A 57,671-nucleotide genomic window follows, 5' to 3' on the forward strand; every position below is an offset into this window, starting at 1 on the left:
ACGACGTCTTTGAGTGGGGTTCCGAGCTGGGCCAAGGTGCCCCGGCGACACATGCCGGTGTTGGCGACCCTGGCGCTGTTGCTGGTGATGTACGGCATCGGTGTGTCCCAGTATCGGGCGTTCTCCAACATCCAGGTCATTTTCAATGTCTTCATCGATAACGGTTTCTTGCTGGTCATCGCCGTCGGGATGACCTTCGTGATCCTCACCGGTGGTATCGACCTGTCGGTCGGCTCCGTGGCGGCGATGACCGCGATGGTCTCGGCATGGTTGTTGCAGTCTGGACTGCCCGCGTTGCTGGTGCTGGTGATCGCGCTGCTCATCGGACCGACGCTCGGGTTCCTGATGGGCTGTGCGATCCATTTCTTCGACATCCAGCCGTTCATCGTCACCCTGGCCGGGATGTTCTTCGCCCGGGGTATGTGCACGTTCATCAGCAACGCGTCGATTCCGATCACCGACGGGTTCTGGACCACGATGTCGCAGCACCGGATCGGCGATCCCCGGGGCAACTTCGTCTCGATCAGTGTGCTGATCGCGTTCGCGGTGGTGCTGATCGCCGCGTACGTGCTGGCGTACACGCGCCTGGGGCGCAACGTCTACGCGATCGGTGGCAACCCGCAGTCGGCGCTGCTGATGGGGCTGCCCTTGGGCCGGACCCGGATCGCCGTCTACACCATCAGTGGTCTGTGCGCGGCGATCGGCGGGATCCTGCTGTCGTTCTACACGCTCTCCGGTGCCCCGCTGATCGCCATCGGGATGGAACTCGACGTCATCGCGGCGGTCGTCATCGGTGGCACCGTGCTCACCGGTGGTTCGGGATACATCTTCGGCACGGTGCTCGGTGTGCTGGTACTCGGCGTGATCCAGACCTTGATCACCTTCGACGGCAGCCTCAACTCCTGGTGGACCAAGATCGTGATCGGAGGCCTGCTCTTCGCGTTCATCCTGCTCCAGCGCCTCATCGGCATCCGCCACAAGTGACCGCCCCTCTCGCGGAAGGCAACTCCCATGGCAACACACCCTGAACCCGAGGTCTGGTTCCTCACCGGAAGCCAGGCAATGTACGGCGAGGACACGCTCCGGCAGGTGGCCGACCAGTCCCGTCAGATCGCCGCTCTGCTCGACGAGTCGCCGCACATTCCCGCCCGGGTGGTCTGGAAGCCGGTCCTGACCACCAGCGCCGACATCCTGCGGATCTGCCGGGATGCCGCGGCGCAGGGGGCGGTCGGGGTGATCGCCTGGATGCACACCTTCTCGCCGGCCAAGATGTGGATCTCGGGCCTGGACGCGTTGCAGACCCCGCTGCTGCACCTGCACACCCAGGCGAACGTCCTGCTGCCGTGGGACGAGATCGACATGGACTTCATGAACCTGAACCAGGCCGCGCACGGCGACCGGGAGTTCGGGTACATCCAGACCCGGCTCGGGGTGGCCCGCAAGACGGTCGCCGGGCACGTCTCCGATCCTCGCGTGGTCTCCCGCGTCGGCGCCTGGACCCGGGCGGCGATCGGCTGGTCGGCCATGCGCTCGCTGCGGCTGGCGCGATTCGGCGACAACATGCGCGACGTGGCCGTGACCGAGGGGGACAAGGTCGAGGCGGAGCTGCGCTTCGGGGTCTCGGTGAACACCTACGGGGTCAACGACCTGGTGCGGGTGGTGGACGACGTAGCCGAGGCGCAGATCAACGACCTGGTCAAGGAGTACGACGACACCTTCCGGGTCGCCGCCGAACTGCGGCCCGGCGGTGAGCGGCACGATTCCCTGCGGTACGCCGCCCGGCTGGAACTGGGTCTGCGTACGTTCCTCGACGCCGGTGGTTTCCGCGCCTTCACCACCAACTTCGAGGACCTGGGCGGGTTGCGTCAACTGCCCGGCATCGCGGTGCAGCGACTCATGGCCGACGGCTACGGCTTCGGTGGTGAGGGGGACTGGAAGACCTCGGTGCTGGTGCACACGCTCAAGGCGATGGCGGTCGGCACCGAGGGCGGCACCTCGTTCATGGAGGACTACACCTACGACCTCACCCCGGGTGAGGAGGTGGTGCTCGGTGCCCACATGCTTGAGGTCTGCCCCTCGATCGCCGGTGAGGTGCCGAATGTGGAGATCCATCCGCTGAGCATCGGCGGTCGCGAGGACCCGGTCCGGCTGGTCTTCGACGCCGCGCCGGGCCCGGCGGTGGTGCTCGGCCTGGCGGACATGGGCGAGCGGTTCCGACTGGTGGCCAACGAGGTCGACGTGGTCTCTCCGCCGCAACCGCTGCGCCGGTTGCCGGTGGCTCGGGCGGTCTGGCGGCCCCGGCCGCACCTGCCCGGTTCCGCCGAGGCCTGGATCACGGCGGGCGCTCCGCATCACACGGTGCTGTCCCAGGCGGTGGGTGTGGAGGAGTTGCACGACCTCGCCGAGATGAGCCGGACCGAACTCGTCGTCATCGACGCCGACACCGATCCCCGGCGGTTCGCCAACGAACTGCGCTGGAACCAGGCGTACTACCGGCTCGCCCGGGGGTTCTGACCCCCTCCGACGCTGGATGGCGTACCGGCCGCAGCGGGCCCGTACGCCACGCCGGCGGCTGCCCCCGCCTGCGGGCGGCAAGCGTCCTCGGCCGGTGCGTCATCGCGCCGGCCGGGGACCGCGGCAGGTTCCTTCCAGCAGTACGAGAGTCGCCGATGTTACGTCTTGACGAAGACCTTGTTATCGCTCACAGTCGTAGTGAAGACGGACGATGTCTGTGGCCGTCCGGGACGGCTCACGTCGAATAAAGCTGGTGGTCACCTGATCTCTCCCTTGGGCAGAGCGGTCATGTTAGCGATCACACGCCCTGTTGAACGGTGACGGCGTAGGCCGCAGAGAGACCGTCTCGCTGTTCGTTCTGCTCGCATCCTGAAGGAGGATCATGATTGCCAATGGTGAGGTCCCACGGGCCGTGCCAGGCCGGCGCGGCTGGCTGTCACGTGCGGTCGCCATCCTGTCGGCGATGGTGGTGGGCGGTTCCCTCGCGGCAGTGGCGCCATCGCCCGCCGCCGCGGCGACGGTGGACACCAACGCCTGGTACGTGCTGGTCAACCGCAACAGTGGCAAAGCGCTCGACGTCTACAACCTGGCCACCAACGACGGGGCGCGGATCACCCAGTGGACCCGGAACAACGGTAACCAGCAGCAGTGGCAGTTCGTCGACTCCGGCGGCGGCTACTACCGGCTGAAGTCGCGGCACTCCGGAAAGGTGCTCGACGTCTACAACTTCTCCACCGCCAACGGCGCGTCGATCGTGCAGTGGAGCGACCACAACGGCGCCAACCAGCAGTTCCGGCTGGCCGACTCGGCCGGCGGCTACGTCCGGCTGATCAACCGCAACTCCAACAAGGTCATGGAGGTGCAGAACGCCTCGACCGCCGACGGCGGCAACATCGTGCAGTACGACGACTGGGGCGGCGCCAACCAGCAGTGGCAGCTGGTCCAGGTTGGCGGTGGTCAACCCGAGCCACCACCCCCCGGTGGCACCTTCACCAACCCCGTCGTCTGGCAGGACTTCGCCGACGTCGAGGTCATCCGGGTCGGCGAGGTGTACTACCTGACGGCCTCCACCATGCACTACTCGCCCGGCGCCCCGATCCTGCGCTCGTACGACCTGGTGAACTGGGAGTTCGCCGGGCACTCCGTACCCCGCCTGGACTTCGGCACCAAGTACGACCTGCCCAGCGGGCAACAGGCGTACGTGGAGGGCATCTGGGCCTCCACGCTGAACTACCGGCCGAGCAACCAGACCTACTACTGGGCCGGGTGCATCAACTTCGCCCAGACCCACATCTACACCGCGACGGCCGTCGACGGCACCTGGAGCCGGCACGCCACCCTGCCGCAGTGCTACTACGACGCGGGGATGCTGATCGACGACAACGACACCATGTACGTCGCGTACGGCAACGGCACCATCAGCGTGGCTCAGCTCTCCGCTGACGGACGCAGTCAGGTCCGGGCCCAGCAGGTCTACCAGACCCCGTCGAGCATCGGCACCCTGGAGGGCGCGCGCTTCTACAAGCGCAACGGCGCCTACTACATCTGGCTGACCCGTCCGGCCAACGGCCAGTACGTGCTCAAGTCCACCAACGGCCCCTTCGGCCCGTACGAGCAGCGCCAGGTGCTGCTCAACATGCAGGGCCCCATCTCCGGCGGCGGCGTTCCCCACCAGGGCGGGCTGGTGCAGCTGCCGAACGGTTCCTGGTACTACATGGCCTTCACCGACGCGTACCCGGGCGGTCGGGTGCCGACCCTCGCACCGATCAACTGGACCGCGGACGGTTGGCCGCAGGTGCAGACGGTCAACGGCGCCTGGGGGGTCAACTACCCGAATCCGCTGCCGCTGCGTCCGGTCAAGCCACTCACCGGAGCCGACACGTTCGCCGGCACCACTCTCGGCCCGCAGTGGGAATGGAACCACAACCCGGACAACAGCCGGTGGTCGGTGAACAACGGGCTGCGGCTGCAGACCGCCAGCGTGACCAACGACCTCTACCAGGCCCGCAACACGATCACCCACCGCATCCAGGGACCGACCTCGACCGGCACGGTCGAGATCGACTACTCGACGATGCGCGACGGCGACCGGACCGGTCTGGCCATGTTGCGGGACGTCTCGGCGTGGATCGGCGTCCGGCGGGACAACGGGAACACCAGGGTGGTCATGACCAACGGCCTGAACATGAACAGCAACTGGGACACCACCAGCACCGGCAGCGAGGTCGCCAGCGCCGCGGTCTCCGGCGGGCGGATCTGGCTGCGGGCCAATGCCGACATCCGGCCCGGCTCCGGCCGGCAGGCGCGTTTCTCGTACAGCACCGACGGGGTCACCTTCGTCCCACTGGGCAACGCCCTGACGTTGAACAACAACTGGACGTTCTTCATGGGCTACCGGTTCGCCATCTTCAACCACGCCACCCAGGCGTTGGGCGGTGCGGTGACGGTCCGACGCTTCGAGTTGACCACGCCGTGACGTGAACGGTGACGGCCCGGCGTCGTACGAAGCACCGCCGGTTCGTCACCCACAGACTGGGGCCTGTCGTCTGCCCGCCGAGCGGACGACAGGCCCCTTCTCCGTCCGGCGGGCTTGGACAACCCCGTCCGACACACACGCCCCGGCTGATGCTGAAGCTGTCGAACTGAGAGTACGAACGACTCACGCCACTGCGTGAGAGCACGGACGGTTCAGCTCGGATCCCGGGTCAGGGCACCCTGGCCACCGCAGTCGACCGGGAAACGAGGTGCCGGGTGGGAAATCCCACCCGGCACCCGGTCCGCGCGCTGTCGTCAGGCGGCGCGGGACCACTGCATGCTGGACGCGGAGCTGCAGGTCCGCTGCTCCAGGGCGGCGCCCTGAGCGGTGGAGCCGCCAACCACGTTCAGGCACTTGTTGCTGTTGACGTTGACCAGCTGCTGGTAGCCGTCGCCGGTCGATCGCCAGCTGAACACCTGGTTCAGGCCGTCGTGGCAGGTGTACTGGATGATCTGCGCGCCGTCAGCCGTGGAGACATCGCGTACGTCGACGCACTTGCCGCTGTGCACGCTCTGCAGCCGTACGTTGCCGTTGCCGGCATCGAGGAAGCGCCACTGCTGCCAAGCGTTGCCGTTGCTGCTCCACTGGCCGATCACCGCAAGGTTGTCGAGGTTGGGCTGCTGCACGTCGACGACCTGTCCACTGTTCCGGTTGATGATCCGGTACGCCGTGGGGGCGCTACCGCCGCCAGCGAACTGCCACCAGTTGACGTTGAACAGACTGCCGCTGCCGCCGGTGAAGCGCAGGAACAAATCCCGGGTACCGGTGGCTCCGCTCACCCCGCAACTGGTGGTCGTCCAGTTCTGCCAACCGCCGGAACCGGCCACCGTGCAGGTGCCGACGATCGGGCCGCTGGCGCTGTCCAGCCGGACCTCGATCCGGCCACCGCTGGCAGCCGAGGCGACCCGCGCGGAGAAGCTGGTCGCGCCGGTGCCGAAGGCGACCCCCTTGACCTTGATGTAGTCGCCGTTGTCGATCCAACCGATGTTCATGCCACCCTCGCTGGACGGCTCGGTCTCGATGCCGGACCCCCAGGCGATCGTCTCGGCCTCCTGGCGCACGTACGGGTTCAACGTGCCGACCTGGGGTGCGCCGGTGGTGGTCATGTTCATGGTGGGGATGGTTCCGTTGGAGTTGTAGGTGAACTTCTCCACCGCGACCGACCGGGTGTAGCCGCCACCGCCGGGTAGCGCCCCATTGTGGTAGAAGAAGTACGACCCGCCGGCGAAGTCGATCACGCCGGGGTGATTGGTGAAGCTGGAACCCTGCCGCGGCATGACCGTTCCCCGGTAGGTCCACGGGCCGGTCGGGCCGGGCGCCGTCGAGTAGCCGATGAACTCCGAGCAGCACTCCGCCGCGAACACGTTGTAGTAGAGCCCGTTGCGCTTGTAGACCCAGGGCCCTTCCTCGTAGAGGGTGGGGCGGCTGGCATTGCCGGTACGGGTACCGAAGCCCGCGGTGGTGAGCGGGATCTGGGTCGGGCCCCCGGAGAACGAGATCATGTCGGAGTTCAGCCGGACGTACCACAGGTTGGGGTTGCCCCAGTACAGGTACGCCTGCCCGTCGTCGTCGATGAACGCGTGCGGATCGATCTCGCCGTTGCCGACGAGTGGGCGGCCGATCGCGTCACGGAACGGCCCGGTCGGGCTGTCCGCGACCCCCACCCCGATGACCATCTGCCCGTTGGAGCGTTGCCGGACCGGCACGTACCAGTAGAACTTGCCGTTACGGGCGATGACGTGCCCGGCCCACGCGTTGGCATCGGCCCAGGCGAACGTGGCCAGGCTCATCGGCGTGCCGTGATCCGTCCAGTTCACCATGTCGGCCGAGGAGAAGACCCGCCAGTCACGCATGGTGAAATAGGTGGAGCCGTCCTCGTCGTGGCCCGTGTAGAGGTAGACCCGGCCGTTGTGCAGCATCGGCGCCGGGTCGGCGGTGTAGATGTGCTGGACGATCGGGTTGTCGGCCCGCGCGGTACCGGGCAACAGGGCGATCGTGCAGGCCAGGCCCGCGAGCACGGCGACGAGGCGACGGAGCGCCGTCCTGCCCCGACGTGCGGGTCGCGGCAACATACGCCACCGGGTGGTGCGGGCACGCGGCGTGGCGCCGCGTGCCCGTGATTGCCGGGCGGTGCTCATGCCCGGGCCCACCGCTGGTTGGCGTTGCCGTGGCAGGACCAGAGGATCACCGCGGTCCCGTTGGCCGTGCCCGCGTTGTTCACGTCCAGACACAGCGACGGGAAGCGGCCGTTGCTCACCGTGCCGTTGCCGTTGAACGTCCACTGCTGGTTGGTGCCGCCGTTGCAGTCCCAGACCTGCACCCGGGTGCCGTTGGTGGCGTTCGTGGGCACGTCCAGGCACTTACCGAGGATCCGCAACGTCTGACCCTGCTGGCTGATCTGCTGGTTGGGGTTGCTGTGGCAGTCCCAGATCAGGGTGCCGGTGCCGTTGGCGGTGTTGGAGTTGTCGAGGTCGAGGCAGCGCCCGGACGACTCGCTGCGCAGCCGGAAGGTGCTCGGGACCGGCGGGTCGGTGGTGCCGCCGCCGCTGACCCGGTACACCACGGTGCCGTGCGCCGGAACGCTCGCGGAGATGGTTCCGGTGGTCGTGGAGGTGCCGTTGGTCCACGCGTTGAGCAGGGTGAACGAACTGCCGGTCTTGCCGATCGCCGCCGCCGTGGTGGAGACCGTCGTGGTGGAGTTGCCCTGGTTGAACAGGGCGACCGCGACGTCACCGTTGGCCAGACGCTTGGCCAGGACCCGCCGGGTGCCGTCATGGGAGACCTGGACGGCCTGCAACCCCAACGTGTCCTGGTTGATCGCGACCAGGTGCTGGTTGCGCAGGATGTCCAGGGTCGCGGCGCTGGCCGAGCGCAGGTCGTTGCCCATCATCAGCGGCGCCGCCATGATCGACCACAGCGCGAAGTGACTGCGCATCTCGGTGTCGTTCATGCCGCCGTTGCCGACCTCCAGCATGTCCGGGTCGTTGAATCCGCCCGGTGCGGCGTAGCCGGCCAGTGGCACGTTCACGTTGACGATGTTCTGGATGCCCATCGGGTAGCCGTTGGTCTGGCCGCTGTCCCAGGTGTTGGTGATGTCCTCGGTGGTCCGCCAGAGGTTCGCCACATCGCTCCAGTTGCGTTGCGGCCCGGTCTTCTCATGGATGCTGTTCGAGTTGATGCTGTAGACGATCGGCCGTCCGGCGGCCGCCAGCGCGTCGCGCATGATGCTGAACCGCGCCACCTGCTCGTTGATGGTGCCGGTGGGGGAGCACCAGTCGTACTTGAGGTAGTCCACGCCCCAGGCGGCGAACTGCCGAGCGTCCTGGTACTCGTGCCCGAGGCTGCCCGTGGCGCCGGGGAAGGAGTTGAAGTACTGGGCACAGGTGCGGTCCAGCGGTGCCTGGTAGATGCCGAACAGCAGGCCACGGGAGTGCAGGTAGTCGCCGAGCGCCTTCATGCCGCTCGGGAACCGCTGCGGGTGGGCCTGGAGGTTGCCCTGCGCGTCCCGGTTCGGGTTGAACCAGCAGTCGTCGACGACGACGTACTTGTAGCCGAGGTCGCGCAGACCGTGGTTGACGATCGAGTCGGCCATCTGGCGGATGAGGGTCTCGTTGATGTTGCAGCCGAACGTGTTCCAGGTGTTCCAGCCCATCGGTGGGGTACGGGCGACGCCGTTGTTCAGCGCCTGCGCCGGTTTGGGGGAGATGACCCCGTCGGCGAAGCTCGCGGTGAGCGTCACCGCCAGGATGCCGAGGGCGGCGGTCAGCCACCTTCTTGCGCTACGCACGTTGAATTCCTCCCTTGTCGGTGCGGTATCGGCTGGGCCACCGGCTGCGGTCTCGCGGCGATCGGTGGGACGCGGCCCGTGGAACTGCGCTGGTGGATCCCGGACACACCGCCACGCTCAGGCGCTGCCGTCCGGACGCCGCTGCGCGCAGCCCGGATGTGCTGGTGTCACCCCTGGTCTGGGCCTGGGCGGCACCAGCCGCGCCGTGCCGGTAGGTGCCATTCCGATGACGGAAATGTTATCGCTATCATCAATGTCTGTAAATTATTTGGCACGCTTCGACGCGGACTTCTTGCGCGCTCGCGCGGATCGGACGGAACACGACAGCTGTCGGGTGTGACCGTTAACAAGGCATCGCCGGAGAACTTTGATGGCGGACGCGGTCGGGGCGGCGGCCATCGACGCGGTTGCTGGCGCTAGACTGTGCGTGATCTAGCGCTTTCCATCCGGTCGGCACGGGCTGGCGTGGGCACCGCGCGAGGGGATCTTTGTACTGAGCCGTGCCAGTCATCGCCGACGGGCTGCGGCGAGCGACTGGATTGCGGGGAGTGTGAGATGGCCGTACGCGATCCTGCGATGACCGACGTGGCCCGCCTCGCTGGTGTGTCCCATCAGACGGTCTCACGAGTGCTGAACGGCCATCCGAACGTACGCGAGCAGACCCGGCTGCGCGTCCAGGCGGCCATCGCGGAGCTGGGCTACCGACCGAACCGGGCGGCCCGTGCCCTGGTCACCGGCCGGTCGCAGGTGATCGGGGTGGTGGCTCAGAACACCACGCTCTACGGTCCGGCCTCCCTGCTGGCCGCGCTGGAGCAGACGGCTGCGGAGTCCGGGTTCGCGGTCAGCGTGGGAAGCGTGCGTGACCTCGACCATCGCTCGATCTCCGCGGTGGTCGAGCGGCACCTGGCACACCGGGTCGCCGGCATCGTGGTGATCGCGCCGGTGGAATCGGCCGGCGAGGCGCTGGAGCGCCTGCCCCAGGATGTGCCGCTGGTGACGGTGGACGGGGATCCGCATCGACCGATGCCGCTGGTGACAGTGGATCAGGCGGCCGGTGCCCGGGCCGCCACCCAGCACCTGCTCGACGCCGGTCATCGTACGGTCTGGCACGTCTCCGGTCCGTCGGACTGGTTCGACAGCGCCGGCCGGATCGAGGGCTGGCGGGAGGCCCTGACCTCGGCCGGCGCGGAGATCCCGCCGCTGGTGCCGGCGGACTGGTCCGCGGCGGCCGGTTATCGGTGCGGGCAGATGTTGGCCCGGATGCCGGACGTCACCGCGGTCTTCACCGCAAACGACCACCTGGCTCTCGGGGTGCTGCGGGCCCTGCACGAGCACGGCCGCCGGGTGCCGGACGACATCAGCGTGGTCGGCTTCGACGACGTGCCGGAGGCGGCCTACTTCATCCCGCCGCTGACCACCGTACGACCGGACTTCGGCGCGGTGGCCCGGGCGAGTCTGGAGATGCTGCTCACCCAGATCGAGTCGGTCAGCGGCGGTGCCCTGCGCCGGACCATCGCCCCGACTCTGGTGGCGCGCCGAAGCGTCGCCCCGCCACCCCGCCGCTGACCGTTTCCCCACGAGGGCGGGCTCAGATGAAGCGCCAGCGGTGGTCGGCCGCGCCGCTGTCGTCCCAGATCACGATCTGGGTGCCCTGGCTGGACGAGGCGCCGGTGACGCCGAGCACCCGGCCGCCGTTGGCGGACTGGATCCGGAAGTAGCCGTTCGCGGCGTACCGCAACCGCCACCGGTTGCTGGTCGCCCCGTTGTCGGCCCACTGGACCACCCGGGCGCCGTTGGCGCTGCTGCCGTTCTCCACCGCGAGCACCTTGCCGCTGTTGGAGTTGCGCAGGCGCAGGTAGCCACCGCTGTCCACGAGGGCGGTCCAGAGGTGGTCGGCGGTGCCCGTGTCGCCCCACTGGATCACCAGGCCGCCGTCGGCGGTGGACATGTTCTGTACGCCGAGGACGAGACCCGTCGCCAGGTTCTGGATCCGGCGGGCACCGTTGGGCAGGAACCGCCACTGGTTGTCCGACGTGCCGTTGTCCGGATCCTGAACGATTCGGGCACCCTGGGCAGTGGAACCGTTGAGGACGGCGAGCAGTTTGCCCGTGTGCCCGTTACGGATCTTGTGTGAGCCGTCGCCGACGTCCACGATCGTCCACCGATGGTCGGCCGTGCCGGTGTCCGACCATTGCAGGACCTGCGCGTTGTCGGCGGTCGACATGTTCTGCACCCCGAGCACCTTGGCGCTGTTGGCGTTGCGGAACTTGACCGCGCTGCCGTCGACGACCAGCTGCCAGTCGTGGTCGGCGGTGCCGTTGTCGGCCCACTGCAACGCCGGCGCCCCGTCGGCGGTCGACATGTTCTCGATGCCGAGCACCAAACCACTGGCGACGTTGGCGAGCCGGAACGTCGCCGTACCGGTGCCCGGCGACTGACCGTTGGCATTCCAGTAGACGGTGTAGTTGTGACCGTGCGCGTCGTAGAACGGGCCCAGGTTGACCGTGGAGCCGTTGGCGGTGGCGGTGAAGGTCAACGCCGAGGTGCTGGTCCGGGTGACCGAGGTGGTGGCCAGGGCGGGCAGCGCGGAGAGCGCGGTGTTGCCGTAGTTGCCGGAGAGCACCGCCGGGCCGTAGGTCAGGGCGACCACGTTCGGATTGTCGTTGGCCGCCTGCACGATCACGCGCATTGGCAGTCGTACGGTCACCGTGTCGCCGGAGGTCCAGGACCGGGTGAGTGTCGCGTACGTGCCCGGGGTGGTGGTGATGTTCTGCGCGGTGCCGTTGACGCTGACCGTCGCGCCCTGCGTCCAGGCCGGGATGCGGATCCGCATCGCCCACGATCCGCTGACGTTGCCGGTGACGGTGAGGGTCGTGGTGTCGCCGACCGGGTAGGTGGTGGTCTGGGTGACCGTGATGCCACGCTGCGACCAGTCGAGCACCGACGGCATGAACAGGTTCACCGTGAGCGTGGTGCCGTTGTGGAAGTAGACCGAGTCCATCAGCGTGGTGTTGGTCTCCAGTTGCGAGCCCTGGCAACACCAGAAGGAGTTGTAGTCGGTGCTCCAGGTGCCGCCGCCCCAGGCCGGTCCCACGCCCCGCCGCCCGCCGGGGTTCAACGGGGTGAAGTAGGTGATGTGGCCGTGGTTGTCGGCCGGGTTCTGCGCCCCGATCAGGTGGTTGAGCAGTGCCCGCTCGTAGAAGTCGAAGTACGCCACCCGGTTCGGGTCCAGCAGCCACAGCTCCCGGGTCAGCTTCAACATGTTGTACGTGTTGCACGCCTCGCAGGTGTCGTTGCGCAGGTATCCGGCGATGGCGTTGGGTGCCCGGAAGTGTTCGGCCTGGCTGTTGCCGCCGATGACGTAGGTGTGGGCGTTGACCGTCATGTTCCACGCGTTGCTGGCGATGTCCCGGTACCGGCTGGTGCCGGTGGCCTTGTACTCGCGGGCCGCGCCGATCCACTTCGGCACCTGGGTGTTGGCGTGCAGCCCGTTGAGCTGGTCGGAGTTGGCCGCCAGGGGATTGAACACCGCGTTGTGGTCGAAGCGTTGGGCGGTGGTCAGCCAGCGGGCGTCGCCGGTCTGCTGGTACAGGTCGGTCAGCACGGCGTTCATGCCGCCGAACTCGGTGCCCAGCATCGACTGCATCTGCGCCGACGACAGTCGGCTGGTGCGCCAGTCGACCCAGCCGGCGAAGGCCAGGAGCACGTCGCGCGCCTGGTTGTTGCCGACGAGCCGCCATACGTCGAGCAGCCCGGCCAGGGTCTTGTGGATGGCGTAGTACGGCACATTGCCGTTGTTGAGCGTGCGGTTCTCCACGGCCGTGAAGTCGGACTCGGGGAAACCGCTGAGGTATCCGGTGTTGAAGCCCGCCGCCGCGTTGTTGGCCTGGCACTTGGCCAACTCGGCCACCATGTGGTTGGCCTTGTCCCGGCAGGTGGTGTCGCCGAGTACGGCCCAGGTGTACGCCCAGGCGCTCAGGAAGTGCCCCTGGGAGTGGGTGCGGAACGGGAAGTTGGGCGCCTCCCAGCCACCGAGTGCCGCGGCGCCGGCGGTGGACAGCCGGTGATTGGCGCGGAAGTTGTAGAGCAGCCGGTTGACGTCGACGAAGCGCAGGTAGTTGACCGTACGGTTCTGGTTGTCCAGCCAGCGGCTGGTGGTCAACCGCACCTGGCCCGGTTCGAAGGCGTAGGCGGAGACGCCGAGATCGGGGCGTACCGGGGGAAGCGCCGCGCTGGCGGTGCCGTTGGCCAGCGTGGGGCCGACGGCAGCGGCCACGGCGGCTGCGCCGGCGGCCCGGAGCACGTGTCGACGGTTCAGGGACGGGTAGGGCATCACGACCTCCGTGGTGGCATGGGGGAGCGCCGCTCGACCCGGCGGGGGTGGTGGCCGACCGGGCGGCGAGGACTGTGCGATGACGTCGACGCGCGGCGCGCAGCGCACGTCGACCGGGCCCGGCGGGTGTTTCGCTGCGGTGGCCGACTCGTGCCAAGCTCATCGATGTTATCGCTAACATACGCGGCCCGATATGGCGTTCGCAAGACGTGAAATGGCCGGACGGTGGCCCGACCCGACCCGACCCTCGATCCGGCCGAGGCCGGACAGCGTCCGCGACTGCCCTCGCGGGATTCTCTGACTAAGAGCGACCGGCAGTAGGGCGGTGGAGGCGAGGCGGGTCTTGGCCGAGGGTGGCAAGGCGGAGGAGGAGGCCATGCCGGTGTTGCATGGCCGACGACGACAACGCCGCCAGCCGAAGTGCCAGGGCGCGCCGCAGCCCCGCCAGCCCTACTGCCGGTCGCTCTAAAGTCAGGGATCGTGGATCGTGCGCTCGTTGACGTGGTGCGGCGCTTCAACCGCACCGTGACCCAGCGCGTCGGCGCGCTGGACGACAGTTATCTCGCCCGTGACCGGCCGCTCGCGCAGTCCCGGCTGCTCTGGGAGATCGGTCACGGCGGTGCCGAGGTGGCGGCGTTGCGCGCCCGGCTGGATCTCGACGCCGGCTACCTCAGCCGGCTGCTGCGCACCCTGGAAAGAGCTGGCCTGGTGGTCGTCGGACCCGGTGAGGGCGACGGGCGGATACGCACCGCGCGCCTCACCGCGGCCGGTCGCGCCGAGTGGGAACTGCTCGACGGCAGGTCCGACGACCTGGCCTGGGCGGTGCTGGAACCGCTGAGCGACGGCCGGCGGGACCGGCTCGTCGCCGCCATGGCCGAGGTCGAGCACCTGTTGATGGCGTCGCTGGTCGCCATCGGTCCCTGCCATCCGGGTGAGCCGCGTGCCCGGTCCTGTCTGCGGGCGTACGCGCGGGAACTCGCCACCCGGTTCGACTCGGGTTTCGACCCGGCCGGCAGCGGAGTCGACGATCACGAACTGGTGCCACCGTCCGGGCTGTTCCTGGTGGCCACCGTGGCGACCGAGGCGGTGGGCTGTGGCGCGGTGCGACTGCCGCCGGGTGAGCCCGCTGAGATCAAACGGTTGTGGGTGTCGGCATCGGTGCGCGGGCTCGGTGTCGGCCGCCGCCTGCTGCGCGAGTTGGAGCGGCATGCCGCCGCAGCCGGCGCGCACAGCGTCCGTCTGGACACCAACCGCACCCTCGCCGAGGCGATCCAGCTCTACCGTAGCGCGGGCTACCGGGAGATCCCGCCCTACAACCGCAACCCGTACGCACACCACTGGTTCGCCAAGCCGCTGGACTGACCCGCCCGGTCGGGCACCCTCGCCGCGCTGAGCGGCCCGACCCGAGGGCCACCTTGCCGCCAAGAAATGAATGGTGATTCAATTCTTGGTGTGGCGTACCGGAGCACCGAGCGGGTGAGGGCACGGCTGACCGCCTCGCGGGAGCGGATCGTCGACGCGGCCCTCGGCATCCTGGCCGAGCACGGCTATGCCGGCTGTTCGGTCGCGGCCGTCGCCGAGCGGGCCGGGGTGGCCACCGGGAGCGTCTACCGGCATTTCCCGGCCAAGGCCGACCTCTTCGCCGAGGTGTTCCGCACCGCCAGCCAGCGGGAGATCGACGCGGTCACCCGGGCAGCCGCCGCCGAGGGCACGGCCACCGCGCGGGTCCGGGCGGTCATCGAGACCTTCGCCGGGCGGGCCCTGCGGTCCCCGCGGCTGGCGTACGCCCTGCTCGTCGAGCCGGTCGATCCGGCGGTGGAGGCGCAGCGGCTGGTCTTCCGGCGCGCCCACGCGGCGTTGCTGGCCGGCTACATCGCCGACGGGGTGGCCGGCGGCGAGCTGCCGCCACAGGATCCCGAGCTGACCTCCACCGCCGTGGTCGGCGCCCTGGCCGAGGCGATGGTGGGTCCGCTGGCCGCCGGGGTCGCCGGTCCGGAGACCATCGCGGGCCTGATCACCTTCATCCACCGCGCGTTGGGAGTTCCGTCGTGAGCACACACGAGGTGTTCAACCAGGTTCCGTCGCTGGTCGGCCACGACACGGCTGACGAACCCGCCCTGCTCGACGCGCTGGGCCGGGAGGGGGCCGCCTGGGCCACGACCGAGCTGCACGAACTCGGCAGGCTGGCCGGCACCGAACAGGCGGCCGAGCATGGTCGCCTGGCGAACGAACATCCGCCGGTGCTGCGTACCCACGACCGCTACGGCCACCGGATCGACGAGGTCGAGTTCCACCCCTCCTGGCACGAGTTGATGCGTACCGCCGTGGCGCACGGCCTGCACGCCGCGCCCTGGAACGACGAGCGGCCCGGCGCCCACGTGGCGCGGGCCGCGAAGTTCCACGTCTGGCGACCCGACGCCGGCCACGGTTGCCCGATCTCGATGACCTACGCGGCGGTGCCGGCGCTGCGGCACGCCCCCGACCTGGCTGCCCGCTACGAGCCGCTGCTCACCGCCCGCAGCTACGACTTCGGGCTGCGGGAGCCCCAACGCAAGCAGGGACTGCTGGCCGGCATGTCGATGACGGAGAAGCAGGGCGGGTCGGACGTACGGGCCAACACCACCACGGCCCGCCCGACGCCCGACGGCAGCTACCGGCTGGTCGGGCACAAGTGGTTCACCTCCGCGCCGATGTGCGACCTCTTCCTCACCCTGGCCCAGGCGCCGGGTGGGCTCACCTGCTTCCTGGTTCCGCGTGTGCTTCCCGACGGCACCCGCAACCCGATGCGGTTGATGCGACTCAAGGACAAGCTCGGCAACCGCTCCAACGCCTCCAGCGAGGTGGAGTACGACGAGGCGGTGGCCTGGCGGGTCGGTGACGAGGGGCGGGGCGTACGCACCATCATCGACATGGTGAACCTGACCCGCCTGGACTGTGTGATCGGCGCGGCGTCCGGCATGCGTCACGGGGTCGTCACCGCCGTCCATCACGCGGCCCACCGGCGGGCGTTCGGCCGGTACCTGGTGGACCAGCCGCTGATGCGCAACGTCCTGGCGGACCTCGCGGTGGAGTCCGAGGCCGCCACCGTGCTGATGATGCGCCTGGCCGGGGCGACCGACCGGGCCGCCCGTGGCGACACGGCCGAGGCGGCGTTCAAGCGGATCGCCCTCGCCGTGGGCAAGTACTGGGTCTGCAAGCGGTGGCCCGGTCACGCCGCGGAGGCGCTGGAGTGCCTGGGTGGCAACGGCTACGTGGAGGAGTCCGGGATGCCGCGACTGTTCCGCGAGTCGCCGCTCAACTCGATCTGGGAAGGTTCCGGGAACGTCGCCGCGCTCGACGTGCTGCGCGCGCTCTCCGGTCAGCCGGAGGTGATGGCGGCGTTCCAGTCGGAGGTGGACGCCGCCGCGGGTGCCGACGCCCGGCTCGACGCCGCCGTCCGCCAGGTGCGGGCCGCCCTGGCCGATCCCGCCGACCTGGAGGTACGCGCCCGGCGGCTGGTCGAACAGTTGGCGTTGGTGTTGCAGGGCGCGCTGTTGGTGCGTCACGGTCATCCGGCGGTCGCCGACGCCTTCTGCGCGTCCCGGCTCGGCGGCGATCGGGGGCACGCCTACGGCACGTTGCCGGCGGGTGTCGACTTCGCCGCGATCATCGACCGGGCCAGCCCGAAGGTGGGCTGACCGGCCGGCCGCGGTCGCGACGGGTGGCGGTCGGCCGCGGTGACCACCGCGCGGCGCGCCGAACCGGTCGTTGAGCCGGACCCGATGCTGTGGGACTCTTGAACGCCGATGCGTTGTCGCGCGTGTGAGTGATCGTCGCCCGATGGGCAACCGGGACCGTCACGGTCCCGGGGGACGACGGTCGAAGACGGATTCGTCTCTGTTCCACCGGTCCTGAGCCTGGCATGTCGGGCTCAGGACCGGTGGACCTCCGCGTGACCAACAAGGGAAGATCATGAATCGATCGGACCGGTACGGTGTTCGACTCCTGGCTCCACCTCCACGATCCGCCCGCCGCGCGCCCGCCCGCCGCGCGCCCGCCATCCTCGCGGTCGGTCTGCTGGTCGGCACGGCCGCACTGGTCGGGATCGACCAGCCGGAAGCTGTTGCGGCGACCACGCCGGCGACGGTGACCGTGAACGCTCGGGCCGGGCTGGCCACCGTGCCCGACACCGCCCTCGGCGTCAACCACGCCATCTGGGACTCGCAGCTGGGAACCACCGACACGTCGGACCTGATGCGGGCGGCCGGGGTGCAGATGATGCGCTATCCCGGTGGTTCCTACGCCGACATCTACCACTGGCGGGACCACACCGCCCCCGGCGGCTACGTCGCGCCCGGAACCGACTTCGACACCTTCATGGCCGGTGTACGGCGGGCCGGCGCCCAACCGATGATCATCGCGAACTACGGCACCGGCACCCCCGAGGAAGCCGCCGAGTGGGTCCGGTACGCCAACGTGACCAAGGGCTACGACGCGCGATACTGGACGGTCGGCAACGAGAACTACGGCAACGGCCACTACGGGGCGGAGTGGGAGGCCGACCACCACCCCGACAAGAGCGCCACCTACTACGCGAACCTGGTGGTCGCGTACGCCGACGCGATGAAGGCGGTCGACCCGAGCATCAAGGTCGGCGCGGTGCTCACCATGCCGGCGAACTGGCCCGACGGGCTGACCGCCGGTGACGACCCGGGACCGTGGAACCAGACCGTGCTGACCATCGCCGGACAGAAGATCGACTTTGTCGACGTGCACTGGTACCCGGGCGGCAGCGCCGCCGAGTCGTTGCCCCGGACCAGTCACATCACCGACGCGGTCCACCTGCTCCGGCAGCAGATCACGCAGTACGCCGGCCCGAACGCCGGTCGGATCGGCATCAGCCTCACCGAGGTGAACGTCACCGCCGAGGGGATGACCAGTCAGCCGGCCGCGCTGTTCCTGGCCGACGCGTACAGTGGGTTGCTGGCCAATGGGGTGTTCACCGTCCACTGGTGGAACGTGCGCAACGGCATCGGCCGGGTGTCGACAGTGGCCGGGCAGACCGACTACGGCGACTTCGGCATGCTCTCCAGCGGCACCTGCACCTCGGACGGATCGATCTGCGAGCCACCGCTGAACACGCCCTTCGCCGCCTATCACGGGCTGTCCATGATGAGCCGCTTCGCCCGTACCGGCGATCAGTTCATCCGGGCGGACAGCGACGAACCGCTGGTCGCCGTGCACGCGGTACGCCGAGCCACCGGCGAGGTGGCGGTGCTGCTGGTCAACAAGGACCCGGACAACGCCCGCGAGGTCGAGATCGACTATGCCGGCTTTGCCCCGTCGAGCGGGGAGCCGACGGTCCACACGCACACCAACGGTGCCACCGCCATCACCACCAGCCGGTCCGGCAGCGCGACCAGCCGGACCCTGCCGCCGTACTCGCTGACCACCCTGGTGGTCCGCCCGGCGGCCGCGACGACCGGCGCACCCGGCGCACCCGGCCAACCCGCCGCCGGCGCGATCACCGACCGGAGCGCGACGATCTCCTGGCCGGCGGCCACCCCGGGCGGCAGCCCGATCGCCAAGTACGAGGTTCACCGCCAGCACGGCGCGGTCAGCGAGCAGCTCGGCGAGACCAGCGGCACCTCACTCACCGTCGGCAACCTGAACCCGGGCAGCCGGTACACCGTCAACGTGCTCACCCGCGACACCGCCGGACGCGTCTCCTGGGCCTCGCCGCCACTGACCTTCACCACCGGCAGCCCGACAAGCAGCGCGTGCGGGGTCCGCTTCACCAACACCACGGACTGGGGCAACGGGTACGTGGCGAACGTGGACATCGTCAACAACACCGTGCGGCCGATCAACGGCTGGACGTTGACCTGGACCTGGCCGACCACCTGGCAGCAGGTGGGCAGCGGCTGGAACGCCAACTGGGAACAGGTCGGCAGCAACGTGCGGGTGACCCACAACGACGACAGCCGCCAGATCGCCGCCGGAGGCACGGTGAGCGTCGGCTTCGTCGGTGAGTACAGCGGGCCGAACGTGGCGCCGACGGCGTTCCGGCTCAACGGCACGCTCTGCACAGCTCTCTGAGTCATCCGTGCCGTCGGTGAGGCTTCATGCTTCACCGACGGCACCGGCAATCTCGGCTGCGGCAGCCCTTCCTCTACCGGAGGCGTTAACAGGGGGCCCTTCCTTTCATCTCCCAGGGACTGGTGATTTTGCCGATGCGGTGCTGGCTCGGTGCCCCAAACACTGATCACAGTCGATACCACTCCAACCCAAGGGAGTATCCGACGTGCGATCAACCACCACCACCCGTTCCCGTTCCGTCTCCCTCCTGGCCCGACTGGCGATGGCCGCCGTCGTGGCCGCCGGTGGCGTCGTCGCCACCTCGTCCCCCGCCCAGGCCGCCAACCCGTACGAGCGGGGACCGGACCCGACCAACGCGATCCTCGAGGCCAGCCGTGGCCCCTTCGCGACCTCGTCGACGAATGTCTCTTCGCTGGTCAGCGGTTTTGGCGGCGGTGTCATCTACTACCCGACCACCACCACGGCGGGCACCTTCGGCGCGGTAGCCATCTCGCCCGGCTACACCGCCTCCTGGTCGAGCCTGGACTGGCTGGGCCCGCGGATCGCCTCGCACGGTTTCGTGGTCATCGGCATCGACACCATCACCCGCCTGGACCAGCCGAGCAGTCGGGGCCGGCAACTGCTGGCCGCGCTGGACTACCTGACCGAGCGCAGTTCGGTGCGTGGTCGGATCGACGCGAGTCGGCTCGCGGTGGCCGGGCACTCCATGGGTGGCGGCGGCAGCCTGGAGGCCGCGGCGAGCCGGCCGTCGTTGCAGGCCGCCGTGCCGCTGGCCCCGTGGAACCTGACCAAGAACTGGTCGAACCTGAGGGTGCCGACGCTGATCATCGGCGGTGAGAGCGACTCCGTCGCCTCGGTCTCGTCGCACTCCGAGCCGTTCTACAACAGCATCCCGGCCGCCACCGAGAAGGCGTACCTGGAACTCAACAACGAGGGGCACTTCTTCCCGAACACGGTGAACACCCCCACCGCCAAGCAGATGGTGGCCTGGCTGAAGCGGTTCGTCGACGACGACACCCGCTACGAGCAGTTCCTCTGCCCCGGCCCGAGCGGCCTGGCGGTGGAGGAGTACCGCAACACCTGCCCGCACTGACGTCAACCGGGGCGGGCGCGACGCGTCCGCCCCGGATCGCCTGGCCGCCGGTCTTCCGTCCCGTGGACCGGCGGCCTTATATTGCATTGACAGTGCAATAATGCTGGAGGTGGGTGAGTGTCCGACCACACGGCCGACGGGCTGCGCGCGCTGGTCGCCGCGTTCCTGCGCAGGCACGACCCGGGCGGTGATCGCCTCGGCTTCCTACGCGCCCGCTTCGACGCCGGGCTGGCCTGGGTGCACCATCCGCCCGGTCGGGGTGGCCTCGGTGCGCCAACGGACCTGCAGGCGGTGGTGGACGACGCCTTCGCCGAGGCCGGGGCCCCGGACAACCAGCCCCGGCGCAACAGCATCGGTCTCGGCATGGCCGCGCCCACCCTGCTGCGCCACGCCAGTGAGGCCCAGTGCCAGCGCTGGCTGCGACCGCTCTGGACCGGCGAGGAGGTGTGGTGCCAACTGTTCAGCGAGCCCGACGCCGGGTCCGACCTGGCCAGCCTGCGCACCCGGGCGGTGCCCGACGGTGACGACTGGGTGGTCGACGGCCAGAAGGTGTGGACGTCCCTGGCCCACGAGGCGCGCTGGGCGATCCTGCTGGCCCGCACCGACCCGGCGGCCCCGAAGCATCACGGCATCACCTACTTCGTCTGCGACATGACCGCGCCAGGAGTACAGGTGCGTCCGCTGCGGCAGGTCACCGGCGAGGCCGAGTTCAACGAGGTCTTCCTGACCGGGGTCCGGATACCCGACACCCACCGGGTCGGCGCGGTCGGGCACGGTTGGCAGATCGCCCGCACCACGCTGATGAACGAACGTGTCGCCATCGGTGGCCGACCGATGCCCCGGGAGGGCGGCATGGTCGGCGTGCTGGCCCGGCTGTGGCGGGAACGTCCCGACCTGCGGACCGGCGGCCTGCACGAGGAGGTCCTGCACGCCTGGGTACGCGCCGAGGCGGCCCGCCTGGCCGCCCTGCGTCTGCGCCAACTGATCGCCGCCGGTCAACCCGGCCCCGAGGGTTCCGCGGTGAAGCTCTCCTTCGCCGAGCTGAGCCAGCGGATCAGCGGTCTGGAGGTGGAACTGCGCGGTGCCGAAGGGCTGCGGCACGACGACTGGACGATGCGCCGCCCGGTCGAACCGGACCTGCTCGGCCGCACCGCCACCTACCGCTACCTGCGGGCCCGGGGCAACTCCATCGAGGGCGGTACGTCGGAGATCCTGCGCAGCATCATCGCCGAGCGGGTGCTCGGGCTGCCCGCCGAACCCCGGGTGGACCGATGACCGAGCTGCTCTACGACGCCGACGAGGAGGCGCTGCGCGGCAGCGTCCGGGCGCTGCTGGTCGCGCACGCACCGTGGCAGCGGGTGCTCGCCGCCGTTGACGGTGGTGAGTCGTACGACGAGACGCTGTGGCGTCTGCTGGTCGACCAGATCGGGGTGACCGGCCTGGCCGTGCCGGTCGAGCACGGTGGCGCGGGGGCCGGTTTCCGGGAGGTCGCGGTGGTGCTGGAGGAGTTGGGCCGGGCGGTCGCGCCGGTGCCCTTCCTCGGCGCTGTCGTGGCGACCCGGGCGTTGCTCGCCTGCGGCGAGTCCACCCTGCTGCGCCAGGTCGCCGCCGCCGCACGCGACGTGGCGCTGGCGGTCGGCCTCGCCACCGCGCCCGACGCGGCCCCCGGACCGGTCACGGTCGGCCCCGGGCCGACGCTGTCCGGTCGGGTGCCTGGTGTGGCCGACACCGCGCCGAACGGTCTGCTGCTGGTCCCGGCCGGCGACGGGTTGTACGCCGTCGACGCCGCCGAGCCGGCGGTACGGCGGCACTCCGTGGTGTCACTGGACGGCACCCGGCCGCTTGTCGACATCGAGTTCGTCGCCGCGCCGGCCCGCCCGGTCGCCGTGGGCCCGGCGGCCGACACGGCGGTGACGGCGGCGCTGACCGCGGGTGCGGCGCTGCTCGCCTCGGAGCAGGTCGGAATAGCCCAGTGGTGTCTGGACACGACGGTGGCCTACGTGCGGCAGCGCCACCAGTTCGGTCGGCCGGTCGGCTCGTTCCAGGCGGTCAAGCACCGGCTGGCCGACCTCTGGGTGGAACTGACCGAGGCTCGGGCGGTGGCCCGGCATGCCGCCGACCGGCTGGACGCCGCCAGCTCCGAGGCGGCGCTGGCTGCCGCGCTCGCCCAGGCGTACTGCGGCCCGGTGGCGGTCCGGGCGGCGGAGGCCTGCGTCCAGTTGCACGGCGGGCTGGGCTTCACCTGGGAACACCCGGCTCATCTCTACCTGAAGCGGGCCAAGAGCGCCGCGATCGCCTTCGGCACCGCCGATCGGCACCGGGCCGCTCTGGCCCGGCTGGTCGACCTGCCCGCGCCCGGCACCGTCGACGACGTCACGGCAGGCCATACCGGTAGGTAACAACCGGGTGTCGAGGGTATTGACGGAACCGGCGAGAAACGTACACTCCGAGTGTAATAAGTTGGCCGCGAGGTTGAGGGGCGGGTTGATGGCGGACGGTCTCGCACTGCACCAGGTCGGCGTCCGCTTCGGGGGCCTCACGGCGCTCGACGACGTCTCCCTCGAGGTCGGACCGGGCGAGGTGGTCGGGGTGATCGGCCCCAACGGGGCCGGCAAGACCACGCTGTTCAACGTCGTGTGCGGCTTCGTCACCGCGCACACCGGCACGCTGACCCTCGACGGCCGGCCGTTGCGGCCACGACCGCACCGGCTGACCCGGCTGGGCATCGCCCGGACGTTGCAGGGGACCGGACTGTTCGCCGGGCTCACCGTCCTGGAGAACGTGATGGCCGGGGCCACCCACACCGCCCGCGTCGGCCTGCTGCCGGCGCTGCTCGGGCTGCCCCGCAGTGACCGCGACGAGCGTCGGCTGCGCGAGCACGCCCGCGCCGTCCTGGACGAGCTCGGCATCGCGGGGTACGCCGACGCCGCGCCGGGCACCCTGCCCTTCGCGGTACGCCAGCGGGTCGGGCTCGCCCGCGCGCTGGCCGCCCGTCCCCGCCTGCTGCTGCTCGACGAACCGGCCGGCGGTCTCGGCGCCGACGACGTGGACACCCTCGCGGAGCTGATCCGGGGGCTGCCGCACCGGGCCGCCGATCCCTGCGCCGTGCTGCTGGTGGAACACCACATGGACCTGGTGATGGCGGTCTGCGACCGGATCGTGGTGCTCGACTTCGGGCGGGTCGTCGCCGCCGGGGCACCCGAGGCGGTCCGCGAGGACCCGGCCGTGGTGGACGCCTACCTCGGTGCGGCCGTCGACGAGGCCGCGTAGTGACCGCCGACCTGCTCACCGTCGAAGCCCTGGCCGCCGGGTACGGGCCGGTGCCGGTGCTGCACGACGTCGACCTGCGGGTGCCCACCGGCACCATCGCCGCCGTCATCGGCGCCAACGGGGCGGGCAAGACCACCCTGCTGCGCACCCTGTCGGGCATGCTGCGTCCCACCGCCGGCCGGATCCTCCTCGACGGCCGCGACCTGCGCGGCACCGCGGTCGAGCAACTCGTCCGGCGCGGGGTGGCACACGTGCCGGAGGGGCGCGGCGTGATCGGCGAACTCACCGTGGAGGAGAACCTGCGCCTCGGCGCGCTGTGGCGGCGGGACCGCGGCGACGCCGCGCGCGCCCTCGACGAGGTCTACCAGCTCTTCGAGCCGCTGGCCGCGCGCCGGCGGCACCTCGGCCACCAGCTCTCCGGTGGCGAACGGCAGATGCTCGCCCTCGGCCGGGCCCTGGTCGGCCGGCCCCGCCTGCTGCTGCTGGACGAACCGTCGCTCGGCCTGGCGCCCCGCGTGGTGGCCCAGACCATGGCGTTGCTGCGCCGGTTGCGCGACGAGAACGGGCTGACCGTGCTGCTGGTGGAGCAGAACGTGCGCAGCGCCCTGGCCGTGGCCGACCAGGGCATCGTGATGTCGCTCGGTCGGATCGCCCTGGCGGCTCCGGCCGCCCGGCTGCGTGACGACGCCGACCTGCGCCACGCGTACCTCGGATTCTGAGAACGCAAGGAGGACCGTGGACCGCTTCCTCTTCCTCACCCTCGACGGCCTGTCGAGGGGCGCGGTCTACGCCGCGTTCGCGCTAGCCCTGGTGCTCATCTGGCGGGCCGGTCGGATCGTCAACTTCGCCCAGGGGGCGATGGCGGTGGCCGCCGCGTACGTCGCGTACAGCGTCACCGCCGCGACCGGCTCGTACTGGCTCGGCTTCGGTGCGGCGCTGCTCGCCGGCCTGCTGCTCGGCGCGGTGGTCGACATCGCGGTGATGCGGCTGGTGGACCACCGCTCACCACTCAACCCGGTGATCGTCGCGCTCGGGCTGGTCCTGCTGATCCAGGCGGTCCTCGGCATGGTGTACGGCAACGAGTACCTGCCCGCTCAGACTCCGTTCAGTCGGAGCGCGTTGACGGTGGGCGGCACCGCCGTGCTGTCCCCGTACGACCTGTTCGTCTTCGCCACCGTCGGGGTGGTGGGCGCGGCCCTCGTCTGGATCTTCACCCGGACCGCGATCGGGCTCCGGATGCGGGCGGCGGCGTTCGCGCCCGAGGTGTCCCGGCTGCTCGGGGTGAACGTCGGTGGCATGCTCACCCTCGGCTGGGCGCTCGCCTCGGGCGTCGGGGCCCTGGCCGGGATGCTGGTCATTCCCACCGAGCTGGGTCTGCACCCACACGCGATGGACCTGGTCTTCGTCTCCGCGTTCACCGCCGCGGTGATCGGTGGGCTGGACAGCCCACCCGGCGCGGTCGTCGGTGGCCTGGGGGTCGGATTGTTGCTCTCCTACGTCAGCGGGTACGCCGGTGGCGACCTCATCCCGCTGGCGGTGCTCGCGCTGCTGATGACGGTGCTGCTGGTGCGTCCCGGCGGGCTGTTCGCTCCGGTCACCGCGAGGCGGGTGTGAGCGCCACCCGGGCGGCGGCGCGTCCCGGCCGAGCCACCGCCGTCGAGTCCACCCGGCCCCGTCGGGCGGTGCCGACCCTGCTCCGCCACCTCGCCGTCGCGGCCGGCGTCGCGCTGCTGGTGCTGATGGCCAGCTACCAACTCGACTCGTTCCGCAACTTCCAGCTGGCCACCGTGGCGGCCTACCTTTGCGCCACCGCCGGGCTGACCGTGCTCACCGGGCTCTGCGGGCAGCTCTCGCTGGGGCACGGCGCGCTGATGGCCACCGGCGCGTACGCCCTGGCGCTGACGCAGAGCGCCTTCGCCGAGCGGGGCCTCATCGCTGGTGGGTGGCTAATCGTGTCGCTGGTGGTGGCGGTCCTGGCCACCGTCGTCGTCGGCGCGGTCGTCGGGGTGGTCGCCGCCCGGTTGCGCGGGCCGTACCTGGCCGGTCTCACCCTGGCCGTGGCGGTGGTGGTGCCGGCGTTGACCGTCACCTTCGACGGCGTCTTCAACGGCGAGCAGGGTCTGCCGGTGCCGGTGGCGCCCGCACCGGCCGGGCTGGGTCTCTACTTTCCGCACGAGCGGTGGCAGCTCTGGGTGGCCGCCGCGGCGACCCTGCTCTGCCTGGTGCTGCTGGCCAACCTGGTCCGCAGCCGGTACGGCCGCTCCTTCCGGGCGGTCCGTGACGACGAGGTCGCCGCCCGCCTCGCCGGGATCCACGTCGCCCGTACCCAGGTCATCGCGTTCGTGGTCAGCGCGGCCAGCGCCGGCCTCGGCGGTGCCCTGCTGGCGGTGCTCGCGCAGCGCGTGTCACCCGGCGCGTTCGGTCTGACGTTGTCGCTGTTCCTGCTGATGGCGGTGGTCATCGGGGGTCTCGGCCGGCTCGCCGGGGCGGTCTGGGGCGCCTTCCTGCTGGTCGCCCTGCCGGACCTCACGCACTCCCTGACCAACCTGTTCACCCTCTCGCCGGCGGCGGCGCAGCGGCTGGAGGGCAACGTGCCGCTGGCGATCTTCGGCGGCACCCTGATCGTCGTCATGATCGCCGCGCCCGGCGGCGTGCAAGGGCTTCTCTCCCGGCTGACCGGGGCGCTGCGCGCCCGCTGGCCGGTCAGGCGGTCGTAACCGTTCCACCTCACTCACCCCACCAACCAACTCCCGCTACCGGACCGATGAAAGGTCGGTGTCCCATGCGAACCACGGCACGGCGCGGTCTCGTGATCGCCACCACCCTCACCCTGCTGCTCAGCTCCACTGCCTGCGCCGACGACGGTCCCGGGTCGGGCGAACCGGTGCCCGGCGTCACCGACACGGAGATCATCGTCGGCACCCACATGCCGCTGACCGGTCCGGCGTCCGCCGGTTACTCGAAGATCGCCCCGGCGACGAAGGCGTACTTCGACTACGTCAACGCCAACGGCGGCGTACACGGCCGCTCGATCACCTACAAGATCATGGACGACGGGTACAACCCCTCGACCACCCAGCAGGTCGTCCGGCAACTCGTGTTGCAGGACAAGGTCTTCGCCATTCTCAACGGGCTGGGCACGCCGACCCACACCGGCGTGCTGGACTTCCTGCACACCAACCGGGTGCCCGATCTTTTCGTTGCCTCCGGCAGTCGCAACTGGGACCAGCCCGAGCGCTACCCGAACACCTTCGGCTTCAACCCCGACTACACGGTCGAGGGCAAGATCCTGGCGAACCACGTGAAGACCACGTCGCCCGGCCGCAAGGTCTGCTTCCTCGGGCAGGACGACGACTTCGGCCGGGACGCGCTGGCCGGCGTGGAGAAGGTGCTCGGCGCCGACGGCGTGACCGACCGCCAGACGTACGTCACCAGCAACACCAACGTCGCGCCGCAGATCGGCGCGTTCAAGGCCGCCGGCTGCGAGGTCGTCATCCTGGCCACCGTGCCTGGCTTCACCGCGCTGTCCGTCGGCACCGCCGCCCGACTGGACTTCCGGCCGCAGTGGGTGGTGTCGAACGTGGGCGCCGACCACCCGACGCTGGCCCGGCAGCTCGGCGACGCCGCCGGACTGCTGGAGGGCCTGGTCGGCCTGAACTACCTGCCGATGCAGGGTGACACCGACGATCCGTGGATCCAGCTCTTCACCAAGATCAACGCGGAGCACAACGGCGGTGCGGAGTTCGACGGCAACACCGTCTACGGCATGGCGGTGGGATATCTGTTCGTGCAGGTGCTGCTGGCCGCCGGCAAGGATCTCACCCGCGAGTCGCTGGTCGAGGCCGTCCGCAAGGGCGGCTACCAGGGGCCCGGCGTGGCGCCGTTGCGGTTCTCCGACACCGACCACTCCGGCTACGGCGGCGGCCGGCTGAGCCGGGTGGAGGGAGGAGAGCAGCGCTTCTTCGGCCCGACCTACGAGACCGACGAGGCCGACGGACCCGTCAACGAGTACACCGCGCCGCCGGTGACGCCGCCGGCCAACGGCGTGCCGACCGCCTGATCCACCAGCCCGGTGTGCACCGTCCGGACCCGGACCCCGGGCGGTGCGCACCGGCGAGGTGCGCCGATGGTCGTCGGCCCGCCGCGACCACAGCGGCCTAGACTCGGCTCGCACGAACGCGACGCCAGGGATGAGGGGGACGGCGGGGATGGTCAGTGCCGAGGCGGCCGGTCGGGTCGACGGACGCACCGCCCGGGCCGAGCGCACCCGGGCCGCGATCGTCGAGGCGCATCTCGCGCTCATCTCCGAGGGCGACCTGCGCCCGACCGGTGAGCGCATCGCCGAGCGGGCCGGCATCTCCCTGCGTACGCTCTGGACCAACTTCAAGGACATGGAGACGCTGTTCGAGGCCAGCGGCGCGGAGTTGCTCCGCCAGCAGGACGCCGCCTGGCGGCCGATCGCGCCCGCGTTGCCGCTGGCCAAACGGGTCGACGCGTTCTGCCGGCAGCGAGCGAAGCTGCTCCAACTGATCGCGCCGTCGGCTCGGGCGGCACAGATGCGCGAACCCGTTTCCGCGCAGCTGCGCCGCAACCGGCTCAAGCACATCGCTCGGGTACGCGACGAGATCGAGCAGCTGTTCGCCGAGGAGCTGGACCGCGCCGGGCCGGCGCGGGAACAGCTGGTCAACGCGGTGGTGGCGGCAAGCACCTGGCCGGCGTGGTCGACCCTGCGCGACGGTCTCGGGTTGGGCGTCGACGCCGCCCGGGCGGTGATGACCCGCACCGTCGCCGCGTTGCTGGCCGAGCCGGCCGACCGCTGACCTGCGCCGCCCCGATAATCACCCCTTCTCAAGCGACGACCGATAGGCGAGACTCGATGCATGGTTAGTGCATCGACGGTGCAAATAGCTGTGCTGCGGGGTCGGCAGGCGGAGTGCCGGGAGATCCGGGCCCTGCTCGCCGCGCCGGCCGGGAGGGCGCTGCTGCTGCACGGCGAGCCTGGCTCCGGGCGCAGCGCGTTGCTGGCGTACGCCCACCGGCACGGTGGGGGTCGCCGGCTGCTCGCCGCCGCCGGCCTGCCCGACGAGGCGATGCTGCCCTACGCCGGGTTGCAGCGGCTGCTCGACCCCGTGCTCGACCGCGCGAGCGCCCTGCCGGAACGACAACGGCAGGTGCTGCGCCGCGCGGTGGCCGGTGAAGGCTGTCGCGACCAGGACCAACTCGTGCTCTCCCACGCCGTACTCGGGCTGCTCGCCGAGGCCGCCCACGACGGCCCGTTGCTGTGCACCATGGACGACCTCGACGCGGGCGACGCCCCGACGGCGCGGTTGCTGACCTTCGTGGCCCGGCGGCTGCCGCAGCTGCCTGTCGTCCTGCTGCTCACCGCTGGCAGCGACAGTGCAGCGGACGCGATCCCCAGCCGCCGGCTGCTGCCGCTCGACGGATCGGACAGCCACGCCCTGCTGACCGCGCGTTGCCCGGGACCGCCACCACCCGGGCCGGTGCTGGCCGCCCTGAGCACCCTGGCCGCCGGAAACCCGCAGGCCCTCATCGACCTCGCGGACTCGCTGACGCCCGGCCAGTGGCACGGCGCGGAACCGCTGCCCACGGCACCGCCGGCCGACGGCGACCTGGGCCGGGCGTATCGCGGCCTGCTGTCCCGCCTGCCCGCCGACACGGGGCGCGCACTGCTGCTGGCCGCGCTCGCCGCCCCGACCCAGGCCGATCAGAAGCACGGCGTGGACCCGGTCACGCTGGGCCGGGCGCTGCGAGCGGCCGGCGACAGTTTCGCGGCGCTCGCACCGGCTGAGGCCGCCGGCCTGATCCGGCTCACCGTCCGCGGTGGGGCTGTCTTTCCCCGGCCGCTGGCCCGCGCCATGGTCGAAGCGACCGCCTCCCTCGCCGCGCGTCGCGACGCCCATCTGCTGCTCGCCGCCACGCTCGACGGCACCGAGGCCCGGCTGCGTCGGGCCCTGCACCTGGCCGCGGCGACGGACGGACCGGCCCCGGCCCTGGCGACAGAGTTGGAGGAGGCGGTGAGCGACCGGGCGGACCGGTCCGCCGCCGCGACGGCGCTGGCCCGGGCCGCCGAACTCAGCGACGCCCCGGTGCTCGCCGCCCGACGGCAGGTCACCGCCGCCCGCTACGCCTGGCAGGCGGGAGATCCCGACCGCGCCCACGCGTTGCTGCACCGCGTCGCGGGCACCGGCGGGCTCGCCGAACTGCTGCGTGGCGAGATGCGGCTGCGCTGCGGCTCCGCGCCGGCCGCGCTGCCGACCCTGTTGGCGGCCGCGACGACGCTGGCCGAGGTCGACCGCGAGTCGGCGCTGGTCGCGCTGGTGCGGGCCGGTGAGGCCGTCTGCTTCTCCGGTGACCAGTACCGCTACGCCGAGGTGGCCCGCCGGATGGCGGCGCTTCGCCGCGACGGGGATCCGCCGTGGGTGGAGCTGCTGACCACCCAGGTCGCCGGGGTCGCCGCCACGCTGCGCGGTGCGCATGCCGACGGCGGCCCGCTGCTGCGCCGCGCGGTGGTGCTCGGTGGCCGGCTGACCGACGCCGAACTGAACCCGACCGCGTTGAGTGGTGCGGCCGTGGCTGGCCTGCTGGTGGCGGTGGACGCCGCGGCGTACCGGCTCGCTGACCGCGCCGTCGAACTGGCGGCCGAACGTGGCGAGGTGTCCCTGCTGCCCAGGGCGCTCGAACTACGCGCGATGAGTGAGTACTGGCTGGGCCGGCACGACGCCGCCACCAAGAGTTGCCGGGAAGGGTTACGGGTGGCGCGGGCTGCCGGCCAGCACACCAGCGCCGGCGTGCACCTCGGCCTGCTCGCCGTGCTCGCGGCGGTACGGGCCGACCGCGACACCAGTCTCGGCCACGTCGCCGAGCTGGGCGACGCGGCCGTACCGGGCAGTCGCCCACACGCCCTCGCCCAGTGGGCCCTCGCGGTGCTGGACCTGGTCGACGCCAGGTACGCAGACGCCGCGGACCGCCTGGCCGCGCTGGCCAGCCCCGGTACCGGGCGCGGTCAGGTCCTCGTCCAGGTGATGGCCACTCCGCACCTGGTGGAGGCCGCCGCGCACGCCGGTAGGCACGCCCGGGCCCGCGCCGCGCTCGCCGTCTTCGACCACTGGGCCGGCAGTACCGCCAGCCCGCTGCGCCGAGCGCTGTCGGCCCGCTGCCACGCGTTGCTGGCCCCGCGCGGCAGCGCCGAGGCCGAGCAGCAGTTCCGCACGGCGCTGTCCCTGCACCCCTCCGACGCAGCCACCTTCGAACGGGCACGTACCGAGCTGCTCTTCGGCCGGGAGCTGCGCCGCGCTCGTCGCCCCCGTGAGGCCCGTGGTCACCTGCACCGGGCCCGGCAGGACTTCACCCTGCTCGGCGCCGAGGTGTGGGCGCGGCAGACCACCGTGGAACTGCGGGCGGCGGGGGAGTCCGTCGGTACGCCGGACCCGCACGCCGTGCGGCTGCTCACCGGCCAGCAGTTGCGCATCGCCCACCTGGTCGCCTCCGGTGCCACCAACCGGGAGGTCGCCTCGCAGATGTTCCTGTCCACCCGGACCGTCGACCACCACCTGCGCAACATCTACCACCGGCTGGGCATCCGCTCCCGTACCGAGCTGGTCCGGGCGCTGGGCTGACGTTCGAAACCGATATTTAAACGATCCATGACGGGCGTCAGAATTTCTTGACATTTGGTGGGCGGTGGCCGACGATGGGCCAACACGGCCGGGTGATCATACTCACATCGGGCCCGCCGTAGGTCTCAAGGCACCTGTCGGTGTTGACGCACCCACCACCCCCGCCCAGGAAGGGCCTTGTCGATGAAGAAGGTTTTCACACTCGGGCTGATCGCGGGTCTCGCGATCGCGCTCGCTGGTTGTACGGACTCGGACGCCACCCCCTCGGGAGAGAACAGCGGCGAACTGCGCCAGGTTCGCGTCGCCGCCCTGCCCATCACCGAGACCGCCGCGTTGTGGGGCGGCATGAAGGCCGGCATCTTCGCCAAACACGGACTCTCCGTCGAGGTGCTGCCCGCGCAGGGCGGCGCTCAGGCCATCCCCGCGCTCATCAACGGTGACATCGACTTCGCCATCGGTCAGCCGTTCGGCCCGTTCCGGGCCGACCTGCAGGATCTCGGCGTCGTGATCATCGGCAACTACGCGTCGTCCTACGCTGAGGGCGACGACATCAACGCCGTGGTGGCCTCGGCCAAGTCGGGCATCACCAGGCCGGCGCAGCTCGCGGGCAAGCGGGTGTCGGTCAACAGCCTGGGAGCGGCCGGCGACGTCACCATCATGGCTGCGGTGGAGAAGGACGGCGGTGACCCCTCCACCATCAAGTTCGTCGAGGTCGCCTTCCCCGACGTCCCAGCCCAGCTCGAAGCCGACAACATCGACGCCGCCTGGGTGCCGGAACCCTTCGTCACCCAGCTTCGCAACCGTGGTGACACCTTCATCGTCGCGCCTTACCAGGCGGTGGCGCCCGGACTCGCGACGCTGACCACGATCGCGACGAAGGAGCGGTTGGATTCCGACGCCGAGCTGATCGCCGACTTCACGGCCGCGATGAAGGAAACGCTCGCGTGGGCGCAGGACTCCGCCAACGAGACGGCCGTCCGTCAGGCGATCAAGGACAATCTGGAGCTCCCGGAGCCGGTCGCGGACTCGGTGAAGCTGCCGCGCTTCAGCTGGGAACTGGACCGGACGAGCCTGGAGTCACTGGCCACGCTCGCCGGCAAGTACCAGGTGCTCGACCGGCAGCCCAACTTCGACCGCCTCGTCCAACAGCAGTAGACCGGCGCGGTCCCGCCCTGCCCGGTGACCAGCCGGGAAGGGCGGGACCGCCGACCACGGGAGCAACATGCACGTCTTGTCCATCCGGCGTCCCCGTTCGCTGCGCAAGGTGGTGCTGGGTGTCGTCGGGCTGACCGGGTTCCTCGTCGTCTGGCAGCTGATCCCGACCCTGGGCCTGATCAACTCGCAGTACCTGCCGTACGTCACAGACGTGCTCGCCCGGCTCGCCGAGGAGTTCCGCGACCTCGCCTTCTGGCGTCGGCTCGGGCACACCATGACCTCCTGGGCGATCGGGTTGGCCGTGGCCACGGCCGCCGCGGTCGTCCTCGGCACGATCGTCGGTCTGGTGCCCGTCCTGCGCCGCGCCACCCACACGGTGGTGGAGTTCCTGCGACCCATCCCCTCGGTGGCGCTCATCCCGCTCGCCGTGCTGTTGTTCGGCATCCGGATGCAGGCCGCGCTCCTCATCATCATCTACGCGTCGTTCTGGCAGGTGTTCGTGCAGGTGATCTACGGCGTCGCCGACGTCGACTCGGTCGCCCGGGACACCGCCCGCAGCTTCGGACTCACCCGCCGTGAGCGGTTGTCGTACCTGGTGCTGCCGACCGCCCTGCCGTACCTCATGACGGGTATCCGGCTCGCCGCGGCGGTCGCCCTCATCCTCGCCATCACCGCCGAGATGGTGATCGGCAATCCGGGTCTGGGACGCATGATCGAGCTGTCCCGCTCCGCCGGTGACGCCGTCGGGCTGTACGCCCTCGTGGTGGTCACCGGGTTGCTCGGGCTCCTGGTGAACCTCGTCTTCCGCTTCATCGAGCGGCGTTCGTTGTCCTGGCACCAGTCCGTACGCGGTGAGGAGGTCCTGTGACCGTGCACACCGACCGGATCGCCCAGCGGTCGCGCGGGCGCGGTCTCGGGCGCCGCGTCGTCGCGAGTCTCCTCTACTCGCTCGGGCTGCCCTTCCTGCTGCTGGTGGTCTGGGGGCTGACGGCGACCTCGTCGACCAACCGCTTCTTCCCCGGCCCCCTGACGATTCTGGAGGCATTCCGGGAAACCTGGATCGGCCCCGCGTTCGTCGACGACGTGCTGCCGAGCCTCTACCGGCTCGCCCTCGGCATCGCCGCCTCGATCGTGATCGGCGTCGCCGTCGGCACGCTCATCGGGCTGTTCCACTGGCTGCGCGAACTGCTCGAACCGCTGCTGGAGTTCTTCCGGGCGATCCCACCGCCGGTGCTGATCCCGGTGATGATGCTGCTGCTCGGCATCACCGACACGATGAAGGTGGTCGTCATCGTCTCCGGCGCGGTCTGGCCCATCCTGCTGAACACGATCGACGGTGTCCGGGCCACCGACAGCGTGATGTCCGAAACCGCCGACTCGTTCCAGATCACCTGGTGGGAGCGGCTCCGGTTCCTGGTGCTCCCGGCGGCCAGCCCCCGGATCATGACCGGCGTCCGGCAAGGACTCTCGGTCGCGCTGATCCTGATGGTCATCTCGGAGATGTTCGCCTCGTCCGCCGGTCTGGGCTACCGGATCGCCTACTTCCAACGCAACTACCTCATCGCCGAGATGTGGAGCGGCATTCTCCTGCTCGGCCTCGTCGGCGTTCTCCTCGCCGCGACCTTCGGTGTCGTCGAGCGGCGGGTGCTGCGCTGGTACCACGGAATCAGGGAGGTCAATCGTGCCTGACCGGAACACGTTGCTGCGGGTGGAGCACCTGCGCAAGGTCTACGAGTCCGCCAACGGCGATGTCGAGGCGATCGGGGACATCAGCTTCACCATGCGCTCCGGTGAGCTCGTCTGCATCGTCGGGCCGTCCGGCTGTGGCAAGACGACCCTGTTGAAGTGCCTCGCCGGCCTGCTCCGACCCACCAGCGGCCTGGTCGAGATGGACGGGCAGCCGGTGACCGGTCCGAGCCCCGCGATGGCCGTGGTCTTTCAGGAGTACGGTCGGAGCCTCTACCCGTGGTTGACCGTCCGGGGCAACGTCGAACTGCCGCTACGCCACAAGCGGCTGTCCCGCGCGGCCCGAGACAAGCTCGTCACCGACGCCATCGACGCGGTCGGGCTGGCCCACGCGGCACGCAGTCACCCCTGGCAGCTCTCGGGCGGCATGCAGCAGCGGGTGGCGATCGCGCGGGCCATCGCGTACCAACCCGAGGTGCTGATCATGGACGAGCCGTTCGCCGCGGTCGACGCGCAGACCCGCGCGGACCTGGAGGATCTCGTGCGTGAGCTGCACACGACGCGCGGAATATCGGTTCTCTTCGTCACTCACGACATCGACGAATCGGTTTACCTGGGGGAGCGGGTCCTAGTGTTGTCCGCATCACCGACCTGGGTGCAGGAGGATCTGGCCGTCGACCTTCCGGTGGAGCGCGACCAGATCGGTACCCGGGCGCTACCGCGCTTCACCGAACTGCGTACCCATGTCTACGACCAGATCCAGCGGGCGAAGCGCGGGCAGACCGTCGCCCCGTGATCGTGGCGAGGGCTCATCCGCTCGGGAGGAAAGCTGTGCGCAGTCGCCAGCCGAAGCAACTACTGCTCGCGTTCTTTGGCGAGCACGTCGTCGACGATGATCCAGGCCCGATCCGCGCCAGCGTCCTGATCGGGGTGCTCGAAGGAGCCGGCGTCGCCGCACCGGCGACGCGGGCGACCCTCGACCGACTGGTGCAGACCGGCATCCTCGACCGGAGCAAGAGCGGGCGGGAGATCCTGTTCTCGCTGACCGAGCACGGGGTGGCGGTGTTGCGTGAGGCCACCGCACGCGTCCGGGGCCCGCGTCCGTTCGATCCGCAGGGCACCGGATGGACCCTCGTCACGTTCACGATCCCCGAGGGACAACGGACCCTGCGCCACCGGTTGCGGTCCACCCTCACCTGGGAGGGGTTCGCACCACTGCGCGACGGGCTCTGGCTCGCCCCCGGCGAGGTCGACCTCGCCGGGTCGTTGGAGCCGTTGTGCCGGGACCTTCCCCCCAAGACGGTCATCGCCTTCCACGCCCGGGAACTGGCCGGCTTCCCGATCGCCGACAGTGTCCGCTCGGCATGGGACATCGAGGCGATCCGGCGCGAGCACCTGGCGTTCATCGAGGTGTGGGACGATCCGGGCGCTGCGACGCAGGCACCGAGTGCGCTGACCGTGCGGACGATGCTGGTGGCCGACTGGCTCGCGTTGCTGCGCGCGGACCCGAGACTGCCCCGCGAGTTCATGGACGCGCAGTGGCCGGCCGGACGCTCGACCCAGGTCTACCGGCAGATGCACGAGCGGCTTTCCGCGTCGTCCGCCGAGGAGTTCGCCGCGCTCGTCAACGGAGGTGCTACGAGCCGCCGAACCGGTCCCGCAGCTCAGCCTTGCGCACCTTCCCCGACGCGGTCCGGGGCAGTTCGTCGACGATGACCACGTTCTTGGGCAGCTTGTAGCGGGCGACCCGGCCGTCCAGGAACCGCCGCACGCTGGCCACGTCGACAGCGGCGTCCTCCCGTACCGTCAGGATCGCCCAGGGCACCTCGCCCCACTGCGCGTCCGGTACGCCGATGACCGCTACCCCGGTCACCCCGTCGATCTCACCGAGCAGCACTTCGATCTCGGCCGGGTAGATGTTCTCGCCACCCGAGATGATCATGTCTTTGAGTCGGCCCGCGATGTGGAGGTAACCATCGGCGTCCAGGTAACCGAGGTCGCCGGAGCGGAACCAGCCGTCCGCGGTGAACGCCTCGGCCGTCGCCTCCGGCAGCAGGTGGTAGCCGGGAAAGACGTTCGGGCCACAGATCTGGATCTCACCGATGCCGTCGTCGGCGATCGGCGCGCCGTGTTCGTCGGCGATCCGCACGCTGGTGAAGAAGTGGGGCAGACCCACGCTGCCCTGCTTGGCGCGGGTCATCGCGGGAGGCAGCGACGTCGCCCCCGGGGACGCCTCCGTCATGCCGTAGCCCTGGGAGAAGGAGAGGCCGCGCTTCTCGTAGGCGTTGAGAATCCGGGTGGGCACGGCCGAACCACCACAGGTCAGCTTGCTCAACGTGGACAGGTCGGTGGTGGCCCAGTTCGGATGGTCGGCCATCAGCTGGTAGGTGGTCGGCACGCCGCTGAGCATGGTGACGCCGTGCCGCTCGATCTGGGCGAGCGCACGCCCCGGCTCGAAGCCCTTCTCCAGGACGAGCGTGGCGCCCTTGAGGATGACCGGCAGCGCCCCCATGCCGAGGGACGCGACATGGAACAACGGCGAGATCATCAGCGCCACGTCGGTCGAGACGACGTCGTAGTCCACCACGCAGTTGAGCGCGACCCAGGTGAGGTTGCCGTGGGTCAGTACCGCCCCCTTGGCCCGACCGGTCGTACCCGAGGTGTAGATGATCGCGGCGGGGTCGTCCATGCCCACCTCGGCGGCGGCCGTGTCGTCCCCGGCGGTCGTGGTCAGCAGGCGGGTCAGCCCCGGGCGGTCGGCTGTGCCCGCTCCGGTGACCACGACCTGCGGCGACGGTCCGGCGTCGACGGCGTCGGCCACCCGCTGCGCGAACTCGACATCGTGGATCAGCACCCGCGCGCCGCAGTCGGTGAGGACGTGGGCGACCTCGGGCGGGGCCAGCCGGGTGTTGACCGGAACGAAGACGGCGCCCAACCGGGCCGCCCCGAACATCACCTGGAGGAAGTCGGGACTGTTCTCGCCCAGATAGGCCACCGCGTCGCCCTTGCCGACGCCGAGCCGGCTCAACAGCGCGGCGACCCGGTCGGCGCCGTCGGCGAACTGGCGGTACGTCACGGTGGAGCGGTCGTCGTGGACGAGGGCGACCTTGTCGGGGGATTTGAGCCGGCGCTTGGCCAACCAGGCACCGATACCTTGTTCGTGCATGAGCGGTCTCCGGTGGTCAGGTGGTGGTGCGTCGAGGAGTGGCCGCTGCGCCGGTGGCGGTCAGGCGTAGAAGCGGTACAGGCCGCGCGCCACCACTGCGGGCTTGGTGCCTCCGTCGATCTCGATCGTCTGGTCGACGGAGATCTGGTAGCCGCCGGTCACCTCGACGACCTCGGCGACGGTCGCCGTCATGCGTACCCGTGATCCGACCGTGACGGGGGCGGGGAAGCGCACCCGGTCGAGGCCGTAGTTGACCTTCGTGGTGACCCCCTTCACGTCGAGCAGTTCGGTCCAGAAGGGCACCGCCAGGGAGAGTGTGAGGAAGCCGTGGGCGATCGGCGCGCCGAACGGTCCGTTCTTCGCCCGCTCCGGATCGACGTGGATCCACTGGTGATCGTCGGTGGCGTCGGCGAAGAGGTTCACCTGGTCCTGGGTAACCGTCCGGTACTCGGTGTAACCGAGGTCGGTGCCGGCAAGTTCGGTGAGCTGTTCGTAGGTGATCGTGGTCGTCATGAGCTTCCTCTCGTCGTCAGCTGGACAGGCGCAACAGCCGGACGGCGTTGTCCTTCAGGATGCCGGGGAGCACCTCGGGCTTGAGGTCGGTGCTGCGTACGTCCCGTAGCCAACGGTCGGGGGTGAGCAGCGGGTAGTCGGTGCCGAACAGCACCCGGCGCTTGAGCAGCGAGTTGGCGTATCGCACCAACTCGGCCGGAAAGTACTTCGGGCTCCAGCCGGACAGGTCGATCCAGGTGTTGGGCTTGTGGGTGGCCACCGACAACGCCTCGTCCTGCCAGGGCACCGACGGGTGCGCCATGATGATCTGAAGGTCGGGGAAGTCGGCCGCGACGGGATCGAGCAGCATCGGGTTCGACAGGCCGAGCCGGAAGCCGTAGCCGCCCGGCATGCCCGCACCGATCCCGGTCTGCCCGGTGTGGAACAACGCCGGCACGCGGGCCTTCTCGAGCAGGCCCCACAGCGGGGCGTACTGCTCGTGGCTCGGATCGAAGCCCTGCACGGTGGGATGGAACTTGAAGCCGCGTACGCCTTCGTCCTCGATCAGCCGGGTGGCGAGGTCGAGCGCTGCCGCTCCGGTGCGGGGGTCAACGGACCCGAAAGGGATCAGGACGTCGGCGTGCTCAGCCGCGGCGCGGGCGATCTCCACGCTCGACAGCGGCTGGTGCGTCAGTTGGGTACGGGCGTCCACCGTGAACACGACGGCCGCCATCTGGCGTTCCCGGTAGTACTGCGCCACCGCCTCGATCGCTGGGCGCGGCCCGTCGGCCTTGAAGTACTTCGACACCGCGGCCACGAGGTCGTCGGGCAGCGAATTGTGGCCGTGCTCGTCGACCTCGATGTGCACGTGCATGTCGATCGCGGTGACGGCGTCGAGGTCGATGGCGGGTTGGTACATGATGGGGAGCTTTCGTCCGGCGGGTCAGGATGCGGCGGTCTTGAACTCCTCGGGAAGATCCGGGAACCGCTCACCGACAGTCTGCAGCGCCTCGGAGAAGGTCGCCGGCCAGGCATCGAGGAGTGCCTCGTACGTCCAGCCGCCCTCGCGGTGGGCGGTCAGCGCCGCCTCCGGGTGGGTCCAAATCTGGAGCCGGTCGCCGCCCACTCCGATCACCTGCCCGGTGATGCCGCCGGCGGCGTCGGAACCGAGGTACGCGATGAGTCCGGCGACGTCGTCCGCCGTGCCGAAGCCGAGATCGTGCCGGAAGAACGCCGGCATCGGCTCGCCCCTCTCGGCTGCCTGCACGGCGGCGGCGAAATAGGGGACGGTGGCGGTCATGGCGGTCGCGGCCACCGGAACCACGGTGTTGGCGGTGATGCCGGCGCGCTTGAGCTCCAACGCCCAGGTGCGCGTCATGCCGACGATGCCCGCCTTGGCGGCGGCGTAGTTGGTCTGGCCGAAGGTGCCGCGCTGGCCGGTGGGCGAGCCGATGCAGATGATGCGTCCGCCCTCACCGGCCGCCCGCATGTGCTGCACTGCCGCGCGTACCGTGGTGAAGGTGCCCCGCAGGTGCACGTTGATGACGGTGTCGAAGTCGTCGTCGGTCATCTTCCACAGCACGGTGTCGCGCAGGACACCGGCATTGGTGACCAGAATGTCGAGTCGACCGAAGGTCTCGACCGCGGTGGCGACCAGCTGCTCGGCGGTCTCGGTCGGGCCGACCGGAGCGACCACCGAGGCGGCCCGGCCGCCGAGCGCCTGGATCGAGGCGACGGCGTCGGCGGTGGCCTGCGCGTCGACGTCGTTGACCACCACGGAAGCGCCCTGTCGGGCGAGCTCCTGCGCGTACGCGAGGCCGAGACCGCGTCCGGATCCGGTGACGATGGCGACCTTGCCGTCCAGGGACATGGGAACTCCTTCGTGTCCACCCGATCTGAGCATGGACCGTTGAAAATGTCAATCATTGGTGAATCTTGCTACCATCGTCGACATGTCCGCTAGCGGGAAGACCCGGGTGCCGGGGCGCGACGCCCTGCGGGACAGCGTGCTCGGCGATGACCTGGTTTTTCTGCTGGCCCGTGCGAACGCGCTGACGCTCGCGGCGGCCAACGCCGCCCTCGCCGAGCACGGGCTCAAGGCGCGGTCGTACTCGGTGCTGGCGCTGGCCGCCGACGGGGCCCGACCCACCCAGCGGGAACTCGCCGAGTTCCTTCACCTCGACCCGAGCCAGGTCGTCGCGCTCGTCGACGGGCTCGAACAGCGTCAGCTGGTGGAGCGCCGCACGGATCCCGCCGACCGGCGGGCCAACGTGCTCGTCGCGACTGACGCCGGTCGGGACCTCTTCGCCCGGGCCCAGCAGGCCGCCCGCGCCGTGGAGCTGGGCCTGCTCGCCACGGTGACCCCCGAGGAGCACGAGCGGCTGGCCGGCCTGCTGCGGTTGCTCGCCTTCCCCGACTGAGCGTGGTCGGGAGGCTCCCCCGTGGCGAGCCTCCCGACCTGTGCTGCCCGTCAGAAGCGGATCCAGGTGCCGGCGAGCGGACGCTGGCCGACGCCCGGCTTCGACCAGTCACAGACGCCGCCGGGGAAGACCGCTCGCAACCGCCGCCACTGCTCAGCGGTGAAGGTCACCCCGTACAGCGACTTGCGCAGCGGCTGGAGCTGGCACTTGAGCACCGCCGAGGTGGTCGGCCCGCCTGCCACCACCCGGGGATTGCGGTGGTACGGGTAGAACTGGTTGCACCGGGCGCCCGGGTCGAGGGTCAGCCGCTCCACGATCCGCTCTCCGTCGGGCGTGACGCAGCCGTCGGTCAGGCCACGCGGTCGGGACAGTCGGGTGAGCGCGACCGCGTCGAGGTGCGGCCGGGCCGCCGCGAGCCTGCCGCGCGCGGTCAGCCAGGCGTCCATGTCGGTGAGCGCCTGTTCCTGGATCGCCGCGCTCGTCACTCCCGGCGGGCCGGTCACGCTCACGTGGTTGTCGGCGTTGCCGTTGGCGCGCACCAGCCGCTCCCGCATGGTCCAGGAGCGGAACCTGTCGTGGAAGTCGCCTGTCGGGTCGGTGTAGCCACGCGTCTCGATGATCGGGGTCCAGCGCAGGCCGCCGTCGAACTGGTTGACCCGGCCCGTCGCGTACGCCGTGCCGAGCGCCGCGACGTTCGCCGAGGTGCGCTGCGGGGTGCGGTTGCCCTCCACGTCCAGGCCGCCGATGCCCTCGTTGAGTCGGACGAACTGCTCCGGACTGAGCACGCCGGCCTTGAGCGTCGCCAGGCCGTACTGCACGCCCACGGTGTCCGGGATGATCGGCCGGCCGGCGCCGGTCCGCCTGTCGATCCCGTACACGTTCGAGACGAAGTCCGCCATGGCGCAGCGGATGCCCTCCGGGTTGGTGTCCGGGTGGTAGCGCCGGTCGGCGGGGATGTGGGCGGGGCAGGCGGTCGGCCAGTCGACACTGTCGAAGAACTGGTAACCGAAACAGGTGTTCGAGCTGCCGAAGCCGCTGACGGCGCTCTGCTGGGCCGCCGACAGACCGGCGGCGGTGGCGGCCTGGGAGATGAACCGGCACTCGTGACCGGAGATGGTGGTGGAGCGCTCGTCCGGGTAGCCGATGCTGCCGATGACGCCGTCCAGGATGCCGGGATAGGCGTTCGAGATCAGCAACTGCTGCATGGTGCCGGCCGATCCGCCCCAACCCATGGTGAAGGCCGGTACGCCGAGCGTCTCGATGAAGTGTTCCTTGACCATCATGGCCGTCTCGGCGGAGGTGACGTCGTTGCAGTTGTGCGCGTACACGTTGAAGGTCGCGCTGGCCACCGCGTAGCCGCGCCGCAGCAGCGTGTCGTCGAGGACGCCGCCGGTGCTGGTGGCCTGGGTGTGGCCGATGCCGCAGGCGCCGCCGAAGGTATACACCAGGCGTTCGTTCCAGCCAGGGGTGGTCGTCCACGGGCTCGGGGCCGGCGTGCCCGGCTGGTGCAGCATGGCGATCTCGTACACCGCCCGGTTGATGGTGCCGCGTTCGATCCGCACCACGTACGGGACGGTCCGACCGGCTGTGGTGGTGGTGCTGGCCAGGTCCGCCGGCAGCGGACCGTCGGGCAGGTCGAGGAAGCTCCCGGCGGTGCTGCGGTACCGGTAGCTGACCTGGGGCTCGGCGACGTGGCAGTTCTCGTCGACCGGGCCCAGATACCACGGGCTGCCCGAGGCGGTGCAGAAGAGTGGGATGTGCGGCCCGGAGAAGACCGGGCCGGCGGCGGGATGGTTGACAACCGTCAGGGTGGCACCGGGTCGGCCCGGGCCCGGCCCGTGGGCGCGGACCTCGATCCGGTTGCGGCCCAGCTTCAGCCGGTCCACCAGGCCGAGCAGGCTCCACCTGTCACCCGCCGACCGGAAGCGGCTGGTCACGTCCCGGCCGTCGAGGCGGACCGTCACCCGGTGGGGTGCGACGCTACGCGGCACGGTGACCCGCACCAGGGCGTCACCGCCGCTGACCATGTCCGCGCGGCCGGAGACGACCGCCACGTCGAAGCCCCGGTCGCCGCCCTTACCGGCCACGGGTGTGGCGCCGGCCGGTGCGGAGCTGCCGACCAGTGCGGTGGCGATGAGCGCGGTCAACGCCACCCGGAGGGGTCGGCGCCGGGCGCTCCTCCGAGATCGGTGGATGGGCATGGCAGGACCCCTTTCAGCCGGGGACGGACGGCTGGGCCTCCGGGGTCGAAGGCACGCAGAGAACGTAATGCGAAAACTGACCGGCAGTCAATGGAAGTGCAATGCATCAATGTCGCGAGGCGGCCCGAGGCAGGGATCGGGGGCGGATGTGCGGTGCGGTCAGACCGGTTCGAGTCGCTGGACGAGGTCCTCGAAGCGTCTCTGGGCCAGCGGTGCCAGCGCTGCGGAGATGCTCAGAAACATCGCCCGCGCCTCGGCGCGCGGAAACGACCGGGGCAGAAACTCGGCGGGCAGGTCAGGGTCGGTGCCGACAAGCGCCCGCCAGTCACTGACCAGCCGGGTACGGGCGACGAGCGCCTCCGCCGGCAGCACCCCGCCGGCCATGGCCCGACCGGCCAGCTCGCGGTAGCGGTCCAGGAAGTCCCGGTAACCGGCGGCCACCTCGTCGATCCGCCAGGCGGCCTCCAGCCGTGCCCGACCGGCCGGCAGCAGCTCCAGCTCGGTGGACCGCAGAATCACCGCGTCGGTGACCCCGAGTTCGCTGAGCTGCTCGCGTGCCTCGTGGCGCCTGTCGTGCGGGGTCACCCAGGTCGCGTCGTACCACGGCCAGAACGTCAACCAGCGCAACCTGGCCCGGATCAGGCGACGCTGGTTCGCGTCCTCCGTCGGCACCGTGAACGCGATGAGCGTCCAACTGCCGTCCCAGGAGCTCTCGTCGGTGGTGGCGAAGATGCGCCGGGCGCCCCGCTGGAGGATGTGCCAGGCCGGCTCGGTCAACCGGTAGCTGGTCCGCCGGCCTTCCTTGGTCCGCTGGAGCATGCCCCGCTGGGTCAGCCGGGCGAGCGTGGCGCGGGCGTTCGCGGGCGCGATGCCGAACTCTGCGAGGACCGCCACCAGGCCCCCGGACGGCAGGGGTGCACGACCGGTGTGCCAGTGGTCCCCGAGCAGGGTCACCAGTAGACGCTGGGCCCGGGCGCGCCCGACCGCCGCCCGCTCCGACGACGACCCCGGCGGGAACCGCTCGTCCAGACCGTCACTCACCACGCGGACGCCCCGGTGGTGATTCCGTCGGTCCGGGGCTGGTCAGAGCGCATCAACACCCGGACACGTTACTGCGCCGGGTGACGAGGCGGTACCGGCCTCACCCGGTCGACGGCGGTGACCCGTACGACGTGCCCAGTGACCGGGAGATCGTCCGGCCCGCCGCCTGGACCAGCGGTGCCAGCGCCACCGGGTCCGCCCGGTGCCGGGCGACCACGAGTGAGATCGCGGCGACCACCGACCCCTCCGGTCCGCGGATCGGCGCGGCGACCGAGAGGGCGTCCATGGTGACCTGCCGGTCGCTGACCGCGTACCCGGTGCGACGTATCTCGGCGAGACCGCGACGTAGCCGCCCGGGATCGGTGATGGTCAGCGCGGTGTACCGCTCCAGCGGCGCGGCCAGCACCTGCTCCTGGGTCTCGGCCGGCGCGTACGCGAGCAGCACCAGCCCGACGCCGGTGGCGTGCAACGCGAAGCGGCCACCGACCCGGGTGAGCACCGGCACCGCGTGTCGTCCGGCGATGCGTTCGATGAAGACGAGTTCGGCGTCCTGCCGGACGGCGAGCTGGACGTTCTCGTGGGTCACCTCGTACAGATCCTCCATGGTCGGCAACGCCAGTTCGCGCAGCCCGAGCCCCCGGGGCGCGAGCGAACCCACCTCCCACAGCCGCAACCCGATCCGGTACCGTCCGTCGCCACCGCGCTCCAGCGCGCCCCAGGCGACCAGTTCGGCGACCCGGCGGGACGCGGTGGGCAACGGCAGCTCGGCGCGCCGGGCCAGCTCGCTGAGAGTCAACGCCGGACGGGCCGGGGTGAACGCGTCGAGCAGGGCCAGCACCTTGCTGGTGACCGACCGTCCGGGTTGCGCGCTCACCCCGCCATCATGCCGACCTCGGCCGCGCCGGTCACAGCTCCAGGGTCAGCCGGGGCGTGACGGACCGGGAAACGCAGATCATCATGGTGTCGCCGACCGCCCGTTCCGCCTCGGTGAGCAGGCTGTCCCGATGCTCCGGCACGCCGGCCAGGACGGGTGTCTCGCAGGTGCCGCAGGTGCCCTCCCGGCACGAGGACAGCACCTGCACGCCCGCGGCCTCCACCGCCTCCAGGATCGACGTGCCGGGCGGTACGGTCAGGGTCCGGCCGCTGAGGGTGAGTTCCACCTCGACGGCGGTGTCGGCACCGTCGACCGGAGCCAGCGGCGTGAAGCGCTCGACGTGCAGCGTCCCGGCCGGCCAGGTCCGGCAGCGTTGCTCCACCGCCGCGATCAGCGACTCCGGTCCGCAGCAGTAGACGAGTCCGTCGGCCGGTCGAGCCAGTAGCGCGTCCAGGTCGAGCAGGCCCGTCTCGTCCTGCGGGTGCAGGGTCACCCGGTCGCCGTACTTCGCCCGCAGAGTGTCGGCGAACGCCATGGTGGCGCGGCTGCGTCCGCCGTACACCAGTCGCCAGTCGGCCCCGGCGGCGTCGGCGGCGGCGACCATCGGCCCGATCGGCGTGATACCGATGCCACCGGCGACGAACAGATAACGCGCCGCCGCCACCAGCGGGAAGTTGTTCCGTGGGCCGCGCACCCGGACGGTCGCGCCCGGAATGAGCCGCTCGTGCACGTGCCGCGATCCGCCGCGTCCCTCCGGCTCCAACTGCACCGCGATCCGCAGGGTTCCCCGGTCGGCCGGATCACCGCAGAGCGAGTACTGGCGCACCAGCCCGGGCCCGAGTTCCAGGTCGAGGTGCGCGCCGGGGGTCCAGGCGGGCAGGTCGCCGCCGCCGGGGCGGCACAGGCGCAGCACGGCGACACCCGCCGCCGCCTCGTCCCGGCCGGCGACCACCAGCTCCACGCCGTCCAGGTCCGCGCCGCTCATGCCGGCACCGCCGACCGCGCCGGCTCGTCCGGCGCGGTCGTCCGTGTCGGGTCGTCCGGCGCGGTCGTCCGTGTCGGGTCGGGCGGCGCGGGCGTTTGCGTGGCGGCCGGGGGTGCCGGCGTGGCCACCTCCGGGTGATGGCCGTCCGGGTGGGCGAGCAGCCACTCCCACAGCTCGACCGGTTCCTCGGCGAGACGTTCGGCGCCGCAGTGACAGATCCCGCGCAGCGTGTCGGTGCCCGGCATCCAGTGGATGCGGTAGATCCGGTCGCCGGTGAGCATGCTGGCCGGCTCGGTCATCGGGGCGCCCCCACCGACCCCGCCTCGACCATCCGCGCCAGCAGGCGTCGGGCGGCGAGCCCGCCGGTGTCGATGTTGATGCTGAGTTCCTGGTACTTGTCCGGTTCGGAGGCGATCACCTGCTCCAGGATGTTCAGCGCTGTCACGTCCTGCATGACCACCGTGTGGTTGCTCTGGTGCAGGTACTCGCTGACCGACTCGTCGTCGATGGCGAAGTCGCGGGCCACCGCCCAGAAGTCGTAGGTGGTGTTCTCCGTCGACGGCGTGATGGCGTACACGATCTCGGCGTGGAAGGCGTCGCTGTCCTCGCCCTCGGCCGGCGGATAGACGCCCTGCGGCGCGATCCGGCTGTGCAGCAGGTACAGGCACGGCGGGTGGTACTCGATGTCCTGCCAGCGGGTGATCCGGCCCTGGATGCCTGTCGACTTCGCGTAGAACGGCGGGCACTCGGCGTCGTCCATGTGCCGGCTGACGTAGACGATGCCGCGTTCCTCGTCGACCTCGGTGGTGATCGGCGTGTTCGCCACCTCGGGCGTGCCGATGTAGCCGCCGTGCAGGTAGGTCTCGTGCGACAGGTCCATCAGGTTGTCCACCAGCAGGCCGTACCGCGCGTTCAACGGCGCCATCCCGCGCACGACCGTGTAGCGCGGGTCATCCAGCCACGGCGCACGGGGAATCGTGGTCGGATCGGCGAGATCCCGGTCGCCGATCCAGACCCAGACGAGGGAGTCCTGCTCCACCACCGGGTACGCGGCGACCCGCGCGGTACGCGGGATGCGCTGCTGACCGGGTACGAAGACGCAGGCGCCGGTCTGGTCGTAGGTGAAACCGTGGTAGCCGCAGACGATGGTGTCGCCGTCGAGCCGACTCTCGGAGAGTGGATAGCGGCGGTGCACGCACCGGTCGGCGAGCGCCACGGCCGCCCCGGACTCGGTGCGGTAGAGGACCAGCGGCTCGCCCAGCACCGTGCGGGCCAGCAGATCCCGGCCGACCTCGCTGCTGTAGGCCGTCACGTACCACTGGTTACGGGCGAACGTCATCGTGACCCAACCTCTCGGGACGGGAGCGGGGTGCAGCCGGATGATCCCGTGACTTGACGGCTGACCGGCAGCTCGGGTTTCACTGAGTGAAAGGCTGACTGACGCTGCCTGTCGGCCCGGGCCTCGGGCTGCCGAGTCTTGTGGCGCCTGCCGGGGCCAGAAGAGCATCAACCTGCCGCCGGCAGAACGAACGGCGGCAGGTTCGGCGGCTCATCGACGATTCGAACGAGAACTTCCGACTCAGCGAGGCCAACGCCGACGCCGCGTTGCGCGGCCCACAGGACACCCGACCGCAGGTGGCGGGGCCGGGCGGCGAAGGGCGGACGTCACCTTCCTCGGAGCCGGCGGCACCGCGGCGTTCCGGCGGGAGGTCAAGTGTCTCAAGGGGGGCAACTTCAGCGGCGAGATGTCCCGCGCCGCGCGTCAAGTCAAGTACGACGGCGAGGTCTTCGTGCAGATGCCGGTTGGCACCGACGTGGGCCGCCTGCTGCAGCGGTTCTGGGGCGGCCGCACCGATGTGGACCTGGCCAAATACCGGGGTGTCTGGGTGACCGTGCATGATCCGAACGGCAACCGGATCGGAGCTGGCATGCTGGGACTGCGTGGCATGACGATGTGATTGAGGGGTTCTCGGGTGTCGCTCTCCGGCTGGTTGGCGTGTCCGCAGTGCGCCACGTGTATGGCGCTGGGCACCGCGTACCGGCTGGGGGACCAGCGAATCGGCTATTTCCAGGACGGTTACACCGCCAACTCCGACCAGCCGGAGTTGACCCGGGCGTTGTGGAAGTTCCTGGCCGACCACGCCAGGCACCCCCTGCGGGTGCTGCTGCCGGACACTCCGGGCTACGACGACCTGGACCAGTTCCGGGAAATCGGCGGCGACGAGCGGGGCGACGTTTCCTTCGCCGAGTACCTCGACGGGTGGCCCGGCTGAATCAGGCCCAACCACCTCACCGCCGGCACGGCAACCAGTACAAGCGCCGACCGTAGTCAGAGGCCCTGCCGATAGGACAACAACGGGGAAGTTGTCGCCTCGAAGCGAACGGAGACGACAACAACAGGGAAGTTGCACACGCTTAGCCGGGCGGCCGCCCGGGGCGATCACCGGCCAGGGGATCGATGGCATGTATGCCGACTGCGACCTGCCCTGGCCGTGCCCGACCCGGCGGAGGGAGCTGCGGGCGGAGTACGCGGACGCCGATCAGGCCGGCCATGGGATGTTCACACCGAACGGGTCAGTCGAACAGGACCACGGTGCGGGCGCCTTCGCCACGGGCCATCCGGGCCAGCGCCTCGGGTGCGGCGTCGAGGGTGATCCGGTCGCTGACCAGGAAGTCGAGGTCCAACCCGCCGTCGAGCACCGCGCGGGCCAGGTCGGGCACGTCGCGGTCCGGGTCGGAGGAGCCGTACACCGAGGAGCGCAGCGTCCGGGCGGAGTGGAAGATCTCCAGGGCGCTGAGCGCGACCAGGTCGTCCTTGGCGCCCATGCCGACCACGATGACCTGCCCGCCCCGGCGGGTGGCCCGCCAGGCGGCGCGGATGGTGGCGGCCCGACCGACGCACTCCACCGCGTGGTCGACGCCCCGGCCGGCGGTCAGTTTCCGTACCGCGCGGCTGAGGGTGTCGTCGGCGAGCAGGAAGTCGGTGGCGCCGGCGGCGTGCGCCAGCTCGGCCTTGGCGGGGGAGACGTCGACGGCGATGACGGTGGCGGCACCGGCGGCGCGGGCGGCGGCGACCGCCGAGAGGCCGACGCCGCCGATACCGATGACGGCGACCGAGTCACCGGGCCGCACGTCGGCGGTACGGCGGATCGCGCCGACGCCGGTGAGCACCGCGCAGCCGAGCAGCGCGGCGGTGGGGAAGGGAAGTTCCGCCGGTACGGTCACCACGGCCTGCTGCGGCACCACCACCTCCTCGGCCAACGCCCCGAGACCGAGGGTGACGTGCAGCGGCTCGCCGTCGACGGTGTGCCCGGCGGCGGCTGCCGGGTTGCCGGAGCGTTCGCAGAGCCAGGGCTCGCCGTGCCCGCAGTACCAGCAGTCGCGGCACGGGGGTGCCCAGTTGAGCACCACGTGGTCACCGACCGCTACCCGGTCGACTCCGTCGCCGACCTCGGCGACCACGCCGGCCGCCTCGTGGCCGAGCAGCAGCGGGTACGGCGCGACGATGGTGCCGTCGACCATGGACAGATCGGAGTGGCAGACGCCGGCCGCCCGGACCGCCACCCGTACCTGCCCGGTGCCGATGGCGGGCAGGTCGACGTGCTCGACCTGTGGCGGCGTGCCGACGCCCCGAACCACCAGGCCCCTCACCGCTGGATCGCCTTCACTTCGCAGAACTCCTCAAGCCCGTGTACGCCCAGCTCACGGCCAAGACCGGACTGTTTGTAGCCGCCGAACGGGGCGAGTGGGTTGAACGGCGCGCCGTTGATGTCGACGGCGCCGGTGCGCAGCCGGCGGGCCACCCGCAGCGCCCGCTCCTCGTCGCCGGACCAGACCGCGCCGGCCAGTCCGTAGCGGGAGTTGTTGGCCACCCGCACCGCGTGGTCGTCGTCGTCGACCGGGATGACGGCCAGCACCGGCCCGAAGACCTCCTCCTGGGCGAGGGCGCTGTCGGGGTCGACGTCGGCGATGACGGTCGGGGCGACGAACCAACCCCGCTGCGGGACGGGGGCGTCGGGCCCGCCGGCGATGAGCCGGCCGCCGTCGGCGAGGCCCCGGGCGATGTGCTCGCGTACCCGGTCGCGCTGCGCGGCGGAGACCAGCGGGCCGAGGCGGGTGGCCGGGTCGAGCGGGTCACCGAGCCGGTAGCCGTCGGTGGCCTTGGCGGCCAGGTCGAGGGCCTCGTCGTAGCGGGCCCGGTGCACCAGCATCCGGGTCCAGGCGGTGCAGGTCTGTCCCGAGTTGAGCAAGGCGTTGCCGACGCCCACCTTGACCGCCTTGACCAGGTCGGCGTCGTCGAGGATCACGTTTGCCGACTTGCCGCCCAGTTCCAGCGACACCCGGGCGATCCGGTCGGCGGCCAGGTGCGTGATCCGCCGGCCGGTGGCGGTGGAGCCGGTGAAGGAGACCAGGTCCACCTCCGGGTGACCTGCGAGCGCCTCACCGACCACCGGTCCGGTGCCGGTGACCAGGTTGACCACGCCGGGCGGCAGGCCGGCTTCGTGGATGGCGTCGAAGAGCAGGTACGCGGTCAGCGGGGTCAGTTCGCTCGGCTTCAGCACCAGCGTGCAGCCGGCGGCCAGGGCGGGAGCGAGCTTGGCGACGATCTGGTGCAGCGGATAGTTCCACGGGGTGATCGCGCCGACCACGCCGACGGGTTCGCGTACCACCAGGGAGTTGCCGATGGTCTGCGGCGCGGGCGGGTGGGCGGCCAGGTCGACGAAGCCGCGCAGGACGGTCAGCGGCAGCCCGGCCTGGACGCGGGCGGCGACCTTGAGCGGGGTGCCGAGTTCGGTGGCGACGGTCCGCGCGATGTCGTCGGCGCGCTCGGTCAGGACGGCGTGTAGCCGGTCGAGGTGGGCGGCCCGGTCGGCGGGGTCGGTCGCCGCCCAGCCTTCGAAGGCGGCCCGGGCGGCGGCCACGGCCGCCGCGACATCCTCGGCCGTGCCGGCCGGGACGGTGCCGATGACCTGCTCGGTCGTCGGGTTGTGCACCTCAAGCGGCTGCCGGCCCTCGGCGCTCACCCAGCGTCCGTCGAGGTAGAAGTCGGTCCGTTCGGATTCCATGGGCTCCTCACCTCGACTGAAAACTAGCAGTGCAAGTTGCGACTCTAGTACGCCGGACCCGTCGACGGGAGGGGTGGCAGCGGACCGACGACGCGTTCGTAGGTGTGGGACAGCCCGTCGATCAGCGCCTCCAGCCCGAGCGTGAAGGCGCCTTCGTCGACGCGCTGCTGATGCTCGGCGAGCCGGTGGGCCTGGCTCAGGTGTGGGTACTGCTCCGCGTAGAGCCCCGGGTCCTCCACGAAGCCTCGGGCGAAGGACCCGAGTGCCGACCCGGTCACGAAGTAGCGCATGAGCGCGCCGATGTGCGTCGCCCGGGCGGGCGGCCAACCCGCCGCGACGAGTCCGCCGTAGACGGCGTCGGCCATGGCCAGCGCCGCCGGGCGTCGCCCCGGGCCCCGGGCCAGGTGCGGCACGATGTTCGGATGGGCGGCGAGGGCGGCCCGGTAGGAGTGACCCCAGCGCAGCAGCGCCGCGCGCCAGTCGACCTCGCCGAAGAACGACACGTCGACCTGGCCGGTGATGCTGTCCGCGACCGCGTCGAGGATCTCGTCCTTGGTGGCGAAGTGGTTGTACAGCGACGGCCCGCGTACGCCGAGTGCGGCGGCGAGCCGACGGGTGGAGAACGCGTCGAGTCCTTCGGCGTCGATCAACGCGGCGGCGGCCTCGACGATCCGCTCCCGGCTGAGCAGGGCCTGTCGTGGCCGGGGCATGGGCATCCTCCTTCGGGCGGTGGTTCGCGGGGAACTTTGCCACACCGGGGTCTGGACAGCTTAAAACTTTCACCGCTAGTTTAATGCCATGGACCTTCACCTCTCCGCCGAGCAGGTCGCGGTCCGGGCGCTCGCCGCGGACTTCGTCAACCGCGAGGTGCTGCCGAACGCGGCGACCTGGGATCGCCGTGAGGCGGTCGACCCCGGCATCGTCGGCAAGCTCGGCGAGGTCGGCTTCCTCGGCCTCACCATCGCCGAGGAGTACGGCGGATCCGGCGGCGATCACCTCGCGTACTGCCTGGTGCTGGAGGAACTCGGCCGGGGTGACTCCGCCGTGCGCGGCATCGTGTCCGTCTCGCTCGGCCTGGTCGCCAAGTCCATCGCCACCCACGGCACCCCGGAGCAGCGCGAACGGTGGCTGCCGTCGCTCTGCTCCGGCGCCGCCCTCGGCTGCTTCGCGCTCACCGAGCCGGACAGCGGCTCGGACGCGGCGGCGCTGGCCACCCGGGCGGTCCGCGACGGCGACGACTGGCTGCTCACCGGCCGCAAGATGTTCATCACCAACGGCACCACCGCCGACGTCGCGCTGCTCTTCGCCCGTACCGGCGGCCCCGGCCACCGGGGGATCACCGCGTTCCTGGTGCCGACCGACAGCCCCGGGCTCACCCGCTCGGAGATCAAGGGCAAGCTGGGCCTACGCGGGCAGGCCACCGCCGAACTCGTCCTCGACGGCGTCCGGGTTCCCGACACCGCCCGTCTCGGCGAGTGCGGCGGCGGCTTCCGGCTGGCGCTGTCCACCCTCGCCAAGGGCCGGATGTCGGTCGCCGCCGGCTGCGTCGGCATCGCGCAGGGCTGCCTCGACGCCGCCGTCGACTACGCCGGCACCCGCACCCAGTTCGGCAAACCCATCGCCGGGCACCAGCTCGTACAGCAACTGCTCGCCGGCATCGCGGTCGACACCGCCGCCGCGCGGCTGCTGGTCTGGCGGGTCGCCGACCTGATCGAGCGGGACCAGCCGTACGCCACCGAGGCGTCGATGGCCAAGCTCTTCGCCAGCGAGGCCGCCGTCCGCGCGGCCAACGACGCCATCCAGGTCTTCGGCGGGTACGGCTACATCGACGAGTACCCGGTCGGCAAGTACCTGCGCGACGCCCGCGTCGCCACCCTCTACGAGGGCACCAGTCAGATCCAGCAGTTACTCATCGGGCGGGCGCTCACCGGCGTCAACGCCTTCTGAACCCGGGAGAGGAACCGAACACATGGACTTCGGGCTGTCCGACGAGGAACGGGCCATCCGCGACACCGCCCGCGACTTCATCACCCGGGAGGTCATGCCGCTGGAGCAGGAGCTACTGCGTCGCGAGCGGGCCCACCAGCCCGGCCTGGAACGATCCGAACTGCGTGAGTTGCAGCTCAAGGCCCGCAAGTTCGGCTTCTGGGGGCTGGCCACGCCAACGGAGTACGGCGGCATGGACCTGCCCGCCGTCGTGCAGTCACTGATCTGGACCGAGATCGGCCGCAGCTTCGTGCCGTTCCGCTTCGGTGGCGAGGCCGACAACATCCTCTTTCACGCCACCGACGAGCAACGCAAGGAGTTCCTGCTGCCAACCATCGAGGGGGAGCGGTTCTCGTGCTTCGCCATCACCGAGCCGGGCGCCGGCTCCGACGCCGCCAACATCCGGTTCCGCGCCCGCCGCGACGGCGACGACTGGATCCTCAACGGCGAGAAGACCTTCATCACCGGCGGCAACGAGGCCGACTTCGCCATCGTCATCGCGGTGACCGACCCCGAACGGGGCGCCCGCGACGGCGGAGCGACCGCGTTCCTGGTGGACCGGGAGATGGGCTGGCGGTCGGAGTTCATTCCCACCATGGGTGAGGGCGGGCCCGCCTCACTGATCTTCGACGACGTACGGGTCCCGCACCGCAACATCCTCGGCGAGGTGGGCCAGGGCTTCACCCTCGCCATGCAGTGGATCGGCAAGGGGCGCTACACCATCCCCTCGCACGCCGTCGGTATCGCCGAACGTGCGCTGCGGATGGCCATCGATCACGCCAACAGCCGGGAGACCTTCGGGGCCAAGATCGGCACCAACCAGGCCATCCAGTGGATGATCGCCGACTCGGAGACCGAGCTGGAGGCCGCCCGCTGGCTCATCCTGCGGGCCGCCTGGACGGTCGACGCCGGTCTGGACCCGAGACACGCCTCCTCGATGGCGAAGCTCTACGGCGCCGGCATGGTCAACCGGGTGGTCGATCGGGTCATGCAGATCCACGGCGGCATGGGCTACACCCGCGAACTGCCGATCGAACGCTGGTACCGGCAGGTACGGCTCTACCGGATCTTCGAGGGCACCGACGAGATGCAGCGACTGATCATCTCCCGCGACCTGCTGCGCGGTTACACGAAGCTCGGAGGACACCTGGCATGAGAGTCTTCGCCAACCTCGACGAACTGGCCGGCGCGGTCGGCGAGCGACTCGGCCCGGGCCCGTGGTTCCCCATCGACCAGCGCCGGGTCGACCTGTTCGCCGACGCCACCGACGACCACCAGTGGATCCACCTCGACCAGGAACGGGCGGCGGCCGGTCCGTACGGCGGCACCATCGCCCACGGCTACCTGACGCTCGCCCTGCTGCCGGCCCTGGTCGGTCGCCTGTACCGGGTGGACGGGGTGCGGATGGGAGTCAACTACGGTCTCAACCGGGTCCGCTTCCCCGCGCCGGTACGCGTCGGCACCTCGGTGCGGGTCGTGGCCACCATCGACCAGGTGAGCCCGTTCGAGGGCGGGGCGCAACTGGTCGCCACGGTGACCGTGGACGGCGACGGCGGCGGCAAGCCGGTCTGCGTGGCCGAGACGGTGAGCCGGCTGTACGTGGACCCGCCGCGATGACCGCGCTCTCCCCGGCGACCGTGCTGGCCGGGTCCGCCCATCGGCACGCCGACACCGTCGCCGTCGTCGACGGGCGGGCACGCGTCACGTACGCCGAACTCTGGTTGGAGGCCCGCTGCTACGGCACCGGGCTGCGCGCCGCGGGGGTGCGCGACGGCGACACGGTGGCCCTGCTCGCGCCGAACGTGGTGGACTTCCCCCGGGTCTACTACGGCGCCCTCGCCGCCGGGGCGGTCGCCGTGCCGGTCGGTGTGCAGGCCGTCCACCTGGCCCGCGACGCGCGGCTGCTCGTCTGTCACACCTCGCAGTTGGCCGCCGGGCGGCGGGTCAGCGCCCGGGCCGGGGTGCCGCTGCTCACCGTCGGCCCGGCCCGGGGCCCGTCCGAGGTGCCCCGGTTGGAGGACCTCAGCGACGTCCCCGGCCACCTCGCCGCGTTCGCGGACCCGGTCCTCGACCCGGCCGAGCGGCCCGAGTCGGATCTGGACGGCGGCGACGTGGTGCTCGGCTGTCTGCCGCTGGGCGGCCGGTTCGGCCAGTCCGTCGCGCTGACCGGCACCTTCCGGGCCGGGGCGACCCTGGTGCTGCTGAGCCGCTTCACCGGCCCGGCGGCGCTCGACCTCATGCTCCGGGAGGAGGTCACCGTCTTCCACGGCACGTCGGCGATGTACGCGGCCCTGCTCGATGCGGCCCGGGGCCGCCGAGCCCTGCCCCGGCTGCGTCGCTGCGTCAGTCGGGCACCGCTGCCGCCGTCCCTGCGGCAGCGCTTCACCACCACTTTCGACACAGTCGTGGACGTGGCCGAGGGGGAGGGCGAGTCATCCGTGCCGGGCCCACCCGCCGCCGCTGTGCGTCCGGCCCGGCGGATCCGTTCGCGTCGGCTGGGCTGCCACGGCGAGCGGTACCGGCGGGGGCAGTAGGGCGGTGGCCAGGCGTCGGCTCGCCTACGATTCGCCCGTGATCCGAAACGAGCCGGCGGCCCAGGTGCGACTGCGTCCGATGACGGCGGACGACGCCGACCGGGTACTGGCGATCTACCAGGCCGGGTTGGACGCCGGGAATGCCAGTTTCGATGCCGTCGCGCCGTCCTGGGCAGCGTTCGACGCGGGTCGGTTGCCGGCGCACCGGCTGGTGGCGGTGGACCGGGACGGGACACTTGTCGGCTGGATCGCCGTGACACCGACCTCCTACCGGGAGGTCTACGCCGGGGTGGTGGAACACTCCGTCTACGTGGACCCGGCCGCCCGGGGCCGAGGGGTGGCGCGGCTGCTCCTCGACGCGCTCATCGACTCGACCGACGCGGCCGGCATCTGGACGATCCAGGCTGCCGTGTTCCCCGAGAACACCGCCAGCCTCGCCCTGCATCGGCGGGCCGGATTCCGGGTCGTCGGCACCCGCGAGCGGATGGGTCGGCACCACGGCCGTTGGCGCGACGTCATCCTGTTGGAGCGCCGTAGCCCGGTCGTGCACTGAGGTGTCAGAAAGGGCACCTTCCTCCGCGTCGTGGATGGGAAGGTGCCCTTTCCTTCCGTTTCTACGGGTACTCAGTGAGGTAGACCGGAGCGCCTACCCGATCCATGTCGGCGGCCTCGCCCACGCCGTTGACCACGTGGTCGATGGTGCCGGCGCTGAGGTTCACCGTCATGATGTGGTGCAGCCGGACGCCGGGCCGTACCGGCACCTCGAAGCCGTTCTCGGTGCGGATCGAGGGGTTGTTCTGGTTGAACACGTACACCCCGCCCCCGTGCAGGGTGTGGTGGCGGACCCGGTCACCGACCTTGTAGCCGGCCCACCCGTTGACCGTGCCGTTGCGCCAGTCCGCCTGGGTGGGCGGATCGTACGGCAGCTCGTTCTGGTAGAGGATCGTCCTGCCGTGCTCACCGTTCCACACCGTGTTGTAGCGCTGGAAGTGCTCGACGAAGAGGCCGGTGGCGGTGACGTGGTCGCCGTTGACGATGACGCCGTAGCGACCGGTGTTGGTACGCCAGCGGTCGGTGTCGCCGTTGACGCCCTCGGTGAAGCCCTCGACACCGTGGTCGCCCCGCCACACCCAGGTGTGGTCGATCAGGACGTGGTCGCTATTGACCTCCAGCGCGGTGTCCGTCTTGCCGATGTGCGGGCCACCGACCCGGAAGTACACGTCGGACAGGGTGATCGGGTTCTGCGGGGTGCTGTGATTGCGGCCCTTGCGTTGGCCGACCCGCAGCAGCACCGGCGACTCCTTCAGACCCGCGTCCACGGTGACTCCGGCGACGACCACGCCGGGGACCCCGGCGACGTCGAGCGGCACGGCGCCGTTGACCGCGGTCAGCGTGGCGTGCCCGATGCCGAGCACGATCGTGTCGGGCCGGCGGACCTCGATGCTGCGGGCCACGTCGTACACCCCGGGGGTGAGCAGCAGGTGCCTGCCCCGGGCGAGTTCACGATTGATGACCTGCACCGGGTCCGTGGGTCGGGCGACGAAGAAGTCGCTGATCGGGATGGTCCGGCCCGGCGTCATCCGGGTACCCCAGGTGATGCCACGCGTGTCACGACGCACCGCCGGTACCCGGACCTGGTACTTCCCCTTGGCGTCGACGAAGAGGTACGGCTTCTCCCGGCTCAGCGGCGTGGTGTCGAGGGTGGTGTACGGCGGGTCGGGGAAACCGGCGTCGTCGGGCGCGCCGACCACTCCGGCGAAGACCTGGTTCCACACGGCGTTGGACCAGCTCTCGACCTCGCTGTTGCGGGTCAGCCACTGCTGCTGGGAGCCGTTGGTGGTGGCCGGCAGCCGGGAGTCGGCGATGAAACCGCCGCTGGCGTACTGCGGCCCGTTGGTGCAGTAGTCCATCAGCGACAGTCCGCCGCCGCTGATGTCGAGCCGGCGCATCGACACCGCCTGGGACACCGCCCAGAAGTTCGCCGTGGCACGGCAGTCGTCCTGGCCGGCGGCGTTGATGCGCAGGGACAAATTGCTCAGCGTACGCCAGAAGTTGACGAGTGCGATGCAGTTGCCGGTGCCGCCCTCGGTGAGACAGCGGTTGTACGCCTCGATCTTGCCGTTGATGACCACGTCGGTGGGGGAGGCGCCCAGCCCGGAGATCTCGGTGTAGTAGCCCACCTTGATCTGCAGTGGCTGGTCGGCGCTGCCGTACTGGCCCGGGCGGAACAGGTAGGCGTGCCGGGTGGTGCCCATCTCGTTGTCGACCTGCGCGGCGTGGGCCGCGTCGAGGGTCGCCTGGATCTGGCTGACCGGCATGCTCGGGTCGAAGATCGTGACGTTCGGCCCGAAGGTCGGGTTGGCCGGTCGCGGCGGACCGGCGCTGACCGGCGTGTTCGTGGCGACTGCGGCGGTGGTCAGCGCCAGCCCGAAGGCCAGTGCCCGACCGAGTCGCCGGTGGTGTGGTGGGGTCGGCATACGTTCGTCCTTCCGGTCGGGCACGGTGCGGTGTCCGTTCCGACGACGTGGGAGGCCACAAGGGGCGTGAGAGCGCTCTCTCGCCGAGATGTTTCTACCCTCAAACGTCGCCGCGCGCCATGCCTGAACCGGAGATCGACATGCATACCCGCCAGTGGGCGGCGGACATGCGGCGACAGAACGACGGGTGGACGGCCGGCACCCGGCTGCTGCGTTTCTCCTCCTGACTGGGCCGCGTCCACCCGGAGCAGGCCGCCGACACGGTCCGCCGCGCCCTGTCGCCCGCCACTGACGCCCCGCGGGGAGTTCGTGGCAATCTTGGACAGTTTCCGTTAGCTGC

Annotated in this window: 48 protein-coding genes; 31 read left to right on the forward strand and 17 right to left on the reverse strand. The window is 70.7% G+C overall.

The genetic code is table 11. The features are described 5' to 3' along the window. From yjfF to Vlu01_RS06490, 3 genes are all read left to right on the forward strand, one after another. Window positions 1-984, forward strand: a 984-nt coding sequence (yjfF, locus tag Vlu01_RS06480) for a galactofuranose ABC transporter, permease protein YjfF (protein WP_373307298.1), incomplete at its 5' end; no start/stop codon positions are given. 27 nt (window positions 985-1,011) lie between these two features. Further along, entirely contained in the window at window positions 1,012-2,514 is a 1,503-nt protein-coding gene (gene araA / locus Vlu01_RS06485) for an L-arabinose isomerase (RefSeq protein WP_203995445.1), read from the forward strand. Between the two features lie 382 nt (window positions 2,515-2,896). Continuing rightward, complete coding sequence (locus Vlu01_RS06490; protein ID WP_203995447.1) at window positions 2,897-4,990, forward strand: family 43 glycosylhydrolase; 2,094 nt, start codon at window positions 2,897-2,899, stop codon at window positions 4,988-4,990. Window positions 4,991-5,304: 314 nt separating this feature from the next. On the opposite strand, the gene Vlu01_RS06495 is transcribed toward Vlu01_RS06490, so the two are convergent. After that, window positions 5,305-7,122, reverse strand: coding sequence for a family 43 glycosylhydrolase (locus tag Vlu01_RS06495; RefSeq protein ID WP_373307300.1), 1,818 nt, complete (start codon window positions 7,120-7,122; stop codon window positions 5,305-5,307). A 62-nt stretch (window positions 7,123-7,184) separates the two neighbouring features. Continuing rightward, a complete protein-coding gene (locus Vlu01_RS06500) occupies window positions 7,185-8,837 on the reverse strand; it encodes a glycoside hydrolase family 27 protein (RefSeq protein ID WP_203995453.1) in 1,653 nt (550 codons plus the stop codon). Window positions 8,838-9,413: 576 nt separating this feature from the next. On the opposite strand from Vlu01_RS06500, the gene Vlu01_RS06505 reads away from it, so the two are divergent. Further along, window positions 9,414-10,403 (forward strand): LacI family DNA-binding transcriptional regulator, encoded by a 990-nt coding sequence (locus tag Vlu01_RS06505; protein WP_203995547.1) that lies wholly within the window; start codon window positions 9,414-9,416, stop codon window positions 10,401-10,403. A gap of 22 nt (window positions 10,404-10,425) precedes the next feature. Here Vlu01_RS06505 and Vlu01_RS06510 read toward each other — a convergent pair whose 3' ends face one another. Continuing rightward, window positions 10,426-13,170 (reverse strand): beta-L-arabinofuranosidase domain-containing protein, encoded by a 2,745-nt coding sequence (locus Vlu01_RS06510; RefSeq protein ID WP_203995455.1) that lies wholly within the window; start codon window positions 13,168-13,170, stop codon window positions 10,426-10,428. A gap of 480 nt (window positions 13,171-13,650) precedes the next feature. Between Vlu01_RS06510 and Vlu01_RS06515 the strand changes: the two genes are divergently transcribed. The 19 genes from Vlu01_RS06515 to Vlu01_RS06605 all read left to right on the forward strand — a co-directional run bounded on the left by Vlu01_RS06515 (window position 13,651) and on the right by Vlu01_RS06605 (window position 35,805). Beyond that, the gene (locus Vlu01_RS06515) at window positions 13,651-14,532 is read left to right on the forward strand and encodes a bifunctional helix-turn-helix transcriptional regulator/GNAT family N-acetyltransferase (protein WP_203995457.1); all 882 of its coding nucleotides are present in this window, start codon (window positions 13,651-13,653) and stop codon (window positions 14,530-14,532) included. A gap of 90 nt (window positions 14,533-14,622) precedes the next feature. After that, on the forward strand, window positions 14,623-15,222 hold the full coding sequence (locus Vlu01_RS06520; RefSeq protein WP_203995458.1) for a TetR/AcrR family transcriptional regulator: 600 nt from the start codon (window positions 14,623-14,625) through the stop codon (window positions 15,220-15,222). Next, window positions 15,219-16,847 (forward strand): isovaleryl-CoA dehydrogenase, encoded by a 1,629-nt coding sequence (locus Vlu01_RS06525; RefSeq protein WP_203995459.1) that lies wholly within the window; start codon window positions 15,219-15,221, stop codon window positions 16,845-16,847. The genes Vlu01_RS06520 and Vlu01_RS06525 overlap by 4 nt, the downstream gene beginning before the upstream one ends. 274 nt (window positions 16,848-17,121) lie before the next feature. Beyond that, the gene (locus Vlu01_RS06530; protein WP_203995460.1) at window positions 17,122-19,248 is read left to right on the forward strand and encodes a cellulose binding domain-containing protein; all 2,127 of its coding nucleotides are present in this window, start codon (window positions 17,122-17,124) and stop codon (window positions 19,246-19,248) included. Between the two features lie 262 nt (window positions 19,249-19,510). After that, the gene (locus tag Vlu01_RS06535; protein WP_203995549.1) at window positions 19,511-20,341 is read left to right on the forward strand and encodes an alpha/beta hydrolase family protein; all 831 of its coding nucleotides are present in this window, start codon (window positions 19,511-19,513) and stop codon (window positions 20,339-20,341) included. 117 nt (window positions 20,342-20,458) lie between these two features. Further along, window positions 20,459-21,616 (forward strand): acyl-CoA dehydrogenase family protein, encoded by a 1,158-nt coding sequence (locus Vlu01_RS06540; protein ID WP_203995466.1) that lies wholly within the window; start codon window positions 20,459-20,461, stop codon window positions 21,614-21,616. Next, window positions 21,613-22,740 carry an acyl-CoA dehydrogenase family protein gene (locus tag Vlu01_RS06545; RefSeq protein ID WP_203995468.1) on the forward strand — a complete coding sequence of 376 codons (1,128 nt, stop codon included), beginning with the start codon at window positions 21,613-21,615 and terminating at the stop codon, window positions 22,738-22,740. Before Vlu01_RS06540 ends, Vlu01_RS06545 begins: the two co-directional genes overlap by 4 nt. An 88-nt stretch (window positions 22,741-22,828) precedes the next feature. Beyond that, window positions 22,829-23,611 (forward strand): ABC transporter ATP-binding protein, encoded by a 783-nt coding sequence (locus Vlu01_RS06550; RefSeq protein WP_203995472.1) that lies wholly within the window; start codon window positions 22,829-22,831, stop codon window positions 23,609-23,611. Continuing rightward, a complete protein-coding gene (locus tag Vlu01_RS06555) occupies window positions 23,611-24,330 on the forward strand; it encodes an ABC transporter ATP-binding protein (protein ID WP_203995474.1) in 720 nt (239 codons plus the stop codon). The genes Vlu01_RS06550 and Vlu01_RS06555 overlap by 1 nt, the downstream gene beginning before the upstream one ends. Window positions 24,331-24,346: 16 nt before the next feature. After that, window positions 24,347-25,225: a branched-chain amino acid ABC transporter permease gene (locus Vlu01_RS06560; protein WP_203995476.1), complete on the forward strand. Its 879-nt coding sequence runs from the start codon at window positions 24,347-24,349 to the stop codon at window positions 25,223-25,225. Then, window positions 25,222-26,328, forward strand: coding sequence for a branched-chain amino acid ABC transporter permease (locus Vlu01_RS06565; protein WP_239095745.1), 1,107 nt, complete (start codon window positions 25,222-25,224; stop codon window positions 26,326-26,328). The genes Vlu01_RS06560 and Vlu01_RS06565 overlap by 4 nt, the downstream gene beginning before the upstream one ends. Window positions 26,329-26,393: 65 nt before the next feature. After that, complete coding sequence (locus tag Vlu01_RS06570; protein ID WP_203995478.1) at window positions 26,394-27,671, forward strand: ABC transporter substrate-binding protein; 1,278 nt, start codon at window positions 26,394-26,396, stop codon at window positions 27,669-27,671. Between the two features lie 148 nt (window positions 27,672-27,819). Then, window positions 27,820-28,431 (forward strand): TetR/AcrR family transcriptional regulator, encoded by a 612-nt coding sequence (locus tag Vlu01_RS06575; protein ID WP_203995480.1) that lies wholly within the window; start codon window positions 27,820-27,822, stop codon window positions 28,429-28,431. 60 nt (window positions 28,432-28,491) lie between these two features. Further along, window positions 28,492-31,248 carry a helix-turn-helix transcriptional regulator gene (locus Vlu01_RS06580; protein ID WP_203995481.1) on the forward strand — a complete coding sequence of 919 codons (2,757 nt, stop codon included), beginning with the start codon at window positions 28,492-28,494 and terminating at the stop codon, window positions 31,246-31,248. Window positions 31,249-31,431: 183 nt separating this feature from the next. Further along, window positions 31,432-32,403, forward strand: a complete 972-nt coding sequence (locus Vlu01_RS06585; RefSeq protein ID WP_203995483.1) for an ABC transporter substrate-binding protein — start codon at window positions 31,432-31,434, stop codon at window positions 32,401-32,403. Between the two features lie 67 nt (window positions 32,404-32,470). Next, the gene (locus Vlu01_RS06590) at window positions 32,471-33,271 is read left to right on the forward strand and encodes an ABC transporter permease (RefSeq protein WP_239095746.1); all 801 of its coding nucleotides are present in this window, start codon (window positions 32,471-32,473) and stop codon (window positions 33,269-33,271) included. Next, entirely contained in the window at window positions 33,268-34,092 is an 825-nt protein-coding gene (locus Vlu01_RS06595; RefSeq protein WP_203995487.1) for an ABC transporter permease, read from the forward strand. The genes Vlu01_RS06590 and Vlu01_RS06595 overlap by 4 nt, the downstream gene beginning before the upstream one ends. Beyond that, window positions 34,085-34,885 (forward strand): ABC transporter ATP-binding protein, encoded by an 801-nt coding sequence (locus tag Vlu01_RS06600; RefSeq protein WP_203995488.1) that lies wholly within the window; start codon window positions 34,085-34,087, stop codon window positions 34,883-34,885. The genes Vlu01_RS06595 and Vlu01_RS06600 overlap by 8 nt, the downstream gene beginning before the upstream one ends. 35 nt (window positions 34,886-34,920) lie before the next feature. After that, a complete protein-coding gene (locus tag Vlu01_RS06605) occupies window positions 34,921-35,805 on the forward strand; it encodes a PaaX family transcriptional regulator (RefSeq protein ID WP_203995490.1) in 885 nt (294 codons plus the stop codon). Here Vlu01_RS06605 and Vlu01_RS06610 read toward each other — a convergent pair. The 4 genes from Vlu01_RS06610 to Vlu01_RS06625 are packed head-to-tail and all read right to left on the reverse strand — an operon-like array spanning window position 35,726 to window position 39,617. After that, window positions 35,726-37,255, reverse strand: a complete 1,530-nt coding sequence (locus Vlu01_RS06610) for an acyl-CoA synthetase (RefSeq protein WP_203995492.1) — start codon at window positions 37,253-37,255, stop codon at window positions 35,726-35,728. The two genes, Vlu01_RS06605 and Vlu01_RS06610, sit on opposite strands and share 80 nt — an antisense overlap. A 60-nt stretch (window positions 37,256-37,315) precedes the next feature. Next, window positions 37,316-37,768, reverse strand: a complete 453-nt coding sequence (locus Vlu01_RS06615) for a MaoC family dehydratase (protein ID WP_203995495.1) — start codon at window positions 37,766-37,768, stop codon at window positions 37,316-37,318. 16 nt (window positions 37,769-37,784) lie between these two features. Next, window positions 37,785-38,666: an amidohydrolase family protein gene (locus Vlu01_RS06620; RefSeq protein ID WP_203995496.1), complete on the reverse strand. Its 882-nt coding sequence runs from the start codon at window positions 38,664-38,666 to the stop codon at window positions 37,785-37,787. 24 nt (window positions 38,667-38,690) lie between these two features. Continuing rightward, the gene (locus Vlu01_RS06625) at window positions 38,691-39,617 is read right to left on the reverse strand and encodes an SDR family oxidoreductase (RefSeq protein WP_203995498.1); all 927 of its coding nucleotides are present in this window, start codon (window positions 39,615-39,617) and stop codon (window positions 38,691-38,693) included. An 82-nt stretch (window positions 39,618-39,699) separates the two neighbouring features. On the opposite strand from Vlu01_RS06625, the gene Vlu01_RS06630 reads away from it, so the two are divergent. Continuing rightward, complete coding sequence (locus Vlu01_RS06630) at window positions 39,700-40,167, forward strand: MarR family winged helix-turn-helix transcriptional regulator (protein ID WP_203995507.1); 468 nt, start codon at window positions 39,700-39,702, stop codon at window positions 40,165-40,167. A gap of 50 nt (window positions 40,168-40,217) precedes the next feature. On the opposite strand, the gene Vlu01_RS06635 is transcribed toward Vlu01_RS06630, so the two are convergent. From Vlu01_RS06635 to Vlu01_RS06660, 6 genes are all read right to left on the reverse strand, one after another. Next, entirely contained in the window at window positions 40,218-42,368 is a 2,151-nt protein-coding gene (locus Vlu01_RS06635) for a DUF6351 family protein (protein ID WP_203995508.1), read from the reverse strand. Window positions 42,369-42,527: 159 nt separating this feature from the next. Next, a complete protein-coding gene (locus Vlu01_RS06640) occupies window positions 42,528-43,409 on the reverse strand; it encodes a PaaX family transcriptional regulator (protein WP_203995509.1) in 882 nt (293 codons plus the stop codon). A 100-nt stretch (window positions 43,410-43,509) separates the two neighbouring features. Then, entirely contained in the window at window positions 43,510-44,283 is a 774-nt protein-coding gene (locus Vlu01_RS06645) for an IclR family transcriptional regulator (protein WP_203995510.1), read from the reverse strand. A 31-nt stretch (window positions 44,284-44,314) separates the two neighbouring features. After that, entirely contained in the window at window positions 44,315-45,268 is a 954-nt protein-coding gene (locus tag Vlu01_RS06650) for a PDR/VanB family oxidoreductase (RefSeq protein WP_239095747.1), read from the reverse strand. Beyond that, window positions 45,265-45,567, reverse strand: a complete 303-nt coding sequence (locus tag Vlu01_RS06655) for a hypothetical protein (RefSeq protein WP_203995511.1) — start codon at window positions 45,565-45,567, stop codon at window positions 45,265-45,267. Before Vlu01_RS06655 ends, Vlu01_RS06650 begins: the two co-directional genes overlap by 4 nt. Next, window positions 45,564-46,607, reverse strand: a complete 1,044-nt coding sequence (locus Vlu01_RS06660; RefSeq protein ID WP_203995512.1) for an aromatic ring-hydroxylating dioxygenase subunit alpha — start codon at window positions 46,605-46,607, stop codon at window positions 45,564-45,566. Before Vlu01_RS06660 ends, Vlu01_RS06655 begins: the two co-directional genes overlap by 4 nt. A 406-nt stretch (window positions 46,608-47,013) precedes the next feature. Between Vlu01_RS06660 and Vlu01_RS06665 the strand changes: the two genes are divergently transcribed. Further along, window positions 47,014-47,226, forward strand: a complete 213-nt coding sequence (locus Vlu01_RS06665; protein WP_203995513.1) for a hypothetical protein — start codon at window positions 47,014-47,016, stop codon at window positions 47,224-47,226. A gap of 60 nt (window positions 47,227-47,286) precedes the next feature. After that, entirely contained in the window at window positions 47,287-47,541 is a 255-nt protein-coding gene (locus Vlu01_RS06670; RefSeq protein ID WP_203995514.1) for a hypothetical protein, read from the forward strand. Between the two features lie 301 nt (window positions 47,542-47,842). On the opposite strand, the gene Vlu01_RS06675 is transcribed toward Vlu01_RS06670, so the two are convergent. From Vlu01_RS06675 to Vlu01_RS06685, 3 genes are read right to left on the reverse strand one after another with little or no spacing between them, the layout of a single operon-like run. Beyond that, window positions 47,843-48,919, reverse strand: coding sequence for an alcohol dehydrogenase catalytic domain-containing protein (locus Vlu01_RS06675; protein ID WP_203995521.1), 1,077 nt, complete (start codon window positions 48,917-48,919; stop codon window positions 47,843-47,845). After that, window positions 48,916-50,334 carry an aldehyde dehydrogenase family protein gene (locus Vlu01_RS06680; RefSeq protein ID WP_203995522.1) on the reverse strand — a complete coding sequence of 473 codons (1,419 nt, stop codon included), beginning with the start codon at window positions 50,332-50,334 and terminating at the stop codon, window positions 48,916-48,918. The genes Vlu01_RS06675 and Vlu01_RS06680 overlap by 4 nt, the downstream gene beginning before the upstream one ends. A gap of 44 nt (window positions 50,335-50,378) precedes the next feature. Beyond that, window positions 50,379-51,044 (reverse strand): TetR/AcrR family transcriptional regulator, encoded by a 666-nt coding sequence (locus Vlu01_RS06685; RefSeq protein WP_203995523.1) that lies wholly within the window; start codon window positions 51,042-51,044, stop codon window positions 50,379-50,381. A gap of 88 nt (window positions 51,045-51,132) precedes the next feature. Between Vlu01_RS06685 and Vlu01_RS06690 the strand changes: the two genes are divergently transcribed. The 5 genes from Vlu01_RS06690 to Vlu01_RS06710 are packed head-to-tail and all read left to right on the forward strand — an operon-like array spanning window position 51,133 to window position 55,407. Next, window positions 51,133-52,281 carry an acyl-CoA dehydrogenase family protein gene (locus tag Vlu01_RS06690; protein WP_203995528.1) on the forward strand — a complete coding sequence of 383 codons (1,149 nt, stop codon included), beginning with the start codon at window positions 51,133-51,135 and terminating at the stop codon, window positions 52,279-52,281. Between the two features lie 22 nt (window positions 52,282-52,303). Further along, window positions 52,304-53,476 (forward strand): acyl-CoA dehydrogenase family protein, encoded by a 1,173-nt coding sequence (locus Vlu01_RS06695; RefSeq protein ID WP_203995531.1) that lies wholly within the window; start codon window positions 52,304-52,306, stop codon window positions 53,474-53,476. Further along, window positions 53,473-53,937, forward strand: a complete 465-nt coding sequence (locus tag Vlu01_RS06700; RefSeq protein WP_203995532.1) for a MaoC family dehydratase — start codon at window positions 53,473-53,475, stop codon at window positions 53,935-53,937. The genes Vlu01_RS06695 and Vlu01_RS06700 overlap by 4 nt, the downstream gene beginning before the upstream one ends. Beyond that, entirely contained in the window at window positions 53,934-54,854 is a 921-nt protein-coding gene (locus Vlu01_RS06705) for an AMP-binding protein (protein ID WP_203995533.1), read from the forward strand. The genes Vlu01_RS06700 and Vlu01_RS06705 overlap by 4 nt, the downstream gene beginning before the upstream one ends. Before the next feature lie 40 nt (window positions 54,855-54,894). Continuing rightward, window positions 54,895-55,407: a GNAT family N-acetyltransferase gene (locus tag Vlu01_RS06710; protein ID WP_275409263.1), complete on the forward strand. Its 513-nt coding sequence runs from the start codon at window positions 54,895-54,897 to the stop codon at window positions 55,405-55,407. Between the two features lie 61 nt (window positions 55,408-55,468). On the opposite strand, the gene Vlu01_RS06715 is transcribed toward Vlu01_RS06710, so the two are convergent. After that, a complete protein-coding gene (locus tag Vlu01_RS06715; RefSeq protein ID WP_203995535.1) occupies window positions 55,469-57,331 on the reverse strand; it encodes a pectate lyase-like domain-containing protein in 1,863 nt (620 codons plus the stop codon). Window positions 57,332-57,671: the final 340 nt, after the last annotated feature.

Source organism: Micromonospora lutea, from assembly GCF_016863535.1.
In the GTDB taxonomy this organism is placed as follows: Bacteria; Actinomycetota; Actinomycetes; order Mycobacteriales; family Micromonosporaceae; genus Micromonospora; species Micromonospora lutea.

Coding starts and splice junctions, on each gene's coding strand:
- araA (WP_203995445.1), top strand. CDS start 1,012: ATGGCAACACACCCTGAACCCGAGGTCTGGTTCCTCACCGGAAGCCAG.
- Vlu01_RS06490 (WP_203995447.1), top strand. CDS start 2,897: ATGATTGCCAATGGTGAGGTCCCACGGGCCGTGCCAGGCCGGCGCGGC.
- Vlu01_RS06495 (WP_373307300.1), bottom strand. CDS start 7,122: ATGTTGCCGCGACCCGCACGTCGGGGCAGGACGGCGCTCCGTCGCCTC.
- Vlu01_RS06505 (WP_203995547.1), top strand. CDS start 9,414: ATGACCGACGTGGCCCGCCTCGCTGGTGTGTCCCATCAGACGGTCTCA.
- Vlu01_RS06510 (WP_203995455.1), bottom strand. CDS start 13,170: ATGCCCTACCCGTCCCTGAACCGTCGACACGTGCTCCGGGCCGCCGGC.
- Vlu01_RS06530 (WP_203995460.1), top strand. CDS start 17,122: ATGAATCGATCGGACCGGTACGGTGTTCGACTCCTGGCTCCACCTCCA.
- Vlu01_RS06535 (WP_203995549.1), top strand. CDS start 19,511: ATGGCCGCCGTCGTGGCCGCCGGTGGCGTCGTCGCCACCTCGTCCCCC.
- Vlu01_RS06545 (WP_203995468.1), top strand. CDS start 21,613: ATGACCGAGCTGCTCTACGACGCCGACGAGGAGGCGCTGCGCGGCAGC.
- Vlu01_RS06550 (WP_203995472.1), top strand. CDS start 22,829: ATGGCGGACGGTCTCGCACTGCACCAGGTCGGCGTCCGCTTCGGGGGC.
- Vlu01_RS06570 (WP_203995478.1), top strand. CDS start 26,394: ATGCGAACCACGGCACGGCGCGGTCTCGTGATCGCCACCACCCTCACC.
- Vlu01_RS06575 (WP_203995480.1), top strand. CDS start 27,820: ATGGTCAGTGCCGAGGCGGCCGGTCGGGTCGACGGACGCACCGCCCGG.
- Vlu01_RS06580 (WP_203995481.1), top strand. CDS start 28,492: ATGGTTAGTGCATCGACGGTGCAAATAGCTGTGCTGCGGGGTCGGCAG.
- Vlu01_RS06585 (WP_203995483.1), top strand. CDS start 31,432: ATGAAGAAGGTTTTCACACTCGGGCTGATCGCGGGTCTCGCGATCGCG.
- Vlu01_RS06590 (WP_239095746.1), top strand. CDS start 32,471: ATGCACGTCTTGTCCATCCGGCGTCCCCGTTCGCTGCGCAAGGTGGTG.
- Vlu01_RS06610 (WP_203995492.1), bottom strand. CDS start 37,255: ATGCACGAACAAGGTATCGGTGCCTGGTTGGCCAAGCGCCGGCTCAAA.
- Vlu01_RS06615 (WP_203995495.1), bottom strand. CDS start 37,768: ATGACGACCACGATCACCTACGAACAGCTCACCGAACTTGCCGGCACC.
- Vlu01_RS06620 (WP_203995496.1), bottom strand. CDS start 38,666: ATGTACCAACCCGCCATCGACCTCGACGCCGTCACCGCGATCGACATG.
- Vlu01_RS06625 (WP_203995498.1), bottom strand. CDS start 39,617: ATGTCCCTGGACGGCAAGGTCGCCATCGTCACCGGATCCGGACGCGGT.
- Vlu01_RS06630 (WP_203995507.1), top strand. CDS start 39,700: ATGTCCGCTAGCGGGAAGACCCGGGTGCCGGGGCGCGACGCCCTGCGG.
- Vlu01_RS06635 (WP_203995508.1), bottom strand. CDS start 42,368: ATGCCCATCCACCGATCTCGGAGGAGCGCCCGGCGCCGACCCCTCCGG.
- Vlu01_RS06650 (WP_239095747.1), bottom strand. CDS start 45,268: ATGAGCGGCGCGGACCTGGACGGCGTGGAGCTGGTGGTCGCCGGCCGG.
- Vlu01_RS06655 (WP_203995511.1), bottom strand. CDS start 45,567: ATGACCGAGCCGGCCAGCATGCTCACCGGCGACCGGATCTACCGCATC.
- Vlu01_RS06660 (WP_203995512.1), bottom strand. CDS start 46,607: ATGACGTTCGCCCGTAACCAGTGGTACGTGACGGCCTACAGCAGCGAG.
- Vlu01_RS06665 (WP_203995513.1), top strand. CDS start 47,014: ATGTCCCGCGCCGCGCGTCAAGTCAAGTACGACGGCGAGGTCTTCGTG.
- Vlu01_RS06670 (WP_203995514.1), top strand. CDS start 47,287: ATGGCGCTGGGCACCGCGTACCGGCTGGGGGACCAGCGAATCGGCTAT.
- Vlu01_RS06680 (WP_203995522.1), bottom strand. CDS start 50,334: ATGGAATCCGAACGGACCGACTTCTACCTCGACGGACGCTGGGTGAGC.
- Vlu01_RS06685 (WP_203995523.1), bottom strand. CDS start 51,044: ATGCCCCGGCCACGACAGGCCCTGCTCAGCCGGGAGCGGATCGTCGAG.
- Vlu01_RS06690 (WP_203995528.1), top strand. CDS start 51,133: ATGGACCTTCACCTCTCCGCCGAGCAGGTCGCGGTCCGGGCGCTCGCC.
- Vlu01_RS06695 (WP_203995531.1), top strand. CDS start 52,304: ATGGACTTCGGGCTGTCCGACGAGGAACGGGCCATCCGCGACACCGCC.
- Vlu01_RS06700 (WP_203995532.1), top strand. CDS start 53,473: ATGAGAGTCTTCGCCAACCTCGACGAACTGGCCGGCGCGGTCGGCGAG.
- Vlu01_RS06705 (WP_203995533.1), top strand. CDS start 53,934: ATGACCGCGCTCTCCCCGGCGACCGTGCTGGCCGGGTCCGCCCATCGG.
- Vlu01_RS06715 (WP_203995535.1), bottom strand. CDS start 57,331: ATGCCGACCCCACCACACCACCGGCGACTCGGTCGGGCACTGGCCTTC.